Raw genomic sequence first — 56,451 nt, forward strand, 5'->3', positions numbered from 1 at the left:
CAGTGGCGACTACGTCAACGCCGACCTGCTCGGATCCACCGACACGCGCATGATCGGCAACGTCATCCAGACACAGTTCCTGCGCATCCTCGACTACCCGACGGCCGCCGCGCTCTCCTTCATCCTCATGGCCGCGATCCTCTTCGTCGTCACCTTCTACATCCGCAAGTCCGGTACGGAGGAACTGGTCTGATGAGCTGGCTGCGCCGCAACCTCGTCGTCATCGCGGGCCTCATCACGCTCGCCTTTCTGATCCTGCCCAACCTCGTCGTGCTCGTCTTCTCGTTCAACAAGCCCAAGGGACGGTTCAACTACGCGTGGCAGGAGTTCTCCCTCGACGCGTGGCGCGACCCGTGCGGCGTCGCCGACCTGTGCGGATCGCTCTCGCTCAGCCTGCAGATCGCCGGCTGGGCGACGCTGGGCGCCACGGTGCTGGGCGTCATGGTGGCGTTCGCACTGGTCCGCTACCGGTTCCGGGCGCGCGGCACGGTCAGCGCGCTGATCTTCCTGCCGATGGCGATGCCGGAGGTCGTCATGGCCGCCTCGCTGCTCACCCTCTTCCTCAACATGGGCGTGCAGCTCGGCTTCTGGACGATCCTCATCGCCCACATCATGTTCTGCCTCAGCTTCGTCGTCACCGCCGTCAAGGCCCGCGTCATGTCGATGGACCCGCGCCTGGAACAGGCCGCCCAGGACCTCTACGCCGGACCGGTGCAGACCTTCCTGCGCGTCACGCTGCCCATCGCCGCCCCCGGCATCGCGGCCGGCGCCCTGCTGGCCTTCGCCCTGTCGTTCGACGACTTCATCATCACCAACTTCAACGCCGGTTCCACGGTCACCTTCCCCATGTACGTGTGGGGCTCGGCGCAGCGTGGAACGCCTGTCCAGATCAACGTGATCGGCACCGCCATGTTCGCGGTCGCCATCGTCCTCGTCCTCGCTGGGATGCTCATCGGCAACCGGCGCAAGAAGCAGGCCCGGTGACCGGCGCGGAGCGCCCCGTACGGTGCGGCGCACGTCGCGCGGTAAGGGGCGCTCCGCGGCGTCACCTCGTACCGCGCATACATCGCAAGGGAGTTGACATCATGGCCGCACGCGCCATGACCAGCAGGTCCGCCGCTCTGTCGGACGCTTCGCCCGTCCCCTACTGGCTCGACGATCCGGGGCGCCCCGCCCCCGAGCCCGGCCTCACCGGTGACGCGGGCTGCGACCTCCTGGTCGTGGGCGGCGGCTACAGCGGGCTGTGGACGGCACTCCTCGCCAAGGAACGCGACCCCGGCCGCGACGTGCTCCTCCTGGAGGGCCGCGAGATCGGCTGGGCGGCGTCAGGCCGCAACGGCGGGTTCTGCGCCGCCTCCCTCACCCACGGCGTCGCCAACGGCCTCTCCCGCTGGCCCGGCGAGATGCGGCTCCTCGAAGAGCTCGGCGCCCGCAACCTCGACGCCATCGAGTCCGCCGTCCACCAGTACGGCATCGACTGCGATTTCGAACGCACCGGGGAGATCTCGGTCGCCACCCAGCCGCATCACGTGGCGGAGCTGCGCGAGCTGTACGAGGAGATGGACGACGCGGGCCTCGCCGCGGGCTCCGAACTGCTCGACGCGGACGCGCTGCGCGCCGAGGTCGACTCGCCGACCTTCCTCGGCGGGCTCTGGGACCGCGACGGCGTGGCCCTCGTCGACCCGGCGAAGCTCGCCTGGGGCCTCAAGGCCGCCTGCATGTCACTCGGCGTACGGATTCACGAGAACACGCCCGCCACGTCGCTCTCGCGCGGCGGCGCCGGGATGACGGTGCGCACGCTGCGGGGCGGCACCGTGCGGTGCGCCCAGGTCGCCCTCGGCACCAACGTCTTCCCCTCCCTCGTCCGCCGCACCCGCCCCCTCACCGTGCCGGTCTACGACTACGCGCTGATGACCGAGCCGCTCAGCGCCGAACAGCTCGCCGCCATCGGCTGGCACAACCGCCAGGGCCTCGGCGACAGCGCCAACCAGTTCCACTACTTCCGGCTCTCCTCGGACAACCGCATCCTCTGGGGCGGCTACGACGCGATCTACCCGTACGGCGGGAAGGTCAGCGCCGTCCTCGACCAGCGGCCGGAGACCTTCGACCGCCTGGCCGACCACTTCTTCCGGTGCTTCCCGCAGTTGGAAGGCGTCCGCTTCACCCACGCCTGGGGCGGCGCCATCGACACCTGCTCACGCTTCTCCGCCTTCTTCGGCACGGCGCACGGCGGGCGCGTCGCGTACGCGGCGGGGTACACGGGGCTCGGTGTCGGGGCGACCCGCTTCGGGGCCGACGTGATGCTGGACCTGCTGAGCGGCGAGGAGACCGAACGGACCACCCTGGATATGGTCCGCACCAAGCCGCTTCCGTTCCCGCCCGAGCCCTTCGCCTGGACCGGAGTGGCGCTGACCAAGTGGTCGCTGGCTCGCGCCGACGAGCGGGGCGGGCACCGCAATCTCTGGCTGCGGGCCATGGACCGGATGGGGATGGGGTTCGACAGCTGAAACGAAGGCGGCCGCGACGCCGACCGCGGGGCGTGACGATCGCGCGGTGTGCGTAGGCGGCGGCGTCGCGACGTAGGCCTTACTTACCTGCCTGGTCCGTAGGGGGCTGCGTTGCGGCGTAGCCCTTACCGCCCCTGCTCGGCGTCGCCCCGTGTCGCGGTGCCCGCCCCGTGTCGCGGTGCCCGCTCCGTGTCGCGGTGCCCGCTCCGTGCATCCACGTAGCGCTCCTCCCCCCAGTTCATGTGAGCCGCCTCACTGAGAATGGCGCCCCGAATACGCGTAATGCGCGGGGCGCGAACAGCTCTCCACTGATGACGGAACGTCCAACAGTGAGAGAGGGAGAGCCATGACGGCATTCCAGACCAAGGCGGCTGTCGACTGGCTGCTGTCGGCCGCGCCGGACGCGGCCGCTTGCCGCCGGCAGTGGGAACGGGGCCCGCACGGCATGGTCCTGCTGCCCGCGGGCGCGCTCTGGGACGTGCTGATCCTTCCCGGGGGACTGGGCCACCCCACCCTCGACGTCCTCAGCCGCTGCGCCGGAAGGTCAGGTCCCGTACTCGCCGGGTCCGGAGGGGAACGGCTCGGGTTCTTCGTGCCGCCGGGGACCGCGTCCCGGTGGCTGGGCACGGGCGTCCGGGCTGTGGGGCGTGGTACGTGGATCGTCGTACCGCATCCGGGGCGGGCCGCCGGGGTGGTGCGCTGGCTGGTACGGCCGGACGGTTCCGGCACGCTCAACGATCCAGGGCTCCTGGAGCTCGCCATGCACGAAGCCGTGGTGGGGGAGGGGCGGCGCGGCGGGGAGTGAGAGGTCATCAGTGCGTCGGAAGGGTCTGGGCGGTGCGATTTCGGGGCGTGGGCGTCCGGGACGCCTGGCCTCCCGTGGGGTCCGATGCTTCGCTCCGCGTCGCTCGCCCTGGGTGCTGTGCGGCTGTCAGAGGTCTTGGCAACCGTATTGGTCTGGACCAAATTGGCGCCAAGTTGTCGTACCGTCACGCGCCGCTCCCTCCTCACCCCACATCCGGAGAATGCCGTGAACCGTCGAACCGTCTCGTCCCGGTCACCCCGTCCCTCGCGGCGTGGCCGCGTCCGTGGCGCGGCAGCCGCTGTCGTCGCGGCCGCCGCGATCGGCGGCCAGAACGGGCAGGTGCGGCTCACCACGCAGCAGGCCCGGGACACCTTCGTCGAGTCCGTCAGCTCCATCATCGACACCTACGGCCTCGACGGCCTGGACATCGACTTCGAGGGCCACTCCCTCTCCCTGGACGACGGCGACACCGACTTCAGAAACCCGACCACCCCGGTGATCGTCCACCTCATCTCCGCTCTGCGGACTTTGAAGGACCGTTACGGCGACGACTTCACGCTCACCATGGCTCCGGAGGCCTTCTTCGTCCAACTGGGGCACCGGTACTACGGTTCCGGGCCCTGGGGCGGCCAAGACCCCCCGAGCCGGCGCCTACCTGCCCGTCATCCACGCTCTCCGCGACGACATCACCCTGCTGCACGTCCAGGACTAAGAACTCCTAACGGAATGATCTTCGAGGTGGTTGGATCGCTCCGGGAGTGTTGATCTGGAGGTGTGCGGTGGCGCGTCCGAAGCCGTGGGACGTCGACGATGAGCTGTGGGCGCTGATCGAGCCGCTGTTGCCCAGGGTCGAACGCCGGGTCCGGCATCCGGGGCGCAAGCGGCATCCGGACCGGTTGGTGTTCCAGGGCATCCTGTTCGTGCTGCACACCGGCATCGCCTGGGAGCACCTGCCGCAGGAACTCGGCTTCGGGTCGGGCATGACCTGCTGGCGCCGGCTGGCGGAGTGGACCGAGGCCGGAGTGTGGCCCCGGCTGCACGAGGTCCTCCTGGCCGAACTGCGGAGCGCGAACGCCCTGGACTTTTCCCGAGCGGCGGTCGACGGCTCCCACATCCGCGCGTTAAAAGGGGGTCCAAGACAGGACGAAGTCCCGTCGACCGGGGCAGGGCGGGCAGCAAACACCACCTGATCACCGACGCCACCGGCATACCGCTCGCCGCCACCTTGACCGGCGGTAACCGCAACGACGTCACCCAGCTCATCCCGCTGCTGCAGGCCGTGCCGCCGGTGCGGGGCAAGCGCGGCCGGCCCCGGCGCCGCCCGGAGGTGGTGCTGGGTGACCGCGGCTACGACCACGACAAGTACCGCCGCCTGGTCTGGGACCTCGGCGTGAAGCCGGTGATCGCTCGGCGCGGCACCGAGCACGGCTCCGGTCTGGGCACCCAGCGCTGGGTCGTAGAGCGCGCCTTCGCCCACCTGCACTGGTTCCGCCGCCTGCGCATCCGCTGGGAGATCCGCGACGACATCCACGAAGCCTTCCTCACGCTCGGATGCGCACTCATCTGCTGGCGACGCCTGAAGTCATTCCGTTAGGAGTTCTAAAACTCGGGCCCGATCATGGGACTGGACGGCCAGCACCACACGATGGGCTGGGCGGACTTCCACGTCGCCATGACGGACATGCTGCTCACCGGGTTCCCCGAGGCGGGCGACGCGGACAAGATGTTCCCCGCGCTCCGGCCGGAGCAGGTGGCGATCGGCATGCCCGCCTCGTCCCAGGCGGGCAACGGGCACGTGGCGCCCGCCGAGGTGGAGAAGGCCCTCGACTGCCTCACCGAGGGCTCGCGATGCGACACGTACACGCCGCACGGCACGTGGCCCGCGCTGCGTGGCCTGATGGCCTGGTCCATCAACTGGGACCGTTACAACGGGGACGAGTTCTCGGCCACCTTCGACCGGTACTTCCGCTGAGGCCGGACTGCTTCGCAGGGGCGCCGCGGGGTTCTGCGGGCTTGGCTCCAGTCGCCCCGTAGGGCGCCGCGCGGGGCGCCCTACGGGGCGGGCGACCTGCGGTTTCTCGTGCGCTGCGGGGCGTGACGGGGCGCGCCCCGCAGCGGGCGGCGAAGGGCCCGGCCCCGCCGGTCCACGCCGCCCCGCGCTCCGCAGAACAGCGTCACGCCACGTTCGCGCCCCGCCGCCGGAGCAGTATCCGAGCCGAGGCGGCAGCGCCCCACAGCAGGAACACCCCGAGCGCCCAGCTGGCCGCGACGTCCAGCGGCCAGTGGTACCCCTGGCGGACCAAGCCGTAGCCGACGGCGCCGTTGAACACCGCGCAAGCGGCGACGAGAGACCACCACAGGCGCACCGAGGCCACGGCACCCCGCAGCAGCAGGACGCACGCCCCGAACGCGACGCAGGCCGTGGCCGCGTGCCCCGAGGGGAAGAAGCCGGTTCCGCCCATGGCGGGCGGCCCCGGACGGTCCGTCAGCACCTTGGCCAGGCTCACCAGCGGCGGTACGAGGGCCATCGCGAGCCCGGTCGCCACGGGCAACGCCCACCGGTACGGAGCGGCGCCGCCTCGTCTCGCCCACAGCCGGAGCAGCACGATCAGCGCTCCCAGCAGTACCGGCCCCACGAGCATGCCCCCGGCGTCGGCGAAGAACTCGGCCAGGCCCTCGGGGAACGAGCCGCCCCGGATGCTCCGTCCCAGCCGTTCGTCGGCGGACAGCAGCGGGCCGCGAGTGACCACCTGCCACGTGCAGAGCGCGAAGAACACCACGCAGACGGCGGGAGTCGCCCAGGCCGTGAACCGGAAGCGCGGTGGGGGAGGGAGAGGAGGAGTCGGCCGGCCCGGAACAGGGGGGGAGGTTCCGGGCCGGCCGACCAGACCGGTGGGCCGCGCGCCCCGGGGGGTGTGGGGCGGGCGGCGGTCCGATCCATGAGGAGTTCCGGAGCGCGAGACCCCGGTGTGCGCGAAGGCACGGTCAGGACGGTGCTGAACGCGCCCCGTCCCGGAGCCGCCCACAGAGCCCTGCGGGCGGGGTGTTTCTCTCATCTGTGCTCAACCTACGGCAGCTGCCCGGCAGCCGACAGAGGCAATCCCCGGCCGACATCGCCCTCGCACACCTTCTTCACAGGCTCCGCGTGCGGGGCCGGCCGCGGGCCGTGACGCGGCGCCTCGTTCCGCCCCGTCGGCGCCCCGTCGCCATGCCGGGCGCGCGGCGCGCGGGGCGTACGGGGCGGGGACAGGGCGGGAGTGGTGGGGCGTTCGCCGCGGCCATCAACGTGCTGGTGCGGAGCAGGTGCCCCGCACTGCCCCCGCGTCGCGATCAGAGGGCGGCGAACGCCGCCTCCAGGACGTCCAGGCCGTCCGTGAGGAGGTCCTCGCCGATCACCAGCGGGGGGAGGAACCGCACGACGTTGCCATAGGTGCCGGTGGTCAGGACGAGGACGCCCTCCGCGTGGCAGGCCTTCGCGATCTTCGCGGTGACCTCCGGGTTCGGCTCCTTCGTGCCGGACTTGACCAGCTCGATGGCGATCATGGCGCCGCGGCCCCGGACGTCGCCGATGATGTCGAACTTCTCCTGCATGGCCGTCAGCCGCGGCTTCATGATCGCCTCGATGCGCTGCGCCTTGGCGTTGAGGTCCAGCTCGCGCATGGTCTCGATGGCGCCGAGCGCACCGGCGCAGGCCACCGGGTTGCCGCCGTAGGTGCCGCCCAGGCCGCCTGAGTGCGCGGCGTCCATGATCTCCGCGCGCCCCGTCACGGCGGAGAGCGGCAGGCCGCCGGCGATGCCCTTGGCGGTGGTGATGAGGTCGGGGACGATGCCCTCGTCCTCGCAGGCGAACCACTGGCCGGTGCGGCAGAAGCCGGACTGGATCTCGTCGGCGACGAAGACGATGCCGTTGTCGGACGCGTACTGCCGGATGGCCGGCAGGAAGCCCTTGGCCGGCTCGATGAACCCGCCCTCGCCGAGCACCGGCTCGATGATGATCGCCGCGACGTTCTCCGCGCCGACCTGCTTGTCGATCTGCTCGATGGCCTGCGCGGAGGCCTCGGCCCCAGCGTTCTCGGCGCCGGTCGGCCACCGGTAGCCGTAGGCGACCGGTACTCGGTACACATCCGGGGCGAACGGTCCGAAGCCCTGCTTGTACGGCATGTTCTTCGAGGTCAGCGCCATGGTGAGGTTGGTGCGGCCGTGGTAGCCGTGGTCGAAGACGACGACCGCGGTGCGCTTGGTGTAGGCGCGGGCGATCTTCACCGCGTTCTCCACCGCCTCGGCGCCGGAGTTGAACAGCGCCGACTTCTTGGCGTGGTCGCCGGGGATCAGCTCGGCGAGCTGCTCGGCCACCTCCACGTAACCCTCGTAGGGGGTCACCATGAAACACGTGTGGGTGAAGTCGGCGAGCTGCGCCGACGCGCGGCGGACCACGGCCTCGGCCGAGGCGCCCACCGTGGTCACGGCGATGCCGGAACCGAAGTCGATGAACCGGTTGCCGTCGACGTCCTCGACGATGCCGCCGTCGGCGCGGGCTGCGAAGACGGGCATCACCGACCCCACGCCCGCGGCGACGGAGGCGGTACGCCGCGCCTGAAGCTCCTGCGACTTCGGACCGGGGATGGCAGTGACGACGCGGCGCTCCTGCGGGAGGGTGCTCATAAGGGCTCCTGGAGGGTCGGACGCTTCCGAAGTCAGCGCGGGGTCTGGATTCCGAAGCTTTCGATGGCTTTGTTCGCAGGCTAGGGCTGCGCACCGGGCGGGGGCATGCTCCGATCAGGAGAAGTGCAGGCGTGTCGTTGTCCGCCCAGGACAGTGGCGCGGGGCGTCCGGTGGACGAGGACGCCCCGACACCTCTCGGGGCAGTCGGCGCGCGCCCCGCTCCCTACCGTCCTCGACGCGGGCCCCGCCCCCCGCCACGTCGCGCGCCCCGCACCGCCCGGTCCCGCCCCGTCCCGCCCCGCGAAGGCCCCGTACGCAGCCCCGCCCCGCCCACGTTTCCGCAGGTCGCCCGCGCAGTACGGGGCCACGGGGCGTCGGGGCAGTAGATTGGCGACCGGGACTGACGGACCGGCAGGCCAGGGGGCAGGACGGATGGACAACGACGGCAGGTACGAGACGCGCGACGCTCAGGGGCCGCCTCCGCCGCGCCCCCCGGGGCCCCCTCCCTCCGTACCGCCTCCGGCCACCTCGCCGACCCCGCCCGTCCCGCCCGCTCCGCGCGACGGAGGCGCGTCCGCGGACCCCCGCGACCGACCCGGCCCGCCGCCCCGTCCGGCCACCGCCCCCGACCTGGTACCGCCCCGTCCCGCGGGCGCCCCGCCCGGCGCCTCGCCGCCCGACGGAGCCTCCTTCGTCGCCTGGCTGCGGACCGAGCGGCCCGCCGCGGGCCCGGGGATCTGGCGGTACGGGCACACCCCCCGCCCCGACGAGGAGCCGGAGCCCACCCCGGGACGCCAACTGGTCAGCGGGGCGCTCATCGCCTTCCTCGTCGGCTGGCTGGTCTGGTCGCTGTTGTGGAACGGCTACCTCGGAACCTGGTGGCTCCTCCCGCTGGTGCTGATCACGCCCGATTCCTGGCGCTTCGACCAGGGCTTCCTCACCGTCGTCGTGTACTACGCCTACTACGGCCTCATCGTCTTCGGCATCCTCACCGTCGTCGCCCGCCTGGGCCGCTGGGGCGAGGTGTGGCGCCGGTACGGCCTCCCCGCCTGGCGCCGTGCCGTACCGGCCGCCCCGTCGACGCCGCCGGCCCCCGAGGAGGATCCCGCGCAGTGGCCCCAGCTCCGCGCAGGCGGGGCCCCCGACGCGGCGGACCGCCTCGCCGCGGAGACCGGGTCCGGCGGTATGCGCGACGTGGACCACGCCCGCATCACCCGCGCGTGGCAGGCGGTCCGGGCAGGCCGCCGCTCCCGTGAGGAGTTCACCCGCGCCGTCCTGGCCGAAGGGGCGGGGGCCTGCCCCCACCCGTCCGGAGCCCGGGACCTCCCCGGCCGCTCCGCCGAGCACGACCTCGTCACCGGCCAGGTCCGCGTCGGAGAGGTCGGCGACACGCCACGCAACCCGTACGCCTTCCGCGGCGCCGGACTGGCCCTCGGCCCCGAACTGCTCGGCACGTCCTTGCTGGCCGTGGGCCCCGTGGGGGCGGGCAAGTCGGTGCGCCTCGTGCGGCCCGTCGTGGAGAACCTCTGCCTGCTGGCGCTGGCCGGCCGCGCCGCTGTCGTTGTCGTCTCCGCGGCGGGCTCGCCCGGCGCGGGCTCGGCCGAGCAGTACGACGTCGTGGTCCGGCCCGGTCATCCGGACTCCGCCTACGACCTCGACCTCTACGGAGGCGCGTCCGACCCCGACGAAGCCGCCGCCGTCCTCGCCGAAGCCCTCGTGGGCGACCTCGCCGACCCGCACACGGGCGGCGACACCCGGCGCTCGACCACCGTGCTCGCCCAGCTGATCGGCCCCTTCGCCACCGTCCACGGCCGTTTCCCGTCCGTCCCGGAACTGCGGGAACTTCTCGACGGAGCCCCCGCCACCCTGACCGCCCTCCGCAAGGACCTGGAGGATCTCGGCGACACCACCATGGTCCGCGAGCTGGACGCCCGGGCGCGCCAGGCCGGCAGCCCACACGACCCCGGCCCGGTCCTCGCCGACCGCATCGCGCTGCTGGACCGCCCCGCCTTCGCGACGTTCTTCGACACCAGCGGCCGGACCCGGCCGTTCTCGCTGCGCGCCGTGGACCACCCGGTGCGGGTCCGCATCGACCTGCCCGAGCGGGGCCACGCCGACGCGTCGCGCATCCTGGCGCGCCTCGTCCTCGCCCAGTTCACGGAGAGCGTGGCGGCGCGCGAGGACCGTTCACTCTTCGCTTGCCTGGTCCTGGACGACGCCACCGGCGCCGTGACGCCGCAGACGGTACGCAGCCTGCAGCGCCTGCGCTCGGCCAACGCCGGCGCGGTACTGACGCTACGCACCCTGGAGGAGGTGCCCCGTACGCTGCGCGGCCCGTTGCTGGGCGCCGTCGGCTGCCGCGTCGCCCTCTCCGGGCTCACGCCCTGGGACGGGCAGGACTTCGCCGAGGTCTGGGGCAAGGAGTGGACGGAGGCCCGCGACGTCACCGACCGCCAGATCGTCGCCGACGAACCCCTGACCAAGGCCGCCCACTTCATTCGGCGCGCCATCACCGGCAAGGCACCCACCGCGCAGTCCGTGACGGTGCGCCAAGTCGAGCGCGAACGCTGGTCCGCCTCCGAACTGGCGCACGCCGTGCCCCCCGGCCACGCTGTCCTGTCCCTGACGAACGTACGAGGGGAGTACGCGCCGCCACTCCTCGTCGACCTGCGGAAGTGAGCCGGCGGGGCGCCGCGTCGCGCCCCGCACGCCCCGTACGCCGCGAGGCGGACCGCGCCTTGCGGGGCGCTTCTGCTGGGAGCCGAAGGGGGCGACGCGGCGGGGCCCGCTTCTACGGTGAGGCAGAATCGAAGGCGGCGCTTCATACGCCGCGTCCAAGATCTCCCCGGTCCCTCGTCGGCCCAGCCGTCACCAGAAGGACATATGCCTCCCACGCTCGCCTCCCTCGTCCATCACTCCGCCCTCAAGCTGACGGTGCGCGCGGGCGAGGCGCGCCTCGCCACCCCGGTGCGCTGGGCGCACGCGAGCGAGCTGGCCGACCCGGTGCCGTACATGGAGGGCGGGGAGCTGCTGCTCATCACGGCGCTCAAGCTGGACGCCGAGGACGCCGAGGCGATGCGCCGGTACGTGAAGCGGCTCGGCCAGGCCGGGGTCGCCGGGCTCGGCTTCGCCGTCGGCGTCCACTACGACACGATCCCCGACGCCCTGGTGAACGCCGCGGCCGACGAGGGCCTGCCGCTCCTGGAGGTGCCGCGGCGCACCCCCTTCCTCGCGATCAGCAAGGCTGTCTCCGCGGCGATCTCCGCCGAGCAGTACCAGGCCGTCACGGCGGGGTTCGCCGCCCAGCGCGACCTCACCAAGCAGGCCCTCAGTGACGGACCCGCCGGACTCCTCGCGGCCCTCGCGGGGCAGGTCGACGGCTGGGCCGCGCTCTACGACGCCACCGGCGCCGTCGCCGCCTCCGCCCCCGACTGGGCGGCCCGCCGAGCCGCGCGGCTCACCCCCGAGGTGGAGCGCCTGCACGCGCGGACGCCGCCCGCGAGTCTCGTCGTCGGGGGCGAAGCGGACCGGGTCGAGCTGCACACGCTGGGGACCTCCCGGCGCCCGCGCGCCGCGCTCGCCGTCGGCACCGGGGCGCCGCTGGGCACGGCGGAGCGGTACGCGGTGCACTCCGCCATCGCCCTGCTGACCCTCACCACCGAGCGCTCCCGCTCGCTCCACGACGCCGAGCAGCGCGTCGGCGCGGCCGTGCTCCGCATGCTCCTCGCGGGCGAGCCGGAACACGCCAGGACCGCGGCGGGCGGCCTCTACGGGGACCTCCTCGACGCCCCGTACCGGCTGATCATCGCCGAGGCGGTCTCCGCCAGCGCCGCCCGCGCCCACGCCGACGGCCGCACCACGCCGCACGGAGCGCTCCCGCCCCGCGGCGGCCCCGCCGCCCCGTCCGGCGCGGCGCGCACCGCCGACGTGCCCCGCCCCGTGGCGGGGGAGCGCGCCGTCTCGGCGCCGGTGCGTACGGGCGAGCCCCCGGTCGGCTCCCTCGCCGCCCTGGCCGAACACGTCGAGGCCGCGGCGGCGCGCGCGGGCGAGGCGCTCCTCGTCGTCCCGGACGGCGAGCGGCTCGTCCTGCTGACCGCGGACGGCGGCGCCGCGGCGCGGGCCAGCGTGGCATACGCCGAGGCCCTGGACCAGGCCCGCACCACCGGGCAGGCGCCGGCGGGAGGCGCCGACGAACCGGTCATGGGCCTCTCCGCTCCGGCCGGGCCGATCGCGGCCGCCACCGCCTACCGGCAGGCCGAGCAGGCGCTCTCCGTGGCCCGCCGCCGTGGCCGGGCCCTGGTGGAGCACGAGGACGTGGCCACCGGCTCGGTGGTCCAGCTGCTCGCCGACGACGCCGTCCGCGCCTTCGCCGACGGTCTCCTCCGCGCCCTGCACGAGCACGACGCGACGGGGCGCGGTGACCTCGTCGCCTCGCTGCGCGCGTGGCTCTCCCGCCACGGCCAGTGGGACGCGGCCGCGGCCGAGCTCGGCGTGCACCGGCACACGTTGCGGTACCGCATGCGCCGGGTGGAGGAGATCCTCGGCCGATCGCTGGACGACCCGGACGTCCGTATGGAGCTGTGGCTCGCCCTGAAGGCCACCAGCGGCACGGAGTAGCGGGGCGCTCCCCGCTCCGTTCCCACGGCACCCCCGGGGCGCGGCGACATCCCGCGCGGAGGGCCCCGTACCGCCCCGTGCCTGCGCGCCCCGCCTCGCCCCGCCACGCCCCGCCACGCCGCGCCCGCCACGCCGCGCCCGCCACGCCGCGCCCGCCACGGCGCGCCGTGGCCTCGCCCCGACGAGCCCCGCACTGCCATTCCGGAGTGGCACCGCCCGCGACTCATCCGCGCCGGACAAACGACGCTGCGCACCGGGGCCCCTACGGTGGGCTCAGACACCGTTTTGCCACCGTTCCGGGTGTGCGGCGCCACGCCGGGCCGCGCGCCGTACCGCACCGGTCGTCCACCGGAACGGGCCTGAACCACCCACCGACTGCGGAAGGGCCGGAAATCTGATGACTTCCCCTCACGCCTTCTGGCTCGCCGGCCGCCAGGCCGCCGGCGACACCACCTTCGACGTGACCAACCCCTGGGACGGCCGGCTCGTCGGCACGGTCGCCGTGCCGACCGAGGAGCAGGTGGAAGAGGCCGTCGCCGCCGCCCACGCGGTCCGCGAGGAGTTCGCCGCGACGCCGGCGCACGTACGCGCCGCCGCGCTGGACCACGTCGCCCGCCGCCTCGTCGAGCGCACCGAGGAGATCGCGCAGCTCATCTCCGCCGAGAACGGCAAGCCCATCAAGTGGGCGCGGGGCGAGGTCGGCCGTGCCATCTCCGTCTTCCGCTTCGCCACCGAGGAGGCCCGGCGGTTCAACGGCGGCGACGCGCAGCGCCTCGACACGGACGCGGGCGGCACGGGGCGGCTGGCGCTGACCCGGCGCTTCCCCCGCGGTGCCGTGCTGGGCATCGCGCCGTTCAACTTCCCGCTCAACCTGAGCGCGCACAAGGTGGCCCCCGCCATCGCGGTGGGCGCGCCGATCATCCTCAAGCCCGCCCCGGCCACGCCCCTCTCCTCGCTGGTCCTCGGCGAGCTGCTGGCCGAGACCGACCTGCCCGTCGGCTCCTGGTCGGTCCTGACCGTGCCCAACGACCGGATGCCCGCCCTCGTCCAGGACGAGCGGCTGCCGGTGATCTCGTTCACCGGTTCCGGGCCCGTCGGCTTCTCCATCCTGGAGTCGGTGCCCCGCAAGCACTGCACCCTCGAACTGGGCGGCAACGGCGCGGCGGTCGTCCTCGGCGACTACGCCTCCGACGAGGACCTCGACTGGGCGGCCTCCCGCATCGCCACCTTCGCCAACTACCAGGGTGGCCAGTCCTGCATCTCCGTGCAGCGCGTCATCGCCGACGCGTCGCTGTACGAGCGCCTCGTCCCGAAGATCGTCGCCGCGGTGGAGGCTCAGGTCACCGGCGACCCGTCCGACCCGTCCACCGACGTCGGCCCCCTGGTCAGCGAGGCCGCCGCGCAGCGCCTCGAGGCCTGGGTCGACGAGGCGGTCAAGGACGGCGCCACGCTGCTCACCGGCGGTACGCGCGACGGCGCCACGTACGCCCCGACGGTCCTGGCCGACCTGCCCGAGGACACCACCCTCTCCTGTGAGGAGGCGTTCGGCCCCGTGCTCTCGGTGCAGCGCGCCGACGGCGAGGAAGCTGCCTTCGCCGCCGTCAACGACTCCAAGTACGGCCTCCAGGCGGGCGTCTTCACCCACGACCTCCAGGCCGCCTTCCGGGCCCACCGGACGCTCGAGGTGGGCGGCGTCATCATCGGCGACGTGCCGTCCTACCGCGCGGACCAGATGCCGTACGGCGGGGTGAAGGAGTCCGGCGTCGGCCGGGAAGGCGTGGCCTACGCCATGGACGACTACACCTACGAGCGCGTCATGGTGCTCACCGGACTCGATCTCTGAGCAGCCCGACCGCCCCGTGCGGGGCCGGACGCCACGGTGCGCCCGGCCCCGCACGGCGTTCGGTGGAGCCGTCCCGTCGCTCGTCCCGGCCGCTACGTCGGTCGCCTACGCCGCCCTGCCCCGCCGCGGACCGCCCCCGTAGGCTGCCGCACACCATGACGCAGAAACCGCCCCCGGCCCACCGCGCCGCGCCCCGGCGCCCCGGCGCGAGCGCGCCCCGCGCCGCACGCGGCGAGGCCGCGGCGCAGACCGGCGCGCCCGCGGCGCGGCGCCCCGGCCGTACTGACGCGCCCGGTGTCCGCAGGCTCAACCTGAGCCGCGTCGCGCGCGCCGTGCACGACGAGGCGGAGATCACCCGCGCCGCGGTGGCCGAGCGGCTCGGGCTGACCCGGGCGGCTGTCTCCTCCCTCGTGGAGCAGTTGATGGCGGCGGGGTTCGTCGCCGAGTCGGGCAAGACGTTCAGCGGGCAGGCGGGGCGCCCGGGCACCGCCCTGACCATGGCCCGGACCGGCCACGCCGGACTGGGCGTCAGTATCGACGTCGACGCGCTCACCGTCTGCCTCGTCGACCTCGGCGGCGCGGAGCGCCTGCGCCTCACCGAACCGGGGCGGCACGCCGGGGCCGGCCCGCGCGCCGTACTGCGGGACGCCGCCCTGCTCACGGGGCGGGCCCTGCGCGTGGCCGCGCGGGAAGGACTGGCGCCCGCCGGGGTCGACCTCGCCCTCCCCGGCCTCGTCGCCGAAGGCGTCGTCCGACAGGCGCCGAACCTCGGCTGGAACGCCGTGCCCGCGGAGGACCTGTTCGCCGAGGCCCTGCGCGCCGACGGGGCGGCCCTCCCGGTCAGTTCCGACAACGAGGCCAACTCCGCCGCACTCGCCCAGCTCTGGTCGGGGGCCCCGGGCGGCGCCCGCACCTTCGTCTACCTCAGCGGTGACATCGGCGTCGGCGGCGCCGTCGTCCTCGACGGTGACCTGCTGCGGGGCGCACACGGCTTCGCCGGGGAGATCGGCCACCTGGTCGTCGACCCGAACGGCCCCGACTGCCGCTGCGGCTCACGCGGCTGCCTGGAGCAGTACGCCGGCCAGGACGCTTTGCTGCGCGCGGGCGGGCTGACCGCGCGGGAGGGCGTCGCCGAGCTGGCCCGCCGCGCGGGCGGCACCGAGCCTCCCGGGGCGCCGGAGACCCTGCGGGCCCGGCAGGCGATCGAGCAGGCCGGAACCATGCTCGGGATCGCCCTCTCCGGCGCGGTGAACCTCCTCGACCCGGAGACCGTGATCCTGGGTGGCCTCTACCGGGAGCTCGCACACCAGCTCGCCCCGGCGGCCGAACGGGAGCTGGAGCGCCGCGTCGTCTCCGGCCTCTGGGGCGCGGGCAGCGGCCGGCTCCGAGCCGCCTCATCCGCCGGGGACGCCGCGCGCGGCGCGGCGGGCCAGGTCCTTCGCCGCATCCTCGCGGACCCGCTGGCCTACGCCGGCGCGCCCTCCGCCCCGTAGCAGAAACCACAGGTGGCGCGCCCCGTACGGGGCGGACGCCGCGCGCCCCGTCGGGCCCTGCCACGGGGCGGACGAGGCCCGCCCCGCAGCGCCCCGTACGGCGCGGAAGCGCCCCGCCCCACGCCCGTACCCGAGCCCACGGAGCACCGCCCCGCGCGCCTCGCCACCCCGCCGCCCCCGGCGCAAGCCGCCCCGCCCGCGCCCCTCCGCGCCCGCCGCGCACCCCGCCCCGCGCCGCACCGGGGACGCCCTGCACACCCGCCGCGCACGGGGCGCAAGAATGGGGGGATGACCGACAGTCCAGCCACCGCGGCACGCCCCTCCCCGCTCGCCGATCCGCACCTCGTCTTCGACGACGCGGCCGGGCGGCGCGACATCGTGATCCTCGGCTCCACCGGTTCCATCGGCACGCAGGCGATCGACCTGGTGCTCCGTCACCCGGACCGGTTCCGCGTGACGGCGCTCTCCGCGGCCGGCGGCCGTGTCGACCTGCTCGCCGACCAGGCGTACCGGCTGCGGCCCGCCGCGGTGGCCGTGGCACGGGAGGAGGCGGCCGCGCCGCTGCGTGAGGCGCTCCGTGCCCGGTACGGCCCGTCCGAGCCGCTGCCCGAGATCCTCGCGGGCCCCGACGCCGCCACCCAGCTGGCGCAGTCGCCCTGCCACACGGTGCTCAACGGCATCACGGGCTCCATCGGCCTCGCGCCGACGCTCGCCGCGCTGGAGGCGGGCCGCACCCTCGCCCTCGCCAACAAGGAGTCGCTGATCGTCGGCGGCCCCCTGGTGAAAGCGGTGGCCAAGCCAGGGCAGATCATCCCCGTCGACTCGGAGCACGCCGCGCTCTTCCAGGCGCTCGCGGCGGGCGGCCGCGCGGACGTACGCCGCCTCGTCGTGACCGCCTCGGGCGGCCCCTTCCGCGGCCGTACCCGCGCTGAACTGGAGCGTGTCACCCGCGAGGAGGCCCTGGCGCACCCGACCTGGGCGATGGGCCCGGTCATCTCGGTCAACTCCGCGACCCTCGTCAACAAGGGACTGGAGGTCATCGAGGCCCACCTGCTGTACGACATCCCGTTCGAGCAGATCGAGGTCGTCGTCCACCCCCAGTCGTACGTTCACTCGATGGTGGAGTTCAGCGACGGCTCGACCCTCGCGCAGGCCACGCCGCCCGACATGCGGGGCCCGATCGCCATCGGGCTGGGCTGGCCCGAACGCGTGCCGGACGCCGCCCCGGCCTTCGACTGGACGAAGGCCTCCTCCTGGGAGTTCTTCCCGCTCGACGCCGAGGCGTTCCCGTCGGTCGGCCTCGCCCGCCACGTCGGGACGCTCGGCGGAACCGCCCCCGCCGTCTTCAACGCCGCCAACGAGGAGTGCGTCGAGGCGTTCCTCGCGGACCGGCTGCCCTTCAACGCCATCATGGACACGGTCACCCGCGTGGTGACCGAGCACGGTGTTCCCGGGACGGGAACCTCTCTGACGGTCCCGGACGTCCTGGAAGCGGAGACCTGGGCGCGCGCCCGGGCCCGGGAACTCGCAGCGGAGGCTCGCGCATGACGATCTTGTTGACGTTCCTCGGCATCGTGGTCTTCGCGTTCGGCCTGCTGTTCTCCATCGCGTGGCACGAGCTGGGGCACCTGTCGACGGCGAAGCTCTTCGGCATCCGGGTGCCGCAGTACATGGTCGGCTTCGGGCCGACCATCTTCTCCCGCCGCAAGGGCGAGACGGAGTACGGCATCAAGGCCATCCCGCTGGGCGGCTACATCCGGATGATCGGCATGTTCCCGCCGGGCGCCGACGGCCGGATCGAGGCCCGGTCGACCTCGCCGTGGCGCGGGATGATCGAGGACGCGCGGTCGGCGGCGTTCGAGGAGCTCCAGCCCGGCGACGAGTCGCGGCTGTTCTACACGCGCAAGCCGTGGAAGCGCGTGATCGTGATGTTCGCCGGGCCGTTCATGAACCTGATCCTGGCGGTGGCGATCTTCCTCGGCGTGGCGATGAGCTTCGGCTTCGCCACCCAGACGACCACGGTCGGCGGCGTCCAGCAGTGCGTCATCGCGCAGAGCGAGAAGCGCGACACCTGCCGCCAGGGCGACCCCGTCTCGCCCGCCAAGGCGGCCGGGCTCCAGGAGGGCGACAAGATCGTCGCCTTCGACGGCACCCCGGTGAGCGACTGGGCGACGCTCTCCGAGCACATCCGCCGGACCACCGGCCCCGCCTCCCTCACCGTCGAGCGCGACGGCGAGCGGATGCAGCTCGACGCCACCCTCATCGAGAACCGCGTCGCCAAGAAGGACGCCGACGGCGAGGTGATCAACGACCAGTGGGTCCGTGCGGGCTACCTCGGGTTCGCCGCGCAGACCGAGATCCAGCCGCTCGGCTTCGTGGACTCGGTCGGCCGCATGGGCGACATGCTGGAGAACGGCGTCGAGTCGATCATCGCCCTGCCCTCCAAGGTCCCGGCCCTCTGGGACGCCGCCTTCGACGGCGGGGAGCGCGCGGACGACTCACCCGTCGGCGTGGTCGGAGCAGCCCGCATCGGCGGCGAGGTGATGAACCTCGACGTACCGGCGCAGAACCAGGTTGCGATGATGCTGTTCCTGCTGGCCGGTTTCAACCTGTCGCTCTTCCTCTTCAACATGCTGCCGCTGCTTCCCCTGGACGGCGGCCACATCGCCGGCGCCCTCTGGGAATCGGTACGCCGCCGGGGCGCCCGGGTCATGCGCCGTCCGGATCCCGGGCCGTTCGACGTGGCCAGACTGATGCCGGTCGCCTACGTGGTGGCAGGCCTGTTCATCTGCTTCACCCTGCTCGTCCTCGTGGCCGACCTGGTGAATCCGGTACGCATCTCCTGACCGCGGCGGGTCGGTCCCCTGGCCGGGGCGTGCGCCAAGGCGCCCGCGTCGGTCGGGGGATGCCCCGTTCTCGCGGTACCGTCGCGGGCTGCCGGCGGCCCGGTCGCGGTGACCCGGTCGGCCGCGCTCCCCGAATCTGTGGCCGAACTGTGAACGGCCGTCCGAAGACCCGGGCCGGGCAGGGCTACCCCGTCCGTACCGTGCGGTGACAGGCGTCCCCCGGGCCTCTCAAGCCCCGGCGCGCTGGGGGCGGGCCCGGGACGGATGTGCCGGGGGCCGGGCCCGTGCCGTAATCTCGGTCGTCGGAGCCCGCCGATCTCGGGACCACGATCCACATCTTGGGGTTGCACTGCAGATGACTGCGATTTCACTGGGAATGCCGTCCGTTCCGACCCTGCTCGCCGAGCGCAGGAAGAGTCGGCAGATCCAGGTCGGGTCGGTGGCGGTCGGTGGGGACGCGCCGGTTTCGGTCCAGTCCATGACGACCACCCGTACCTCCGACATCGGGGCGACGCTCCAGCAGATCGCCGAGCTCACCGCCTCCGGCTGCCAGATCGTCCGGGTCGCCTGCCCGACCCAGGACGACGCCGACGCGCTCGCCGTGATCGCGAAGAAGTCGCAGATCCCGGTGATCGCCGACATCCACTTCCAGCCGAAGTACGTCTTCGCCGCGATCGACGCGGGCTGCGCCGCGGTCCGGGTCAACCCGGGCAACATCAAGCAGTTCGACGACAAGGTGCGCGAGATCGCCAAGGCGGCCTCCGAGACCCGTACGCCCATCCGGATCGGCGTGAACGCGGGCTCCCTCGACAAGCGCCTGCTCCAGAAGTACGGCAAGGCCACGCCGGAGGCGCTGGTCGAGTCGGCCCTGTGGGAGGCGTCGCTCTTCGAGGAGCACGGGTTCCACGACATCAAGATCTCGGTGAAGCACAACGACCCCGTCGTCATGGTCAACGCCTACCGGCAGCTCGCCGCCGCCAGCGACTACCCCCTGCACCTGGGTGTCACCGAGGCCGGTCCGGCGTTCCAGGGCACCATCAAGTCGGCGGTCGCCTTCGGCGCGCTGCTCAGCGAGGGCATCGGCGACACCATCCGGGTCTCCCTCTCGGCGCCCCCGGCCGAGGAGGTCAAGGTCGGCCTCCAGATCCTGGAGTCCCTCAACCTCAAGCCCCGCCGCCTGGAGATCGTCTCCTGCCCCTCGTGCGGGCGCGCCCAGGTCGACGTCTACAAGCTCGCCGAGGAGGTCACCGCAGGCCTCGAAGGCATGGAGGTGCCCCTCCGCGTCGCCGTCATGGGCTGCGTGGTCAACGGCCCCGGCGAGGCGCGCGAGGCCGACCTCGGCGTCGCCTCCGGCAACGGCAAGGGGCAGATCTTCGTCAAGGGCGAGGTCATCAAGACCGTGCCCGAGTCGAAGATCGTGGAGACCCTCATCGACGAGGCGATGAAGATCGCCGAGCAGATGGAGAAGGACGGCATCGCCTCGGGCGAGCCCTCGGTCTCCGTGAGCTGACCCGGCCGGCCCACCTCGGCGCGGCCGCGCGAGGCCGCCCCGTCGGTCCCGTCGCACGCCCCGCCCGGAGCTGTGCGCCGCGCCCCGCCGCCCGCCCCGTACGGGGCGGGCGACCTGCGGTTATGCCCCGTACGCCGCGGGCCCCGCACGGCGCCGTGGCGACGGCGCGGCGTGCCGCGACGTCCCGCGCCGCGCGCCCAGTACGGGGCCGGGCCGGGGCACGCGGCGGCCGCGCGCGGGGCCGGGTACAGTGCGAAGAATCAGTACCCCCGCATGATGAGGTCCCTTCCCGTGCTGACGCAGACCACCACCAGGGTCCTCGAACCGAGCGACCTCGACGCCGCGCTCGCGATACTCGACCGCGAGCCCGTCGCCAATGCCTTCGTCAGCGCCCGCGTACAGGTCGCCGGGCTCGACCCTTGGCGCCTGGGCGGCGAGATGTGGGGCTGGTACGAGGACGGCATGCTCCGCTCCCTCTGCTACGCCGGGGCCAACCTGGTGCCGATCTCCGCCACGCCCGCCGCCGTACGGGGGTTCGCCGACCGGGCCCGCCGCTCGGGGCGGCGCTGCTCCTCCATCGTGGGCCCCGCGGGCCCCACCGCGCAGCTCTGGCGCCTGCTCGAACCGAGCTGGGGGCCCGCCCGTGAGGTCCGCGCCCACCAGCCGCTCATGGTCGCCGACCGCATGCCCGACGGGGTCGAGCCCGACCCGTACGTCCGTCGCGTTCGCAAGAACGAGATGGAGACGATCATGCCCGCCTGCGTGGCCATGTTCACCGAGGAGGTCGGCGTATCGCCGCTCGCCGGTGACGGCGGACTGCTCTACCAGGCGCGGGTGGCCGAGCTGGTGGGGTCGGGCCGGGCGTTCGCCCGCATCGAGGACGGCCAGGTCGTCTTCAAGGCGGAGATCGGCGCGGCCACGCCGCAGGTCTGCCAGATCCAGGGTGTCTGGGTGGCCCCGGAGTACCGGGGGCGCGGCCTCTCCGTCGCGGGCATGGCCGCGGTGCTCCGCTACGCCCTCGCCGACGTGGCCCCCGTCGTCAGCCTCTACGTCAACGACTTCAACAAGCCGGCCCGCGCCTCGTACCAACGGGTCGGCTTCGAAGAGGTCGGGGAGTTCATGAGCGTCCTCTTCTGATCCGCCGTACGGGACGCGCGCAGCGCCCCGCACGGCGCGCGCCCCGATGCGAGAAACGCCTGGTCGCGCGCCCCGTAGCGGGCTCCGCCAGCGGATCGCCATCGCCCGCGCGACCGTCTGCTCCCCGCGCGTCCTGCTGGCCGACGAACCGGTCAGCGCCCTCGACGTCACCACCCGGGTCAAGGTCGTCGACCTGCTGGCCCGGCTCAAGGAGGAGCAGGGCCTGACCATCGCGATGGTCTCCCACGACCTCTCCGTCGTCGCCACCCTCTGCGAGCGCACCGCCGTCCTCGACAGCGGCCGCGTCGTGGAGCAGGGCGACACCGCGCAAGTACTGGGCGCGCCCCGTGACCCTTACACTCGCAAGCTCATCACCAGCGTGCCGAGGCTGCCCCGTGCGAGCGGCGTCTGACCCGCCGCCGGCGGCCCGCCCCGCGCCGCGCGGCCGACGGGTAGGGTCGCCGCCATGGCGCGCCTCACCGGGGACCGGACCCAGAACCCGGAACACCTCACGATCGGCCCCCTCGACCTCGCCGCCCGCGTGGACGAGGCACTCCAGGTGCAGGCCGTCGCCTTCGGCCTCGGCGCCGAGGAGGTCGCGGTGCGCCGCCACATTGTGCTGCGCCACCTCGACTGCCCCGGGGCCCGCGCCCTCGGCGCCACCACCCCTACGGGGCGGCTGGCCGGATTCGTCTACGGCATGCCCAACAACCGGGGCCACTGGTGGTCCACCGTCGTCGAGTCCCACCTGCGCGCCCAGGGCAACGACGACTGGCTCGACGGCTCGTTCGTCATCACCGAGCTGCACGTCCACCCCACGTACCAGGGCCGGGGCGCCGGACGGGGCCTCATCACGGCGCTCACCGACACCTGCGGGCTGCCCCGCTCGATCCTCTCCGCCATCGACACCGACAGCCCGGCCCGCCGCCTGTACCGCTCACTGGGCTACACCGACCTCGCCCGGCAGGTCCTTTTCCCCAGCGCACCGCGCCCCTACGCGGTCATGGGCGCCCCGCTGCCCCTGCCGCGGAGCTGACCGCCGCGGAGAACCGATTTCCGCCAGCCCCACGCCCGGGGCTAACCTCCTGGACGAGTCACTCTTTCCCTCCAGGAGTTCATCATGGCCCAGGTCCAGCGCATGTCCCGGTTGATGGTCAAGACACTGCGTGACGACCCGGCCGACGCCGAGACGATCAGCCACAAGCTGCTGGTCCGCGCCGGCTACGTGCGCCGCACCGCCGCGGGCATCTGGTCGTGGCTGCCGCTCGGCAAGAAGGTCCTCGACAACATCTCCCTCATCGTCCGCGAGGAGATGGACGCCATCGGCGCCCAGGAAGTCCTCCTGCCCGCCCTGCTGCCCAAGGAGCCCTACGAGGCGTCCGGCCGCTGGGAGGAGTACGGCGACCTGCTCTTCCGCCTCAAGGACCGCAAGGGCGCCGACTACCTGCTCGGCCCCACCCACGAGGAGATCTTCACCCAGGTCGTCAAGGACCAGTGCACGTCCTACAAGGACCTGCCGGTGATGCTCTACCAGATCCAGACCAAGTACCGCGACGAGGCCCGCCCGCGCTCCGGCGTCCTGCGGGGCCGCGAGTTCCAGATGAAGGACTCGTACTCGTTCGACACCACCGACGAGGGCCTGGAGGAGTCGTACCAGCTCCACCGTGCCGCGTACCAGAAGATCTTCGCGCGCCTCGGCCTGGACTACCGCATCGTCTCCGCCGTCTCCGGCGCCATGGGCGGCTCCGCCTCCGAGGAGTTCCTGGCCCCCGCGCCCGCCGGTGAGGACACCTTCGCCGACTGCCCGAACTGCTCCTACGCCGCCAACACCGAGGCCGTCACCTTCGCCCTCGCCCCGGTCGACGGCGCGGCGCACGGCCCGGTCGAGGTGCTGGACACGCCCGACACCCCGACCATCGAGACGCTCGCCGCCCACCTCGGTGTGCCCGCCTCCGCGACGCTGAAGAACCTCCTGGTCAAGGTCGACGGGGAGATCGTCGCCGTCGGCGTCCCCGGCCACCGCGACGTCGACCTGGGCAAGCTCGGCGAGCACCTCGCCCCGGCCGAGGTGGAACTCGTCACCGCCGAGGACTTCGAGGGCCGCCCCGACCTGGTACGCGGCTACGTGGGGCCGCAGGGCCTCGACAAGGTGCGGTACATCGCCGACCCGCGCGTCGCCCCCGGCACCGCCTGGGTCACCGGCGCCAACGAGGATGGCAAGCACGCCCGCAACGTCGTCGCCGGACGCGACTTCGAGGTCGACGACTACCTCGACGTGGTCGTCGTCGAGGAGGGCGACCCCTGCCCCAACTGCGGCACCGGGCTCAAGCTGGACCGCGCCATCGAGATCGGCCACATCTTCCAGCTGGGCCGCAAGTACGCGGACACCTTCCAGCTCGACGTCCTCGGCCAGCAGGGCAAGCCGGTCCGCGTGACGATGGGCTCCTACGGCATCGGCGTCTCCCGCGCCGTGGCCGCCCTCGCCGAGCAGACCGCCGACGGCCAAGGGCTGTGCTGGCCCGCCGAGGTGGCCCCCGCCGACGTGCACGTGGTCGCCGCGGGCAAGGCGCTCCAGACGGAGCTCGCCCTGGAGGTCGCCGAGAAGCTGAACGCGGCCGGCGCCCGCGTCCTCGTGGACGACCGCGCCGGGGTGTCGCCCGGCGTGAAGTTCACCGACGCCGAACTCATCGGCGTCCCGAAGATCCTCGTCGCCGGACGGCGCAGCGCCGACGGCATCGTGGAGCTGAAGGACCGCCGCACCGGCGAACGCGAGGAGCTCCCGGTCGACGAGGCCATCGCCCGCCTCACTGCCTGAGCCCCGCCCTCACACGGCTCCCCGGCCCCCGCACCCCGGCGCACCGTCGCCCGGCGGCGCGGGGGCCGCCGCGTACGCCGACGGGCCGCGGCTGCACGGGGTGACCACAGCGGGGCGTGGGGGACGGGGCCTCTTGTACGGGTCTACGGGGCGGGGGAGCCCCTTACCGCCCTGGACGGGTCCACCTACGCCACGCTCGCTACGCCACGCTTGCCAGTCCGTGCTGGGCGGAGCACCCGTGGCCGGCACGGCGCCGCCCCGTCGCGCGCCCCGTCAGTGCCGGGCGCTGCGCGTGCCACGGTTCCCGCACGGAACCGCTTGTAGGGGTCTACGGGGCGCTTGTAGGGGTCTACGGAGCGGAGCAGCCCCTTACCGTCGGGCAGTCCGCCCACACCGCGAACGCCGCCATCGCCCCTGGCGAAGCCTTGCCCCCCCGCAGCGGTGCGCACCCCCCGTCGGCGCGAGGGCCCCGTCGCGCGCCCCGTCGGCGCGGCACAGCCCCGACGCGCGACTTCCACGAGGCGGCCCTGTAAGGGCCTTCGGGCAAGGAACAACCCCTTACCGCCCGTGCCTGGCGCACCACCGCTCCCCGCCCTCCAACCGCTCCGTCCCCGCGCTCCGCCACCCCGCCCCGCTGTCTCGCCCACCCACGTCCGGCAGACGAGCCACCCCCAAGCCGCACCCCACCCCCCGAGCACAGCCCCTCAGCAGCCCCGAAAGCCTCCGCCCCTAAAGCCACCCCGCATACTCCAGCAAAGCCTCGCCCATCGGCCGACGCCCCCGCCGCAGCGCCGCCATCCCCCCGTAGACGGCGCGGAACACCGTCCACGACCGCAGCCGCTCCCGGTCCACGTCCAGGGAGTCGGCGAGCCGTGCCAGGCGCCGCCGCGACGTCGAGCCGCCCGTGTCGGCACCGACCAGGTCCTCCACCCGGTCCAGGCCGAGCCGCGCCAGGTCGTAGGCCCGCTCGCCGGTGACCGGGGACGGCCCGACCGCCAGCCATGGGGCGCGGTCGCCCGCCAGCACCTTGCCCTGCCCGTACGCCCCGTGCAGCAGCAGCTCCTCCGGCGCGTCCGCCAGCAGCTCCGAGCGCGCGGCGAGGGCGGCGTCGACCAGCGGGCGGTACACGTCGGGCGCCTCGTCCAGCGACGCCGCCTGCCCCGCGGTGCGCTCCGCCACCGTCGGGAGACCGCCCCCGGCAGGAGCCTCGACCCAGAGCTTGCGCAGGGTGTCGGCCGCCTCCAGGAGCGCCTTCGCCTGCGCCAGCGACCGCAGCGACACGTCGGGCCTCAGCCGCTCCAGCAGCAGCGCCCCCGGCGCCGGGCGACCGAGCAGGCGGCACGCGCCCCACCCGTCCCATCGCTCCAGCGCGAGCGCCTCCGCGTCCGGCGCGGCCGACGCCGGGGCCAGCTTCAACACCGCCGGGTCCCCCTCCGCGAGCCGCACCAGCACCACGACGCTGCTGCGCCCGCCCGGGGCGTGCACCCGCTCCGGTGCGGCCCCGCAGGCGCCCAGCGCCTCCTCGACGAGGCCCGGCAGCCGCTCCCGCCACGCGGCGTCGCCGTGGTCGGGGGAGTCGGTGAGAGCCCGGGCAAGGCGCTCCGGAGGTTCGAACGCCATCGCGGGTACGGCTCCTTCCAGCAATCAGGTCTGCGGTGCCACGGGGGCGCCCGGTTCGGCCGAGCGCTCCGTGAGCCCAGGGAAGGCTACGCTGCCGCCGCGCCAGCGCACGGCGCGGACCGCCGCCTCCCGCAGGGCCTCGGCGGCGGCCGCGCGCCGCCCGCCCTCGCCGGCCCGCACCAGATCGGCGTAGACGGCCGCCGACCGCTCCTCCAGCTCCGCCGCCAGCCGTACCGCGGCGTCGCTGTCGGCGACGGCGAAGGGCAGCGCGTACCCGGCCGCCGCGGCCTGCGGGGCACCGCCCAGATCGCGCGCCATGCGCTGCCACACGTCGCGGCGTGCCCGGTGCGCGTCGTGCGCCGTACGGGCCTCCGCGCGCCGTTCGTCGGCGATCCTGCCGCCCACCACGCCGTAGCCGTAGACCGCGGCGTGCTCGGCGCGCAGCGCCGCCTGCACCGCGCGCAGCTCGGCGCTCCCGTCGCCCTGGTCCGCCCGGTCGTCCTGCTCCCCGTTCGGCACACCCTGCGGCGTACGCGTCGTCATTTCTTCCCCTCCGTCAGCAGATAGGCGTGGGCCGCCCCGGCCGCCGCCGCGGAGGCCAGCAGCCGGGCCAGTTCGCCCGGTGCGTCGAGCAGGTCCTTGCTCCGCCGCGCCGCGAGCTCCCGCTCCGCCTCGGCGAGGCCGCGCAGCGCGGCGTCCGGGTCCGCCGCGGCGTGCGGCGTGGCGGGCGGCGCCGGGGCGGGCGGCGCGGCGTTCGGCGGGACCTCCTCCGCGGGCCCCGACGTGAACGCGTCCCGGTGCATCGCGACCTGCTCGCGCAACGGCGCCAGGCGCGCCGCGAGCTCCGGGTGGGCGGCGGTGACCGCGTCGTACCGGGCGAGCAGCCGCTCGCTGCCGGCCCGCGCCGCGGCCAGCAGACGGGGCGCCGCGGCCGTCCTCGCACGCTCCGCAGCCCCGCCGCCCGTAGCCGGGTCGGCGGTGCAGCCGGTGAGCATCGCGGCGCAGGCCGCGCCGGTCAGCAGACTCCTGCGGCGCGGCCCCCGGGCGGGCCGGGGGAGGGGTGGGGTGAGCGGCACGGCGGACGTCCTCGGGGGCAGCGGACCGACGGGGGAACGGGGGACAGCGGCACACGGCGGTCGGGCGGCACGGGGCGCGGAAGGCCCCGTGCGAGCGCCTGCGACGCCCGGCCATGATCAAGGTACCCGCGCCCCCGCCGGCCCGCTCGGGCGGAGCCACCCGCCCGGCCCCGCCCCGTCCGCCGGGCGGCGGCGCGCCCGCCCCGCCCCGCGCCCGGCCGCGACACCCTCGCGGACCGGATACCCTTTGACCGGACACGCGCCCAACCCACAACAGCACACGCGGCCGAGGAGTCACCCGGATGAGCACCACGTTGAGCGACAGGCTGCGCGAGCTGATCGAGCCGCTCGTCAGCTCCCAGGAACTCGATCTGGAAGAGGTGACGGTCACGCCCGCGGGCAAGCGGCGCGTGCTGCGCGTCGTGGTGGACTCCGACGACGGCGTCCAGCTCGACACCTGCGCCGACCTCAGCCGCTCGATCTCCGCGCGCCTCGACGAGACCGACGCGATGGGCGAGGGCGAGTACGTCCTGGAGGTCACCTCCCCCGGCGCCGACCGCCCCCTGACCGAGTACCGCCACTTCGTGCGCGCCACCGGCCGGCTGGTCAAGTTCCACCTGACGCCCGACGCGGGCGCGGAGGAGCTGGTGGCCCGAGTCGAGGCGGTCGACGAGGAAGGGCTGGACCTGGAGGTCCCCGGGGTCAAGGGCCGCAGGCCCAAGCAACGCCGCCTGCCGCTGAAGGATGTCGCGAGGGCGCGCGTCGAAATCGAGTTCAACCGCAAGAACGCGTCCGCTGACCGGACACAGAACGCAGAGGAGGCGTAGCCGTGGACATCGACATGAGTGCCCTGCGGGGCTTGGTGCGGGAGAAGGAGATCTCCTTCGACCTGCTGGTCGAGGCGATCGAGTCGGCGCTCCTCATCGCCTACCACCGGACCGAGGGCAGCCGCCGCCACGCGCGCGTGCGCCTGGACCGGGAGACCGGGCACGTGACGGTCTGGGCCAAGGAGGACCGCGAGGACCTGGAGGGGGCCGTGGAGAGCGCCGAGCCCCGCGAGTTCGACGACACCCCGTCGGACTTCGGCCGTATCGCCGCCACCACCGCCAAGCAGGTGATCCTCCAGCGGCTGCGTGACGCGCAGGACGACGCCACGCTCGGCGAGTACGCGGGGCGCGAGGGCGACATCGTCACCGGCGTCGTCCAGCAGGGCCGCGACCCGAAGAACGTGCTGGTCGACATCGGCAAGCTGGAGGCCATCCTGCCGGTGCAGGAGCAGGTCCCCGGCGAGCAGTACTCGCACGGCGCGCGGCTGCGCAGCTACGTGGTGCGGGTGGCGAAGGGCGTACGCGGCCCCTCGGTCACGCTCTCGCGCACGCACCCGGGTCTGGTGAAGAAGCTCTTCTCGCTGGAGGTCCCGGAGATCGCCGACGGCTCGGTGGAGATCGCGGCCATCGCCCGCGAGGCGGGCCACCGCACGAAGATCGCGGTCCGCTCGACCCGTTCCGGGCTGAACGCCAAGGGCGCCTGCATCGGCCCGATGGGCGGCCGCGTCCGCAACGTCATGGCCGAGCTCAACGGCGAGAAGATCGACATCGTCGACTGGTCCGACGACCCCGCCGACATGGTGGCCAACGCCCTCTCGCCCGCCCGGGTGAGCAAGGTCGAGGTCGTGGACTTCGCGGCGCGCTCCGCCCGCGTCACCGTCCCCGACTACCAGCTCTCGCTCGCCATCGGCAAGGAGGGCCAGAACGCCCGCCTCGCCGCCCGCCTCACCGGCTGGCGCATCGACATCCGCCCCGACACCGAGCAGCCCGGCGACGACGACGCCGACGGCCGGGACCGCGCGGACGACCGCAGCGAGGACCGCGACCGCCGCCAGGAGTGGAGCCGGGACCGCCGCTGACCGCGTCCCGGAACCACCGCGCGAGGCGCCGCGCGGTGTGACATCGCTCACGCTGCCCGCCCCCGGAGCGCACAGGGGGCGTACGGGGTCGCCCCGGGGCACGCTGGAGATCAGGAAGAGTGCCGACCGGGCCCTGCCCCGGACGGGTGGGCCGGCGCGGGGAGGTAGACTTGAACGTGTCTGGCCGGACGCTTGCTCGCTCACGCCCTGAACGCACGTGCGTGGGATGCCGGGAGCGGGCGGCCAAGAACGAACTGCTGCGCATCGTCGTGGACGGGGACGCCTGCGTCCCCGATCGGCGCGGTACGCTGCCGGGCCGGGGTGCGTACATCCACCCCGTGCCGGTCTGCATCGACCAGGCGGTCCGCCGCCGCGCGTTCCCTCGGGCCTTCCGCGTCCAGGGACCGCTCGACACGGCGGACGTACGCCGGGCCGTCGAGACCGTTGCCGGCCAGGCAACACCGTAAGAGCGCCGCGTGGACTTCCCGCGCGGCCCAGGTACCTCGCGAGTCGGAAGTAGGTCGAGATTGCGATGAGCACTCGATGAGTACGCGATGAGTACGCCCATGAAGTAGCGACGGTCCGGCGCACCCCGGACCTAAAAGGAGCGAAGTGGCTAAGGTCCGGGTATACGAACTCGCCAAGGAGTTCGGCGTCGAGAGCAAGGCCGTCATGGCCAAGCTCCAAGAACTCGGTGAATTCGTCCGATCGGCGTCCTCGACCATCGAGGCGCCCGTTGTACGCAAACTGACCGACGCATTCCAGCAGGGCAACGGAGCCGGCAAGTCCGGCCCGAAGCCCGGCGCGCCGCGCAAGCAGGCCGCGCCCAAGCCGGCCCCCGCGTCGGCACCCTCCCCGGCTCAGGCGGCCCGTCCGGCCGCCCCGAAGCCGGCCACCCCCAAGCCCGCCGCCGAGAAGCCCGCGCCCGCTCCGGGCCCGCGCCCGGCGCCGGGTCCGAAGCCCGGTCCGGCGGCGCCCGCGAAGCCCGCGCCCGCGGCGCCGGAGTTCACGGCACCCCCGGCGGCCCCCCCGGCGGCACCCGCCGCCAACGCCCCGAAGCCCGGCGCGCGCCCGGCCCCGAAGCCGGGCAACCGCCCCGCTCCCGGTGGCCAGGGCCAGGGCGGCCGTGGCGAGCAGGGCGGCCGCGGTGGCGAGCGCCAGGGCGCTCCGCGTCCCGGCGGCCAGGCCCCGCGTCCCGGCGGTCGTCCCGCCGGCCCGCGTCCCGGCAACAACCCCTTCACCTCCGGTGGCTCCACCGGTATGGGCCGCCCGCAGGCCCCCCGTCCCGGTGGCGCCCCGCGTCCCGGCGGTGGCCAGGGCGGTCCCGGTGCTCCCCGTCCGCAGGGCGGTCCGGCCGGCGCTCCGCGTCCGCAGGGCGGCCAGGGCGCGGGTCGCCCGAGCCCGGGCAACATGCCCCGGCCGCAGGCCCCGCGTCCCGGTGGCGCCGGTGGCAACCGCCCGAACCCGGGCATGATGCCGCAGCGTCCCGCCGCGGGTCCCCGTCCGGGTCCCGGCGGCCGCGGTCCCGGCGGCGGAGGCCGTCCGGGCGGCGGTGCCGGTGCCGGTCGTCCCGGTGGTGGCGGCGGCTTCGCCGGCCGTCCCGGCGGCGGCGGTGGCGGCGGCGGTCGTCCCGGCGGCGGCGGCGGCTTCGCCGGTCGTCCCGGTGGCGGCGGCGGCTTCGGCGGCCGTCCCGGCTTCGGTGGCCGTCCCGGCGGTCCCGGTGGCCGCGGTGGCACGCAGGGCGCCTTCGGCCGTCCCGGCGGTCCCGCGCGTCGCGGCCGCAAGTCGAAGCGGCAGAGGCGCCAGGAGTACGAGGCCATGCAGGCCCCGTCGGTCGGCGGCGTGATGCTGCCGCGCGGCAACGGCGAGCCCGTCCGTCTGTCGCGTGGTGCCTCCCTCACCGACTTCGCCGAGAAGATCAACGCCAACCCGGCGTCGCTCGTCGCGGTGATGATGAACCTCGGTGAGATGGTCACGGCCACCCAGTCCGTCTCCGACGAGACGCTGCAGCTCCTCGGCGACGAGATGAACTACACGGTTCAGATCGTCAGTCCCGAGGAGGAGGACCGCGAGCTGCTCGAGTCCTTCGACATCGAGTTCGGCGAGGACGAGGGCGGCGACGAGGCTCTCGTGGCCCGTCCGCCGGTGGTCACCGTCATGGGTCACGTCGACCACGGCAAGACCCGCCTGCTCGACGCCATCCGCAAGACCAACGTGGTGGCCGGCGAGGCCGGCGGCATCACTCAGCACATCGGTGCCTACCAGGTGGCGACCGAGGTGAACGGCGACGAGCGCCGCATCACCTTCATCGACACCCCCGGTCACGAGGCGTTCACCGCCATGCGTGCCCGTGGTGCCAAGTCGACCGACATCGCGATCCTCGTGGTGGCGGCCAACGACGGTGTGATGCCGCAGACCATCGAGGCGCTCAACCACGCCAAGGCGGCCGAGGTCCCGATCGTCGTCGCGGTCAACAAGATCGACGTCGAGGGCGCCGACCCGACCAAGGTGCGCGGTCAGCTCACCGAGTTCGGTCTGGTGGCCGAGGAGTACGGCGGCGACACGATGTTCGTCGACATCTCCGCCAAGCAGGGGGAGAACATCGAGTCCCTGCTGGAGGCCGTCGTCCTCACCGCCGACGCCTCGCTCGACCTGCGGGCCAACCCGGAGCAGGACGCGCAGGGCATCGCGATCGAGGCTCACCTCGACAAGGGCCGCGGCGCCGTCGCCACCGTGCTCGTCCAGCGCGGTACCCTCCGCGTCGGCGACACGATGGTCGCCGGTGACGCGTACGGCCGAGTCCGCGCGATGCTCGACGACAAGGGTGAGAACGTCGAGGAGGCCACTCCTTCGACCCCGGTCCTCGTACTGGGTCTCACCAACGTCCCGGGCGCCGGCGACAACTTCCTGGTGGTCGACGAGGACCGTACGGCCCGTCAGATCGCCGAGAAGCGTGCCGCCCGCGAGCGGAACGCGGCGTTCGCCAAGCGCACCCGCCGGATCTCCTTCGAGAATCTCGACGAGGTCCTCAAGAACAGCGAGATCAAGCAGCTCAACCTCATCATCAAGGGTGACGCCTCCGGTTCGGTCGAAGCCCTGGAGTCCTCGCTGCTCCAGCTCGACGTCGGCGAAGAGGTCGACATCCGCGTCCTGCACCGCGGTGTGGGTGCGGTCACCGAGTCGGACATCGACCTGGCGATGGGCTCCGACGCCATCGTCATCGGCTTCAACGTCCGCGCGGCCGGCCGTGCCGCGCAGATGGCGGAGCGCGAGGGCGTCGACGTCCGGTACTACTCGGTGATCTACCAGGCCATCGAGGAGATCGAGGCAGCCCTCAAGGGCATGCTCAAGCCCGAGTACGAAGAGGTCGAGCTCGGTACGGCGGAGATCCGCGAGGTCTTCCGCTCGTCCAAGCTGGGCAACATCGCGGGTGTCCTCGTCCGCTCCGGAGAGGTCAGGCGCAACACCAAGGCGCGCCTGGTCCGCGACGGCAAGGTCGTGGCTGAGAACCTCAACATCGAGGGTCTGCGCCGCTTCAAGGACGACGTCACCGAGATCCGCGAAGGCTACGAGGGCGGTATCAACCTCGGAAACTTCAACGACATCAAGATCGACGACGTCATCGCGACGTACGAGATGCGCGAGAAGCCGCGCGCCTGACGCGAGGCTGCGTGATCGGGGCCGGTCGGCGGGGAAACCCGTCGATCGGCCCCGGCCGTTGCGTGTACGGTTCAGCCTGGCCCCGCCCACCGCGGCGGGGCCCTGACCGTGCCGTCCGCCGGGCCACGCCCGGCGGCCGGGCACCCGCGAACCCGTACCGGCGGGACATCCGGACACACATGTATGTGGGGACGCTCTTCTTCGATCTGCTCCTGGGCGACGTACGGTCGCTGAAGGAGAAACGCTCGATCGTCCGCCCGATCGTCGCCGAACTCCAGCGGAAGTTCTCGGTGAGCGCGGCGGAGGTCGGCGACCAGGATCTGTACCGCAGGTGCCAGATCGGGGTCGCCTTGGTGTCCGGGGACTCCGGGCACCTCTCGGACGTGCTGGACCGGTGCGAGCGGCTGGTGGCCGCCCGGCCCGAGGTGGAACTGCTGTCCGTACGGCAGCGGCTCCACGGCGAGGATGACTGAACAACCGGGACACCGCACGGTGCCCCATCGCACACCAAGAAGGGAACGGACCGGTGGCCGACAACGCGCGGGCCCGCAAACTGGCCGATCGCATCCAGGTCGTCGTGGCGGAGACCCTGGACCGACGCATCAAGGACCCACGGCTGGGCTTCGTCACGATCACGGACGCCCGCGTCACCGGCGACCTGCGGGAGGCCACGGTCTTCTACACGGTCTACGGTGACGACGAGGAGCGGGCCGCCTCCGCGGCGGCCCTGGAGAGCGCCAAGGGCGTGCTCCGCTCCGAGGTGGGGAGGCAGACCGGGGTGCGGTTCACGCCGACCCTCGCCTTCGTCCCCGACGCCCTGCCCGACAACGCCCGCACCATCGACGACCTGCTCGACAAGGCGCGGAACAAGGACGCCGAGGTCCGCCAGGCGTCGACGGGCGCGAAGTTCGCGGGCGAGGCGGACCCGTACCGCAAGCCCGGCGAGAACGAGGCCGACGAGCGGGACGAGGACGACACCGCAGAATGAAGCAGTCCAGCTCTGTGCCGGACGGCCTGGTCATCGTCGACAAGCCGTCCGGCTTCACCTCTCACGACGTCGTCGCCAAGATGCGCGGCATCGCCCGGACCCGCCGCGTGGGACACGCCGGCACCCTGGACCCCATGGCGACCGGGGTCCTCGTCCTGGGCGTGGAACGCGCGACCAAACTCCTCGGCCACCTCGCGTTGACCGAGAAGGAGTACCTGGGCACCATCCGCCTCGGCCAGACGACCGTCACCGACGACGCCGAGGGCGAGATCACCGCTTCGGCGGACGCCTCCGGCATCGACCGGGCGGCCGTCGACGCCCGGATCGCCGCGCTGACCGGCGACATCATGCAGGTGCCGTCCAAGGTCAGCGCCATCAAGATCGATGGCAAACGGTCGTACACCCGGGTCCGGGAGGGCGAGGAGTTCGAGATTCCGGCGCGCCCGGTCACCGTCTCGTCGTTCACCGTCTACGACGTCCGCGAGGACAAGGCCGCCGACGGCACTCCCGTCCTCGACCTGGTCGTCTCCGTCGTCTGCTCCTCGGGTACGTACATCCGCGCGCTCGCCCGCGACCTCGGCGCCGGTCTCGGCGTCGGCGGCCACCTCACGGCGCTGCGGCGCACCCGGGTGGGACCGTACGGGCTGGATGCGGCGAAGACCCTGGAGCAGCTCCAGGAGGAGCTGGCGGTGATGCCCGTCGCCGAGGCGGCCGCCGCGGCCTTCCCACGCTGGGACCTCGACGAGCGGCGCGCCCAGCTCGTCCTCAACGGCGTGCGCATCGACATGCCCGAGGAGTACGCGGGCAAGGGGCCCGTCGGCGTCTTCGACCCGGCCGGGCGCTGCCTGGCCCTGGTCGAGGAGCAGAAGGGACGCGCCAAGAGCGTGGCCGTCTTCGCCTGACCCGGCCGGCCCGGTCTCCGCTGTGGAGCGGTGCGTCCTGACCCATCACCGACGACCGCTCCACAGCGCCCCTCCCTGAGGGTTGTTTTCCCGTATGTGCCCGACAATTCACCCTCCCGGGTAGGCGCTCGGAGTGAATGGCCGGAGCGCAGGGGGGCGCGTTCGGCACAGCCCGCGCTCCGTCGCTCACTCCCGGCCTACGGTCGGGAGTGAGCGGCTGCGGAAAGGGACGACGATGCCGGTAGGGGGCCCGGATGCTGGGCACCGGGAGGAGCGGGCCGGACGGGGCGGCGCCGCATCCGACGGCGCCCCGGGGACGATGCCGGAGTGCGAGGCCCCACTCCGGGCCGACGCGGAGGACGGCGGCCCGGCGGCCGCCCCGCCGCCCGGCCGCGTCGCGGGGCCCGTCGGCGCGCTGGTCCGCGTTGCGGACGGCGCGGGACGGCGCCGGGGCAGCGGTTTCCTCGCGGACGACCAGGGCACGGTCGTCACCGCGTACGAGGCGGTACGCGATCTGCCGGAACTCGTACTGAGCGTCGCCGACGCCGCCCAGGCGGGGCCCGGCGACGGCGGGGTTCGGCCGGCGCGCGTCGGGGCGGACGCCGTCACCCTTCTTCCCGCGAGCGGACTCGCGCTGCTGCGGGCACCCGGTCTCTCGGCGGCGCCGCTGCCGGTCGCGGCCCGCGCGGAGGCGGCCCGCGGCGCGTACGTCCTCGTGGCGGCGGGCGGCTGGCGGCAGGCCCGGGTGCTGGGCCCCGCGCCGTTCGCCGGGGGCGGGTCGGACGGGGCGCTCGCGAGGGGCCTGGAACTGGCCATCGGCACCGACGGCCGCAACGCCGCGCGGGCCGGTGGCGGCGCGGCGGGCGGGCCGGTGCTCGACGCCGCGACCGGGCAGGTCGTCGCCGTCCTCACCCCCTCGCTCGACGTGGGGCGCCAAGGCTGTTTCGCGGTGCCACTGCGGGCCGCTGCCGAGGACGCGCCGGACGGGGCCCTCGCCGCGCTGCTGGCGCGCAACGAGGCGACCGTGCCCGCGCTCGGCGCCGGGCTCAATCTCGCGGGGGCCCTCCAGCTGACCGCGACCACGGTCGGTTCGGAGGGGCCGCGGAACGGTGCGACGCCACCGGTGGAACGGCCCGACGTGGCCGCGGAGCTGGCCGCCTTCGAGGACGGGCCGTGCCTCGTTCTCGGCCTGGTCGGAGCGCCCGGTACGGGGCGCACCACGGAACTGGCGGCGCTCGCCGCACGCCGCGCCGCCGGGGCGTGCCCGGAGCCGACGGTCTGGCTGCGCGGCGCGGACCTGCTCCCCGACGACCTCTCCGTGGCCGACGCCGCGCGGCGGGCGCTGGCCCGCGCGGGGCGCATCGTGGAGGCGGCGGCCGGGACGGCGTGCGCCGACGCCGCCCCGTACGGCGACGCGCTGCCCGAGGAGGTCGCGCGCCTCGCCCGGCGGGCGGGGCGGTCCCTGGTGCTGCTGCTCGACGGGCCGGAGGAGATGCCGCCCGCCCTCGCCCACCGCCTCTCCGCCTGGACGACGGGCACCGCGGCGTGGCTGGCCCGGACCGGGGCCAAGCTGGTCGTGGGGTGCCGCCCCGAGTACTGGGAGCAGGTCTGCGGGCTGTTCCCGGGCGCGCTCCGGCACCGGCCCGTGGAGCCCCGGACGGGGCGCCCCGTCACCGACTGCGTACCGCTCCAGGACCTTGACGAGGACGCCGCGGCCAAGGCCCGCGCGCGGTACGGCCTTCCCGACGGCCTCCTCGCGGCGCGGCACGCCCGGCACCCCCTCACGCTGCGCCTCCTGGCCGACGTCCGGCGCGCCCTGCCGCCCGGTGTGCCCGACCCCGCGGGGAGCCGGGGCCCCGGCGAGGACGGCTCGGCGTTGCCGCTCGACCGCGACGCGGTGTTCTCGGCCTACCTCGACCTGATGTGCCTGCGTACGGCCGTCCGGCTGGCGGCCCCGCACGGGCTGCGCGGCACGGCGCTGCGCAGAGTCGCGGCGCGCGTCGCCGGGCAGCTCCACGAGGCGGCACGCCGCTGCCTGGGGCCGGGACAGGGCGAGCTGGACCGGGAGAGCTTCGAGTCGCTGTTCCCGTGGGGGACCGGCGGCGGCCGGCTGGGAGAGCTCCCCGGGTGGGCGTCGGCGGTCCTCACCGAGGGGCTGATCATCCCGGCCGGGGCCGGGTACCGGTTCGCCCACGAGGAGCTGGGGGACTGGATCCAGGGGACGCATCTCGATGTGGACGCGGCGCTGTGGGCGTTGGTGCACCGGTGGCGGGCGGGTGCTGACGACGGGGGGAGCTCCGAGGAGTCCGGTGCGGGGGAGGCGCGGCAAGCAGCGGTCGGCGAGTACGGCGCTGGGGTTGGGACGGCGGTGAGTCCGCGGGATCTCGGTGACGAGGCGGGTGAGCAGAGGCTGACGCGGGCGACGGTGCGTCGTCGGCGGCGTATGGCTGAGCGTGCCGCGGCGGAGGCGGGGCGATACGGCGGGGGTGCTGCGGGGCGGGGCCGGGCCGGGGACGGGGCGGCTGCGGGGCGCGCGGAGTCGGGGGTGACGCGGGGCGCTGAGTGCGTACGTGACGGGGCGGCGGAAAGGGTTGGTGGGGCACGGGGCGCCGGTGAGGCTGTGGAGCACGCGGCTGAGGCTGGGCCGCGGTGGGACGAGGCCGTTCTCCAGAGCCAGGCCGGGTCCGACTGTCGCCTCGCCCACGAGGCGGAAGCGGCCGGCGGGACGGGGCGGCTGACCGGCGGAGATCCCTACGATGCGGCGGCCGGGCCGAAGCCGAGCGCGACAGCCGCTACGCGCCTGGCCGGGCGGGCGGCCCGCCCCGCGCCCGCCACCGCCCCGCGGACACTCCCCGTCCCCCGGCACCGCATCGGCCCCGTGGTCGAGGCCCTGCTGCACCTCGCCCGGCACCGGGGCGCGGACGAACTGTCGCGGAGGCTGGCGGGGCTGATCGAGGCGGCGGACGCATTCCTGACCACGGGGGAGGCGCCGGGGCGGTGCGGGGCGCGAGTCCGGCGGGGCGAGGTGTCCCCCGATCGGGAGAGCGTGCGGCGGGAGGTTGACGACGTGTCGGGGAGGCGCGACCCGGGCCCGGCGCCTGGCGGCGCGCCCGGCGCTCTTGGAGCGCCTGCCTCCGCAGGCGCGGAGCAGAGCTCCGGCGCGACGGCTCCGGTCGGAGGGCCGCACCGTGGCGCCGGCGACCCCGCCCCTCACGGAGCACTGGCGGCGATGGACGGAACCGATGCGCCCGGCATCTTCTGGGCACGGGGCGGACCGCCTGCGACGGAGCCGTCCGTTCCGTGCCTGACGGAGCCCTCCGCCCCGTACGCCACGGCGCCCCCGGCCCCGTACTTCGCGCCGCCCCGTACGGGGCGCGCGACCTGGGCAAACGCGTCCGCGCCCCGTGCCCGCGCCGCCGCCCCGCCGCGCCCCGACGGCGCGGGCGGCGTGACCGACCCGCGCCCCGCGCTCGCCCCGTGGTGGGCGGTGCGGCTGCTGGGGGAGACGCTGCTGCGGCTGCCGGACTGCACGCCGTACCTCGGGGTGCTCCGCGTCCTCGCCGGGTGGGTCGTCGAGCGGGCCCGCGAGCACGGCGTACCGCAGGATTTCGGGCCGTGGTTCTGGACGGCGCTCGAACTGCCCGCCGAGGAGCGGGCCGATCTCCTGCGCCGACTCGTGGTGGCGGACGGGACCGGGGGCGAGGACCGGTTCCTCGCCGCCGTCGGGGAGCTCCTCGCGGAGGACCCGCGCACCGTGCAGCCACTGCTCTGCGCCTGGTTCACCGATGACCGGCCCCTCCCCGCCCTGCCCGCCGCCACCGTCGCCACGGCCGCCCAGGCCCTGCTGTACACGCACCGCGAGGACGGCGCCGACGCGCTCGCCGACGCCCTGGTCGCCAGCGGGCACCGCCGCGCCGACGAACTGCTCTCCACCCTCGCCGAGGAGGCCCCCGGCGCCGTCTGCCGCGGCGTGGCCCGCTGGTCCGTCGACCCCCGCCCCGCGCGACGCGTCGCCGCCGTCGCCTACGGCCTGCGCGCCGCCCCGCACGCCGCGACCGAGGCGGACCGCGAACTGCTCCGCGTCGCCGCCGCGACGCTGCTGTCCCGTACCGCCGACGCCGCCCTGCACGGCGGCGCGCTGGCGCTGCTGGTCCGCGACCCGGTGAGCCGCGGGCGGTACGTGGAACAGGCGGCCGCGCGGTTCGCCGCCGCTCACGACCCGCAGTTGACCGCCGAGACACTGGGCGCCGCGCTGGCCACCCACCCCGGCCCCGTCCTGGACGCGTTCCGGCGCCGCCTCGCCGTCGCGGGCAGCCAGGCGGGCGACGTGCTCCAGGTGCTGGCGGAGGAGGCGCCGGCGGCGCTGGCCGGCACCGCGGCGGAGTTCGTCCGGGACCTGCTGCGGCAGCGCCCCGACGCGGCCGGCCACGTCGCCGCGTACGCCGACCGCCGTCTGGAACGGGGCGGGGCCGAAGGGGAGGCGCTCGGGCCGTTGCTGCGCGCGGCGCTCCGCACGGGGCCACCCGCCGTCCGCGCCGCTCTGGCCCCCGTCGCCGCGACCCCGGGCAGTGGCCCCGCCGCCGCCCTGCGCGGCGAGCTGCTCGAAGAACTGCTCCGGAACGAGACGCACCCCGACGTACTGGAGGCCCTTCTCGTCGCGCTCGTCGTCCGCCACGACGCCCGCCCCGACGACGCCGCCGGGGACCGCGACGGACACGCCGCGCGGCTCCGCGGCGCCGTCCTGCGCGTCGGTACGGCGCTCGCCCGGAGCCCCGAGGGCGCCCGCCGCCTCGACCGGCGGCTCGCGGAGCTGGCCAGGACGGTGCCGGGTTTCGCCGCACACGCCCTGGCCTGGTACGACGACGACCCCGCGGTGTGGCGTGCCCTGGTCGGCGCCGGTGGGCTCCGGACCCTCGAGAACGTGGCGGGTTCCGGCGTCCGTACTCCGCGGGCCGGGACGCCCGATGCGAAGCGCGTACCGTCGGCATGGCACTCTTAGACCTGCGGAGACGCCCACTACCACACACAGGTTCGACGAGGAGCGGTCACAGTGCAGCGCTGGCGTGGCTTGGAGGACATCCCCCAGGACTGGGGGCGCAGCGTCGTCACCATCGGCTCCTACGACGGAGTGCACCGCGGCCATCAGCTCATCATCGGCCGCGCGGTGGAGCGGGCCCGCGAGGCGGGACTGCCGACGGTCGTCGTCACCTTCGACCCGCACCCCAGCGAGGTAGTTCGCCCCGGCACCCACCCGCCGCTGCTCGCCCCGCACCACCGCCGCGCGGAACTCTGCGCCGAACTGGGCGTCGACGCCCTGCTCGTCCTGCCCTTCACCAGCGAGTTCTCTCAGCTCTCCCCGTCGGAGTTCGTCGCCAAGGTCCTGGTCGACCGGCTGCACGCCCGCCTCGTCGTCGAGGGCCCGAACTTCCGCTTCGGCCACCGCGCCGCGGGCGACGTGGCCGTCCTCACCGAGCTGGGCGCCACCTACGACTACGAGGTGGAGGTGGTCGACCTGGTGGTACGCGGCGCCGCGGGCGGCGGGGTGCCGTTCTCCTCCACACTCACCCGGCGCCTCGTCGCCGAGGGAGACGTGGCGGGCGCCGCCGAGATCCTCGGCCGCCCCCACCGCGTCGAGGGCATCGTGGTGCGCGGCGCGCAGCGCGGCCGCGAACTGGGCTACCCCACCGCCAACGTCGAGACGCTCCCGTACACCGCGGTCCCCGCCGACGGCGTCTACGCCGGCTGGCTGAACGTCGACGGCGAGGCTATGCCCGCCGCGATCTCCGTCGGCACCAACCCGCAGTTCGACGGCACCGAGCGCACCGTCGAGGCGTACGCCATCGACCGGGTCGGTCTGGACCTCTACGGCCAGCACGTCGCCGTCGACTTCCTGGCCTTCGTACGCGGCCAGGCCAAGTTCGACTCGCTCGATGAGCTGCTCGAAGCCATGTCCCGGGACGTGGCGCGCTGCCGCGAGCTCATCACGGCGGCCGAGAGCCAGGACCGCGACGCCTGACGCCGCGCCCTACGAGGCGGTACGTCCCGCCTCCGCCGGGGCGGCGTCCTCCGCCGCCCAGTGCGCCGGACGGGCCACCGCCTCCGGCAGCCGGGTCGCGGTGTCGCCCCGGGCGGCGGCGAGCTGGGTGCCCGTCGCGTAGACGCTGCCCCGCAGGTCGGCCCCGGAGAGGTCCGCGCCGCGCAGGTCCGCGCCGATCAGGTCGGCCCAGCGGAGGTCGGCGCCGCGCAGGTCCGCCCCGATCAGCAGCGCCCCGCGCGGGCTGGCGCCGCGCAGGTCCGCGCCGCGCAGCCGGGCGCCCGCCAGGTCCGCGCCGCGGTGGATCGGCCCGCGCCGCGGCGAGAGCGCGCGTACCAGGTCGCCCGCGCGCAGCAGCGCCGGGTTGACCGCCGCGCGGAGCGCCCCGACGTCGGCGGCGAGCACCGTGTCGGCGTCCGCGGCGGCCAACTCGCTCAGCCTGGCGTGGGCGCGGCGCAGTCCGGCGTGGACGGGGCGGGTCTCCCGGCGGTCCAGGGCGTCGGCCACGTAGGCCAGCAGTTCGTGCACGGGGCGCATCACCGCGAAGACAGCGAACATCCGCCGAGCCGTGTCGGGGGAGCCGCGCCAGTCCTCCCCGGCGAAGGTCATCTGGGAGACCTGCTGTCCCGCGCCGTGGCAGTCGAAGACGGTGCAGCCCGTCCAGCCCCGGGGCCGCAGTTCCGCGTGGATGCCGCAGCCGAAGTCGTCCTGGAGGTTGCCGCAGGGGCTGCCCCCCGGCTTGTCCACCGGGAAGTCGGCCGACCGGGAGAACGGCAGCGCCACACAGCAGAGCCCGAAGCACCGCGTGCAGTCGCCGCGCGGTTCCGTACGCCCCGTACGGGGCGCCGCCGCCCCGTCGGCCGACGCGCTCCGCACGCCTCGTACCGCCGCGGCGTCCTGCCCCGCCCCGCCCCGCCGCCCGGGCTCCGGCCGCCGGTCTCCGCCACGTCCTCCGCGCCCCGGCGCGCCCGCCCCGCCACGTCGCCCCACAGCCGCACCCTCCTCAGGAACTCCGCCGGACGGCATCGGCGCCCGGGTCCATCCCCGCCAGAATGTCACTCGACGGGCCGCGCGCCGCACGGAGGAGCCCCCGGGGGCCCGCGCACGCCCCCGCGCCGCGCGTGGCCCGCCCCGTCAGCGCCCCGCTCCCCCCACCGCCTCCGCCCAGTGGCAGGCCACCGCCGCCGCCCCGCCCCCCGCCAGCACGGGCAGGTCCCGGGTCCGGCAGGCGTCGGCCACGCCGGCCCGTTCCGCCTCGCCGGAGGCCAGCACCGGGCAGCGGGCGTGGAAGCGGCACCCCGCCGGCACCCGGGAGGGGTCCGGGGGCTCGCCGGTGAGAATCACCGGTTCCGTCTCCGACTCCGGGAGGACCGACAGCAGCGCCCGCGTGTACGGGTGCCGGGGCGCGGTCAGGACCTGCTCGACGTCGCCCGTCTCCACGATGCGGCCGAGGTACATCACCGCGACCCGGTCGGCGATGTTCCAGGCGAGGCCCAGGTCGTGCGTGACGATCAGCGCGGAGAGGCCCAGCTCGTCGCGGAGCCGCAGCAGCAGGGCGAGGATCTCGCCGCGTACCGAGGCGTCCAGGGAGGCGACCGGCTCGTCGGCGACGATCAGCTCCGGCTCCAGGACCAGCGCGCCCGCGATGACGACGCGCTGGCGCTGACCGCCCGACAACTCGTGCGGGTGGCGCAGGAAGAACCGCTCCGGCGGCCGCAGCCCCGCCCGCGACAGGGCGCTCGCCACCGCGGCCTGCTCGTCCCCGGTGTACCCGTGGATGCGCAGACCCTCGGCGACCGCCTCGTAGACGGTGTGCCGGGGATTGAGGGAGCCGCTCGGGTCCTGGAGGACCAACTGGACACGTTTGCGGTACGCCTTCAGGGCGCGGGACGCGTATTCCAGCGGCTTCCCGTCGAAGGTGACCCGGCCGGAGGTGGGCGTCACCAGGCCCAGCAGGGAACGCGCCAGCGTCGTCTTGCCGCACCCCGACTCGCCGACCAGGGCCACGATCTCGCCCGGGCGGACGTCCAGATCCACCCCGTCCACCGCGCGCGCCTCGGCGTCGCCGCGCCGCCCCGGGAAGACGACCTTCACCTGCTCGGCGGAGAGCAGCGGGAGAGCGGCGCCGCCCGCCCCGTCGCGCCCCGTGACGGCCCCGTCCCCGACGGAAACCCCCAGGTCGCGCGCCCCGTGAGCCGCCCCGTCGCCCGCCCCGTCCCGCGCCCCGTCGCTCCGCACCGCACCCGTCTCCGCGCCGCTCATGACCCGCTCCCCGTCGTCTCCGAAACGCCCTTCGGCGCGGTCCCGTCGGCGGCCTCCTCAGCCGCCTCTCCCGCACCGTCCACCGCCCCGTCGTCCCCCACCCGCACGCACGCCGCCCGTCGCCCGGGCCCCGCCACGCGCAGCACCTGGTCCTGTGTCGCGCAGACGTCCAACGCCACCGGGCAGCGCGGATGGAACGCACAGCCGCCCGGCACCGCCGCCGGGTCCGGCGGATCGCCCGGCAGCCCGCGCGGCGCGTGCCGTGAGGCCAGGTCGCCGATGCGAGGGAAGGCGGAGGAGAGCGCCCGGCCGTACGGGTGCGCCGCGGCGGCGTGCACCGCCTTGGCGGGCCCCTCCTCGACGACGCGCCCCGCGTACATCACCGCGAGCCGGTCGCAGGTGTCGGAGAGCACCGCCAGGTCATGGCTGATCATGATGAGCCCGAGGTCCTGATCGGCGACGAGACCCTCGATCAGCCGCAGGATCTGCGCCTGGATCATCACGTCGAGCGCGGTCGTCGGCTCGTCGGCGATGACCAGCCGCGGGTCGCAGGCGAGCGCCATCGCGATCATGACGCGCTGGCGCTGCCCGCCGGACAGCTCGTGCGGGTACGCCTGGGCGCGGACGGCCGGCAGCCCCACCTGTTCCAGCAGTTCGCCCGCGCGACGCCGCGCGGCGGCCGGGGTGGCCTTGCGGTGCAGCAGGATGGGCTCGGCGATCTGGTCGCCGATGCGGTGCACCGCGTTGAGCGAGTGCATGGCGCCCTGGAAGACCACCGAGGCCCCCGCCCAGCGCACCGCGCGCAGCCGCCCCCACGACATGGTGCGGATGTCCTCGCCGTCCAGCAGGATCTCCCCGGAGAGCCGCGCCGTGGACGGCAGCAGCCGCAGCAGCGCCAGCGCCAGCGTCGACTTGCCGCACCCCGACTCCCCGGCGATCCCCAGCTTCTGCCCCGCCTCCAGCCGCAGGTCCACGCCCCGCACCGCCGGTACGGCGGGGGAGCCCGGGGTGCGCGCGTACGTCACCTCCAGGTTCCGTACCTCCAGCAGCGGCTTCCCGCTCCCCGTCGCTGCCTCGGGGGCGGCGGGTTCCTCATGTGTGTCATGTGCCGTCAACGCGAGACCCCCAGCTTGGGGTTGAGTACGGACTCGATGGCGCGCCCGCACAGGGTGAAGGCGAGGGCGACCAGCGCGATGGCCAGTCCGGGCGGTGTCAGGTACCACCAGTTGCCGGAGCTGACGGCGCCCGCCTCCCGGGCGTCCTGGAGCAGCCCGCCCCAGGAGACGACCGTCGGGTCGCCGAGGCCGAGGAAGGCCAGCGTCGCCTCGGTGAGGATCGCCAGCGAGATGACCAGGGTGGTCTGGGCGAGGACCAGCGGCATCACGTTGGGCAGCACGTGCCTGCTCATGATGTGCCCGTGCCCGCCGCCGAGCGCCCGCGCCCGCTCGATGTACGGCCGCGACTCCACGGCCAGGGTCTGCGCGCGGACCAGCCGCGCCGTGGTGGGCCAGGTGGTGACGCCGATCGCGAGGATCGTCGTCCACAGGGAGCGGGCCATCACCGTGGAGAGGGCGATGGCCAGCACCAGTGTCGGCATGACGAGGAACCAGTCGGTGACCCGCATGACGATCGTCGCGTACCAGCCCTTGAAGTGGCCGGCGGTGATGCCGACGAGCGCCCCGATCGCCACCGACAGGAACGCGGCGAGCAGCCCCACCATGAGCGAGACCCGGGTGCCCCACAGCAGCAGCGCCAGCAGGTCCCGTCCGAACTGGTCGGTGCCGAGCACGAACTCGCCGCTCGGCTCCTCCAGCGCCCCGCCCGTCGCGTCGGTGACGCTCCGCGACTCCTCACCGACCAGCAGCGGCGCAGACAGTGCCAGCAGCGCGATCGCCACCAGCACGGCGAGCCCGAAGACCCCGCCCCGGTGCGACCGGTACTGCCGCCAGAACCGCGCCACCGCGTGCCGCCGCCGCGCCCGGGCCAGCGCCCGCGCGCTGCGCGGCGCCGCCCCGTCCGCCGCCCCGTCCGCCGCGCCGTCCGTCGTCTCGTGCACAGTCATCGGCCCACCCGGGGATCGAGGAGCGGATAGATCACGTCGGCGAGGGTGTTCATCAGGATCACCGCGGCGGCGAAGAGGAAGAACAGGCCCTGCACCAGCGGCAGGTCGGGCACGCTGAGCGCCTGGTAGAACAGCCCGCCCAGGCCCGGCCAGGAGAAGACCGTCTCGACCAGGATGGCGCCGGCGACGGTGTTGCCGAGGTTGACGAAGAGCAGTGTCACCGTCGGCAGCAGCGCGTTGGGCACCGCGTGGCGGCGGCGTACCGCGTCGTCGCGGAGCCCCTTGGCGCGCGCCGTCGTCAGATAGTCGCTGCCCATCTCGTCCAGCAGCGAGGAACGCATCACCAGCAGCGTCCGTGCGTACTCCACCGCGACCAGGGTGACCACGGGCAGCACCATGTGGTGGGCGACGTCCAGGACGTAGCCGAAGCCGGACTCGCCGCCCGACTCCATGCCGCCGGTCGGGAACATGCCGGGGACCGGCCCGATCCCCACCGACAGCGTGATGATCAGCAGCAGCCCCAGCCAGAACGACGGCACCGAGTACAGCGTCAGCGCGAACGCCGTGCTGAACCGGTCCCCGAGCTTCCCGCTGCGCCACGCCGACCGCGCCCCGAGCCAGATGCCCAGCACCGTGTAGATGACGAAGGCGGTACCGGTCAGCAGCAGCGTCGCGGGGAGCGCCTCGGTGATCTTGTCGATGACGGGGGCGCGGAACTGGTACGACATGCCGAAGTCGCCGGTGAGGGCGTTCGCGCAGTAGTCGGTGAACTGCTGCCACAGGGGCAGGTCGAGCCCGAACTCCCGGCGCATCGCCGCGAGCTGCTCGGTGGAGACGGGGCGGCCCTGCGTCATGTGCTTGACCGGGTCGCCGGGGATCATGCGGAAGAGGAAGAAGCTGGTGACCAGGACGGCGAAGAGGGAGACCGCCGCGCCGGCCAGCTTGCCCGCGACGTAGCGGAGGTAGGCGGCGGTGGAACGCGAGCGGGGCCCGCGCCCCGACGGCCCGGCCTCGGCCGGACCGTCGGGGGCGGCACCCGGGCTCTTGACGAGAGCCGCGGTGCTGTCGGTGCTCATGGCCTATTCACGGTCCTCCGAGGTGGCCCGGCGCCGCAGCCCGAACAGGACTCCCGCCCCGATCACCAGGACCGCCGCCACGCCGATGCCGACCACCACGCCGGTGGAGACGCCGCCGGAGCCCTCGGACCCCGCGTCGTCGTCGGCGGGCACCGCGGACCACCAGCTCCAGTAGCCGTCCTGGCCGTAGATGTTGCCCGCGGCCTCGGGCATCGTGGTGATCGACTTGATCTGGTCGGTGCGGTACGCCTCGACGGCGTTCGGGTACGCCAGGACGTTCATGTACCCGGAGTCGTACAGCCGCGACTGCATCTGCTTGACCAGGCCGGCGCGCTTGGCCGGGTCGTACTCGGCGAGCTGCTGCCCGTAGAGCTTGTCGAACTCCTTGTCGCAGATGAAGTTGTCGGTGGCCGACGACTGCTTCGGCTTGGTGGGCAGGGCCGCGCAGGTGTGGATGCCGAGGACGAAGTCCGGGTCGGGGTTGACCGACCAGCCGTCGAAGGCCAGGTCGTACTCACCGGCCGACCACGGGTCGGAGACGTTGTCGAGGCAGTCGACCTTCAGGCCGATGCCCAGCTCGCCCCACCACTCCTGGAGGTACTTGCCGACCGCCTTGTCGTTGGGGTCGGTGGCGTGGCACAGGATGCGGAAGTCGAGCGGCTTGCCGTCCTTGCCGACCCGCTTGCCGTCCGCGTTCTTCTCGTACCCGGCGTCGTCCAGCAGCTTCGCCGCCCTCTTCGGGTCGTACGCCCGCTTCTGCTCCGCCGAGGGCTTCCAGAAGTAGTCGCCGAAACGGGGCGGTATGTACCCCTCGCCCTCGACGGCCTTGCCCTGGAAGACCCGGTCGACGACGGTCTCGCGGTCGACGGCGGTGAAGAGCGCCTCGCGGACCTTCGCGTCCTTGAGCGCCGGGTGCCCGTCGCCGAACTCCTCGCCGTCCTTGGTGCGCGCGCCCGGGTTGACCGCGAGGGCGAAGAAGCGCCGCCCCGGGCCCTCGTTGACCTTGATGTCGTCGGCCTTCGCCAGCGAGTTGGCCTGCGCCGGGGTCAGGCTCGGGCTGCCCGCGACGAAGGAGACCTCGCCCTTGCGGAGCGCGGCGACGGCGGCGTCCTGGTCCTTGTAGTAGCGGAAGACCAGCTCGTCGAATTTGGGGGCGCCGCGCCAGTAGTCCTTGTTGGCGGTGAGCTTGACGTAGCTGTCGCGCTTGTAGTCGCTCAGGACGAACGGCCCGTTGCCGACGATGGGGAAGTCCTGGTCGTTGTTGAACTTCGAGAAGTCGTCGACCTTCTCCCACACGTGCTTCGGGACGATCGGCACGTCCAGCGCCGTCATCGTCGCCTGCGGCTTCTTCAGCTCCACCACCAGCTTGTCGGCGCTGGGGGCGGTCACCTTCTCGAAGTTGTTGGTGAACGAGCCGTTGGCGGTCGCCGCGGCCTCGTCCTCCATCATCGTGTTGAAGGTCCAGGCGGCGTCCTCGGCGGTGACCTTCTCGCCGTCGGACCACTTGGCGTCGTCGCGGATGGTGTAGGTCCACGTCAGCTTGTCGTCGGACGACTCCCACCCGGTGGCCATCGCGGGCACCGTGGAGTTGTCCTTGGCGCTGTAGTTGGTGAGGAAGTCGTACATCAGCCGGCTGATGGAGGTCGACACCAGCGACTGCGCGAGGAACGGGCTCAGCGAGTCGACGCTCTGCGCGACGGCGACCGTGAGCGTCTTCTTCTCCCCGTCGTCGGCGGCCTGGGCCTCGTGCGGGGCCGGGTTGAGCGGCGTGGCGAGCCCCGCCGTCAGGGAGAGCGCGGCGACGCCCGAGGCCGCCAGCAGCCGGAGCCTGCCGCGCCGCCGGGGGGCCTCCTCGCGACCGCGCCGGGCGCGGGGAATCGATGAGCTGCCGTGCTGTTCTGGTCTGTCCATAGCTCGGGGACCTCGCGTCGTCGCTCGCACAGGGAAGGCCGCTTGATCATGAAGCGCCGTTGGGTGATGTGAGTGTCTACCAGCGCTGGTCTAAACATGTCAACGGTTCATGAACACAGTGTGGCCTGCGGTAACGCGCGGGAAACGGGGCGGTGTTGAGGACTTTTCCGCTCATTGGTCCAGTCCTCTGAAACGCCCTGCGCGGGGAGGATGCACGCGCTTCTCGCGCCTCCACCGGCACCCCGCGAACGCCAACCGGCCGCCACCCCGGGGAAGTTGGTCCCCTCGGAGTGACGACCGGCCGAACCTGACATCAACTGCTACTGCTGCGGCGGCTGTTCCCCTTCACCGGTCGGCGGCTGCCCCTGCGCGGGCCCCTGCCCCGGAGGCTGCCCGGGCGCCTGGTACGGCGCACCCGGCGCGGCGTACTGCCCGGGCTGCGCGTACGGCACCGCGCCCGGCGCCCCCGGCTGCTGCCCCCACGGGCCCGGCGGCTGCGCCGGGTAGCCGTAGCCGTCCTGCGGCTGCCCTGCGGGCGGCTGGGCCTGGGGCGGCTGCCCCTGCGGCGGGTACGGGGCGCCCTGCGGCGGCGCCCCCGCACCGTACACCGGGGGCTGCGGCCCCGCCGGAGGCTGCGGTGCCGGGTAGCTGTACCCCGGACCGCCCGGCTGCTGCGGCACCCCGCCCTGCGGGTACGGGGCCTGCGGCGGCTGCGACCCCGCCCCGGCCACCCCCGGCTGCTGCGCCTGCCCTGGCAGCGGCGGCGCCGCCACCGGCGGGGGGTTGCCGTCGGAGGTCCACAGGCCCTGCTGCTGCTGGGCCCGGGCGAAGTCCTCCGCGACCAGCGCCGACAAGTTGAAGTACGCCTCCCGGGTCTTGGGCCGCATCATGTCGAGGTCCACCTCGGCGCCGGCCGACAAGTGCTCGTCGAACGGGATGACGACCACCCCGCGGCAGCGCGTCTCGAAGTGCTGGACGATGTCGTCCACCTTGATCATCTTGCCGGTCTCGCGCACCCCGGAGATAACCGTCAGCGACCGCGACACCAGCTCCGCGTACCCGTGCGCAGACAGCCAGTCCAGCGTCGTCGAGGCGCTGGACGCCCCGTCGACCGACGGCGTCGAGATGATGATGAGCTGGTCGGCGAGGTCCAGCACCCCGCGCATCGCGCTGTACAGCAGCCCCGTACCCGAGTCGGTGAGGATGATCGGGTACTGCTTGCCCAGGACGTCGATCGCCCGCCGGTAGTCCTCGTCGTTGAAGGTGGTGGAGACCGCCGGGTCCACGTCGTTGGCGATGATCTCCAGCCCGGAGGGCGCCTGCGAGGTGAACCGCCGGATGTCCATGTACGAGTTGAGGTGCGGAATCGCCTGCACCAGGTCGCGGATGGTCGCCCCGGTCTCCCGCCGCACCCGGCGGCCGAGCGTGCCCGCGTCCGGGTTGGCGTCGATGGCGAGGATCTTGTCCTGCCGCTCGGTGGCCAGCGTCGCCCCGAGCGCCGTCGTCGTGGTCGTCTTGCCCACGCCGCCCTTGAGGCTGATGACCGCGATGCGGTAGCAGGAGAGGACCGGGGTGCGGATCAGCTCCAGCTTCCGCAGCCGCTCCGTCTCCTCCTTCTTCCCGCCGAGCTTGAACCGCCCGCCCGCGCCCGGCCTGCCGCTGCGGGCCTTCTGCTTGTTGTTGCGCAGCAGCCGGTCCGACGACAGCTCGACCGCCGCCGTGTACCCGAGCGGCGCGCCCGGGTTGGTCCGCTCCCGCTGGTCGTGCTGGACGGCCTGCGGCCACGCGGCACCGGCCCGCGGATCCACCGGCGCCTGCGGCGGCAGCGCCCCCGGGCCCGGGTAGGGCTGCTGCCCCGGGACGGGCTGCGGCTGCTGCGGCGGCGCCGGGTAGCCGTACGCCGGCCCGGGCGCCCCCTGCCGCGGCGCACCAGGCACCGGCTGCCCGCCCGGGGCCTGCTGCGCCGGGGGGAAGCCATAGCCGTCCGGCGCCTGCGGGGGAGCGGCGGGAGGCTGCGCCGCCCCGCCGGGGTGCGGCGCGGACGCCGGCGGGGCGTCCTGCGGGGGCACGGGGCCCGGGGCCCCTGCGGGCGCGCCGAACGGGGCGCCCGGCGCGACGTGCGGGGCCTGCGGCGATGCGACGTGCGGGGCCTGCGGCGCGGCGGAGGGCTGCGGGAAGCCGTACGCACCGGGGGCCTCGGCGGCCCCCTGCGCCGGGGCGGGCTGCCCTTCTGGCTGGGCGCCCGTGTGCTGCGGGGCCTGCGGCGGCTGCGCGGCCTGCGGGGCGGGCGGAGTCTGCGGTGCGGCGGGCCACGCGGGCGCGGCGGGCGGCTGGGCCGCCGGAGGGAAGCCGTAGCCCCCGGGGCCCACCTGCTGCGGCCCCTGGGGCGGGAAGCCGTACGCACCCTGGGCAGGGGTCTGCGGCGGCTGCGGGGCCTGCGGGGCGGGCTCAGTCCGCGGGGCGTCCGGCGCCGCGGGGACGGCGGGCGCCTGGCCCGCCTGCGGGAAGCCGTAGCCACCGGGACCACCCTGCGGTGCCCCCGGCCCGCCCTGCTGCGGGAAGCCGTAACCGCCCGCCGCGCCGGGCGCCTGCTGCGACGCCGGGGCGGGGCCGCCCTGGGGAGGCTGCTGGGGCGCCGGCTGCGCGGGCCACCCCGGCGGCGTCGCGGGCGGGGCGGGCGGTGCCGGCGGGACCGGGGGAGCCGCCGCTCCGGGCCACTGCGGCGCGCCGGGCGGCGTCGACGGGGCGCCCTCCGCGGGCGCGTAGGCGGCGGGCAGCGGCGGCAGCCCGCCCGGCTGCGGGGCAGGCGCGCCCGGCTGCGGGGCAGGCGCGCCACTCTGCTGCGCCCACGGCGGCGGTGCGTCCTGCGGGGCGGGCGGCGAGGCCGGGGCGGCGTCGCGCGGACCGTCCGACGGGGCGGCTGACGGGGCGGCCGACCAGGGCGTTTCCTCGGCCGGTCCGTCCTGCGCGCCGGTCTCCGGCGCCGACGGCGGGGCCGGGGTGCCGGGCGTCGCGGCCGCCCCGTGCTCGGCGTTGGCCGCGGCGTCGCGCCGGGCGATCTCCTGCTTGAGCGCCGCGGCGGAGAAGCGCATGGTGTCGCCGCTCTCCAGGTCGGCGGCGCCGGCCCCGCCCTGCGGCGCGGCCGTCTCCGCCTCGCTCTTCGGCGCGGGGGAGGCCTGCTCCGGACGGGGCGGAAGCCCCGGCAGGGCGCCTCCCTGCCCGGAGGGCTCGATCCGCGCGTGGGACGGCGGGACGAGCCCCGGCGCGGGCGTGTCCGCCCAGTTCGGGGCGAAGCCGCCGTTGAACGCCGGTCGTTGCGGCTCCCCCGCCCCGTCGCCGTCCTTCTCCCCGGACGGGGCGGCACCGTCGGCCGCCGAGGGGCGCGCCGCATCCGCACCGGCACCGGCACCGGAGCCCTTGTCCCCGTGGGTACCGTCGACCGGCCCCGGCGTACCGAAGCCTTCGGCGCTGGCCGCACCGGCTGCTTCCGCCGGACCACGGCCCAGCTCCCCATCACCCCTAGCGGAGTCCTCCCCGGCAGCCGGCCCGACGCCCTCGCCGGCACCGAAAGCGGAATCCGTCCCGGAACCACCACCGGGCGAACCGGCAGGGCCGGCGGAGGGCCTTGCGGACGGCGAGGGGAACGGCCGCGCGAACGACACGGGCCGCCCCGTACCCGCCGCACCGGAAGGCGGCACGGATGCCGACGACGCCGGAAGCGAGGCATCGGAAGCCGCTCCCGGCGGCGCCGTGACGGCATCGGAGTCCGCCACCGAAGAGGCTGCGTCAGAAGCAGGGGCCGAGGCAGAAACGGAACCGGAAGCAGAACTGGAAGCAGAACCGGAAGCGGAATCCACGGCGGAGAACGACGCCACGTCGGACGCACCGTCCACGTCCCCGGCCGCCTCCGCCCCCTTTTCTTCCTCCTGATCCTCCGCCATCAACTCGTCGAGAACCCCCCGCGCCTTGCTCCGCCCCTCAGCCGCCTCGTCGCTCAGGCTGCCCCCGGCCGGGGCCGAATCGGCCTCGTCCGCCGCGGAACCGGCGGCCACCACCGCGGCGCCACGCGCGCCCAGCCCGCCCGCCGCGAACGAGAAGTCGAAGTCGGTCGGCGACACGGGCGCACCGGCCGCCGGGCTCCCGCTCCCCGCCGCCTCGCTCTCCCGCGCCTCGTCGTCGGCCTCGTCCTCGTCGGCCACGTCCTCCTCGCCGTCCTCGTCCGTGCGGACCGAGTCCGCACCGAACGAGTCGACATCCAGCGAGTCCGCCCCGAAAGAATCCGGCCCGAGGGAGTCCGAGCCGCTCTCGCCCGCCGCACCCGCTCCGGAATCCGCCACGGCGCCGTCCCCCGCGGAGAGCGAGGTGCCCGCCGCCCCGTCACCGGCCCCGTCCGAGAAGGAAACGCCCAGCTCGCGCGCCCCGTAGGCCGCCCCGTCGCGCTCCGCGTCGGCCGCCCCGTCGCCGCCGTCCCCGGCCGCGTCGGCCGCCCCGTCGACCTCCGCCTCGTCCCCCGCGCCCTCCGGCCCGCGGTCCCCCGCGCCCCCGTCGGCGAACGGAGCGACCCCGCCGCTCGAAGAGGCTTCGGCCGTGTACCAGGCATCGGCGCTGAAGGTGAACTCGCCGGTCGTCTCGGCGGCGGACTCCACGTCGGCCTGATCATCGACGGGTGTGTTGCCGCCCCCGCGGAACCCGTCCCGATCGCTGCTCACAATGCCTCCTGGTGTGGTCGTGCACCCTCATGTCGTGCGGCGGGGTGTCGTGTTCGCGGGCTCCGGTGCGTTCCGCGACCGCTGCCCGGCCGCTCTGCGGCACGCCTCCACGGACACAGCGCCCCCGCCCAGCCTAATCACCGGCCCGACCACCCCGGCAGCTCCCGCCGGTCACAACTCGCCTCGGAGCGGGGCGATTTCCGCCCCGGCATGGCATATGTGCGCAAGAAGGCGAACCGTGCCACGGGCAACTCGGGTCAAATCCGGGCCCGTCCACACACCATCACCACAACTCCCCGCGCCCGACACCCCGCGGCGGACACCGCCCCGCCGCCCGCCACCGGACGCACCGGAACCCGGGAACGCGAAAGGCACGCCCCGCCTTGGGCGGCACGTGCCCTCGCCGCACTCCCCGGGTCTCCCGGACCGGCCCCAGGTGCCGTACTCGCGCCCCTACTTGAGGTCGAACTCCCCGTCCCGTGCCCCCAGTACGAAGGCGCGCCACTCGGCCTCCGTGTAGCGCAGCACCGTGTCCGGGTCGAGCGAGGAGCGCATGGCCACGCCGCCGCCCGGCAGGTAGGCGATCTCGACCCGCTCCTCGTGCTCCTCGGCCCCGGGCGCGCTGATCCACTCGACACCCGAGATGTCCAGCGCGTACAGCTCGTCCTTCTCCTGCTGAGTCCCCATTGCCTGTTCCCTCTCCCGACCCGACGGCGAAACCGGCCGCCCAGTCTGCCGTGCCCCGCCCCGGCCCACCACCTCCTTCCGGCGGACGCCCCCCGAAGGAGCGGACGGCCGCGACTTCGCGACGGGAGCGCCCGCGACCTCGTAAGAGCCCGCCCGCGTACCCCCGCCTCCACCCGCGCGCCCAGGTCAACCCCGTGCCCGCCCCGTCACCCGGCCCGCCCCGGCCGGCGGCGTCACCCCCTCCCCGCCCCTGCTACTCTGTCCGAGGCCGTCTGTGCCCACGTCCCGAGCCCCGCGTTCGACACGCGGTCCCGGACGACCGGACGGATCCATCCGCCTCCCGAGTCACCGAAGCCTCCCCTGAGACGAAGACCAGGGGCGCTCGGAGGCAAGCGAAGACATCACAGAGGAGTACGCGTGTCGCTCGACGCCGCTACGAAGAAGCAGATCATGACCGAGTTCGCCACCAAGGAGGGTGACACCGGCTCCCCCGAGGTCCAGGTCGCCCTGCTGTCGCGCCGGATCTCGGACCTGACCGAGCACCTCAAGACCCACAAGCACGACCACCACTCCCGTCGTGGTCTGCTGATCCTGGTCGGTCAGCGCCGCCGCCTTCTCCAGTACCTGGCCAAGAAGGACATCCAGCGCTTCCGCGCCCTGGTCGAGCGCCTCGGCATCCGCCGTGGTGCCGCGGGCGCCAAGTAAGACATCGTGGAGGGAGCGGTTCCCCGCCTGAGGGGACCGCTCCCTTTGCCGTACGTGCGCCCCGGCCCGCCTTCTTTGTAGGCTGGTGGCACGCGTAAGAGCAGGACGAGCTGACCACAGCTGCGCGTACCGTACGTATGCGTACGGTGGTCGCCGGGCACGTAAGACACGTGCCCGGTAAGGCCCGGGCACACCCCGGGCGAGACGAGGGGACGCGTTCCGCGCCGCCGCCGGTCCTCGGTAGTGGCTCCCGGAAGCACCGCGCGAGCGGGGCACCGAGGGCTTCGATCGAAGACCGGCCCGCAACTGGAACGCTCCCCGCCCGTCCCCGCGCCACACGGGCCAGGGACGAAGACGAGGAGAGCACGCGAGTGGAGAACGAGACCCACTACGCCGAGGCCGTCATCGACAACGGCACCTTCGGCACCCGCACCATCCGCTTCGAGACGGGCCGCCTGGCCAAGCAAGCCGCCGGCTCCGCCGTGGCGTACCTGGACGACGACACCATGGTGCTGTCGGCCACCACCGCTTCCAAGAAGCCCAAGGACCAGCTGGACTTCTTCCCGCTGACCGTGGACGTCGAGGAGCGGATGTACGCGGCCGGGAAGATCCCCGGCTCCTTCTTCCGCCGTGAGGGCCGGCCCTCCGAGGACGCGATCCTCACCTGCCGCCTGATCGACCGGCCCCTGCGCCCCTCCTTCCGCAAGGGCCTGCGCAACGAGATCCAGATCGTCGAGACGATCATGGCGCTCAACCCCGACCACCTCTACGACGTGGTCGCCATCAACGCCGCCTCCTGCTCCACGCAGCTGGCGGGCCTGCCCTTCTCCGGCCCGATCGGCGGCACCCGTGTCGCGCTGATCAACGGCCAGTGGGTCGGCTTCCCGACCCACACCGAGCTGGAGGACGCCGTCTTCGACATGGTCGTCGCCGGCCGTGTGCTCGACGACGGCGACGTCGCGATCATGATGGTCGAGGCCGAGGCCACCGAGAAGACCATCCAGCTGGTCAAGGACGGCGCCGCCGCCCCGACCGAAGAGGTCGTCGCCGCCGGTCTGGAAGCCGCCAAGCCCTTCATCAAGGCGCTCTGCAAGGCCCAGTCCGACCTCGCCGCCAAGGCCGCCAAGCCCACCGGCGAGTTCCCGATCTTCCTCGACTACCAGGACGACGTCCTGGCCGCCCTCACGGACGCCGTCGAGACCGAGCTCGCGCAGGCGCTGACCATCGGCGGCAAGCAGGAGCGCGAGGCCGAGCTGGACCGCGTCAAGGCCGTCGCCGCCGAGAAGCTGCTCCCGCAGTTCGAAGGCCGCGAGAAGGAGATCTCCGCCGCGTACCGCGCGCTGACCAAGACCCTGGTCCGCCGCCGCGTCATCAAGGACAAGGTCCGCATCGACGGCCGCGGCGTCACGGACATCCGTACGCTCGCCGCCGAGGTCGAGGCCATCCCGCGCGTGCACGGCTCGGCGCTGTTCGAGCGTGGCGAGACCCAGATCCTGGGCGTCACCACCCTCAACATGCTCCGCATGGAGCAGCAGCTCGACACCCTCTCCCCGGTGACGCGCAAGCGCTACATGCACAACTACAACTTCCCGCCGTACTCCACCGGCGAGACCGGCCGCGTCGGCTCCCCCAAGCGCCGCGAGATCGGCCACGGCGCCCTCGCCGAGCGCGCCCTGGTCCCGGTCCTGCCGACCCGCGAGGAGTTCCCCTACGCGATCCGCCAGGTCTCCGAGGCCCTCAGCTCCAACGGCTCCACGTCGATGGGCTCGGTCTGCGCCTCGACCATGTCGATGCTGAACGCCGGTGTGCCGCTCAAGGCCCCCGTCGCCGGTATCGCCATGGGCCTGATCTCCCAGGAGATCGACGGCGAGACGCACTACGTCACCCTCACCGACATCCTCGGTGCGGAGGACGCCTTCGGTGACATGGACTTCAAGGTCGCCGGCACCAAGACCTTCGTCACCGCGCTCCAGCTCGACACCAAGCTCGACGGCATCCCCGCCTCGGTCCTGGCCGCCGCGCTGAAGCAGGCCCGCGACGCCCGCCTCCACATCCTCGACGTGATGAACGAGGCCATCGACGTCCCGGACGAGATGTCCCCCAACGCCCCGCGGATCATCACCGTCAAGATCCCCGTGGACAAGATCGGCGAGGTCATCGGCCCCAAGGGCAAGATGATCAACCAGATCCAGGAGGACACCGGCGCCGACATCACGATCGAGGACGACGGCACCATCTACATCGGTGCCTCCGACGGCCCGGCCGCCGAGGCCGCCCGCGCCACGATCAACGGCATCGCCAACCCGACCATGCCGGAGGTCGGCGAGCGCTACCTGGGTACGGTCGTCAAGACCACCACCTTCGGCGCCTTCGTCTCCCTGCTCCCCGGCAAGGACGGACTGCTGCACATCTCGCAGATCCGCAAGCTCGCCGGCGGCAAGCGCGTGGAGAACGTCGAGGACGTCCTCGGCGTCGGCCAGAAGGTCCAGGTCGAGATCGCCGAGATCGACTCCCGCGGCAAGCTCTCGCTGATTCCGGTCATCGAGGGCGAGGACGAGAAGGACGACGCCTCCTCGTGACGTCCCGCACCTCCCGGACGACGGCCCGCGCCACCACCC

Annotated in this window: 40 protein-coding genes and 2 pseudogenes (1 of these 42 only partly in view); 29 read left to right on the forward strand and 13 right to left on the reverse strand. The window is 74.2% G+C overall.

All coding sequences use genetic code 11. The annotated features are described in order from the left end of the window. The 7 genes and pseudogenes from ACFWMZ_RS13160 to ACFWMZ_RS13190 all read left to right on the forward strand — a co-directional run. Positions 1–193 carry the 3' end of an ABC transporter permease gene (locus tag ACFWMZ_RS13160; RefSeq protein ID WP_383201426.1) on the forward strand. It extends 740 nt beyond the left edge of the window, so only the last 193 of its 933 coding nucleotides appear in the window; its start codon lies off the left edge, out of view; its stop codon occupies positions 191–193. Beyond that, complete coding sequence (locus tag ACFWMZ_RS13165) at positions 193–984, forward strand: ABC transporter permease (RefSeq protein WP_383201429.1); 792 nt, start codon at positions 193–195, stop codon at positions 982–984. The genes ACFWMZ_RS13160 and ACFWMZ_RS13165 overlap by 1 nt, the downstream gene beginning before the upstream one ends. A gap of 101 nt (positions 985–1,085) precedes the next feature. Next, positions 1,086–2,507 (forward strand): NAD(P)/FAD-dependent oxidoreductase, encoded by a 1,422-nt coding sequence (locus ACFWMZ_RS13170; RefSeq protein WP_383201432.1) that lies wholly within the window; start codon positions 1,086–1,088, stop codon positions 2,505–2,507. 346 nt (positions 2,508–2,853) lie between these two features. Next, positions 2,854–3,312: a hypothetical protein gene (locus ACFWMZ_RS13175; RefSeq protein ID WP_383201435.1), complete on the forward strand. Its 459-nt coding sequence runs from the start codon at positions 2,854–2,856 to the stop codon at positions 3,310–3,312. A 315-nt stretch (positions 3,313–3,627) separates the two neighbouring features. Next, positions 3,628–4,021: pseudogene (locus tag ACFWMZ_RS13180) on the forward strand (glycosyl hydrolase family 18 protein); the annotation flags it as partial. Between the two features lie 70 nt (positions 4,022–4,091). Beyond that, positions 4,092–4,906, forward strand: a protein-coding gene (locus tag ACFWMZ_RS13185) for an IS5 family transposase (protein WP_383201437.1) whose coding sequence is annotated in 2 segments (ribosomal slippage) — positions 4,092–4,446 and positions 4,446–4,906 — 816 coding nt in all. Because the reading frame shifts where the segments join, the coding sequence is not laid out codon by codon here. Between the two features lie 9 nt (positions 4,907–4,915). Continuing rightward, positions 4,916–5,284 (forward strand): annotated as a pseudogene (locus ACFWMZ_RS13190) (chitinase); the annotation flags it as partial. Positions 5,285–5,486: 202 nt separating this feature from the next. On the opposite strand, the gene ACFWMZ_RS13195 reads toward ACFWMZ_RS13190, so the two are convergent. Next, a complete protein-coding gene (locus tag ACFWMZ_RS13195; protein WP_383180749.1) occupies positions 5,487–6,092 on the reverse strand; it encodes a phosphatase PAP2 family protein in 606 nt (201 codons plus the stop codon). 550 nt (positions 6,093–6,642) lie between these two features. Further along, complete coding sequence (gabT, locus tag ACFWMZ_RS13200; RefSeq protein ID WP_383201440.1) at positions 6,643–7,974, reverse strand: 4-aminobutyrate--2-oxoglutarate transaminase; 1,332 nt, start codon at positions 7,972–7,974, stop codon at positions 6,643–6,645. Positions 7,975–8,406: 432 nt separating this feature from the next. On the opposite strand from gabT, the gene ACFWMZ_RS13205 reads away from it, so the two are divergent. From ACFWMZ_RS13205 to ACFWMZ_RS13255, 11 genes are all read left to right on the forward strand, one after another. Continuing rightward, positions 8,407–10,653: an ATP-binding protein gene (locus tag ACFWMZ_RS13205; protein WP_383182281.1), complete on the forward strand. Its 2,247-nt coding sequence runs from the start codon at positions 8,407–8,409 to the stop codon at positions 10,651–10,653. 204 nt (positions 10,654–10,857) lie between these two features. Further along, the gene (locus tag ACFWMZ_RS13210; RefSeq protein ID WP_383182279.1) at positions 10,858–12,591 is read left to right on the forward strand and encodes a PucR family transcriptional regulator; all 1,734 of its coding nucleotides are present in this window, start codon (positions 10,858–10,860) and stop codon (positions 12,589–12,591) included. 397 nt (positions 12,592–12,988) lie between these two features. Beyond that, on the forward strand, positions 12,989–14,434 hold the full coding sequence (locus tag ACFWMZ_RS13215; RefSeq protein ID WP_383182277.1) for an aldehyde dehydrogenase family protein: 1,446 nt from the start codon (positions 12,989–12,991) through the stop codon (positions 14,432–14,434). A gap of 155 nt (positions 14,435–14,589) precedes the next feature. Beyond that, positions 14,590–15,927 carry an ROK family protein gene (locus tag ACFWMZ_RS13220; protein ID WP_383201444.1) on the forward strand — a complete coding sequence of 446 codons (1,338 nt, stop codon included), beginning with the start codon at positions 14,590–14,592 and terminating at the stop codon, positions 15,925–15,927. Between the two features lie 288 nt (positions 15,928–16,215). Continuing rightward, positions 16,216–17,475, forward strand: a complete 1,260-nt coding sequence (dxr, locus tag ACFWMZ_RS13225) for a 1-deoxy-D-xylulose-5-phosphate reductoisomerase (protein ID WP_383182273.1) — start codon at positions 16,216–16,218, stop codon at positions 17,473–17,475. Next, positions 17,472–18,773 carry a M50 family metallopeptidase gene (locus ACFWMZ_RS13230; protein WP_383201447.1) on the forward strand — a complete coding sequence of 434 codons (1,302 nt, stop codon included), beginning with the start codon at positions 17,472–17,474 and terminating at the stop codon, positions 18,771–18,773. The genes dxr and ACFWMZ_RS13230 overlap by 4 nt, the downstream gene beginning before the upstream one ends. Before the next feature lie 355 nt (positions 18,774–19,128). Next, on the forward strand, positions 19,129–20,283 hold the full coding sequence (ispG, locus tag ACFWMZ_RS13235; protein WP_383182269.1) for a flavodoxin-dependent (E)-4-hydroxy-3-methylbut-2-enyl-diphosphate synthase: 1,155 nt from the start codon (positions 19,129–19,131) through the stop codon (positions 20,281–20,283). 291 nt (positions 20,284–20,574) lie between these two features. Further along, entirely contained in the window at positions 20,575–21,420 is an 846-nt protein-coding gene (locus ACFWMZ_RS13240; RefSeq protein ID WP_383182267.1) for a GNAT family N-acetyltransferase, read from the forward strand. Between the two features lie 46 nt (positions 21,421–21,466). Beyond that, on the forward strand, positions 21,467–21,832 hold the full coding sequence (locus tag ACFWMZ_RS13245; protein ID WP_383201450.1) for a hypothetical protein: 366 nt from the start codon (positions 21,467–21,469) through the stop codon (positions 21,830–21,832). Positions 21,833–21,886: 54 nt separating this feature from the next. Further along, positions 21,887–22,456, forward strand: a complete 570-nt coding sequence (locus tag ACFWMZ_RS13250) for a GNAT family N-acetyltransferase (RefSeq protein ID WP_383182264.1) — start codon at positions 21,887–21,889, stop codon at positions 22,454–22,456. An 84-nt stretch (positions 22,457–22,540) separates the two neighbouring features. Next, entirely contained in the window at positions 22,541–24,235 is a 1,695-nt protein-coding gene (locus ACFWMZ_RS13255) for a proline--tRNA ligase (protein ID WP_383182262.1), read from the forward strand. 729 nt (positions 24,236–24,964) lie between these two features. On the opposite strand, the gene ACFWMZ_RS13260 is transcribed toward ACFWMZ_RS13255, so the two are convergent. From ACFWMZ_RS13260 to ACFWMZ_RS13270, 3 genes are read right to left on the reverse strand one after another with little or no spacing between them, the layout of a single operon-like run. After that, complete coding sequence (locus ACFWMZ_RS13260) at positions 24,965–25,855, reverse strand: aminoglycoside phosphotransferase family protein (protein ID WP_383201453.1); 891 nt, start codon at positions 25,853–25,855, stop codon at positions 24,965–24,967. A gap of 24 nt (positions 25,856–25,879) precedes the next feature. Then, positions 25,880–26,398: a ferritin-like domain-containing protein gene (locus tag ACFWMZ_RS13265; RefSeq protein ID WP_383201456.1), complete on the reverse strand. Its 519-nt coding sequence runs from the start codon at positions 26,396–26,398 to the stop codon at positions 25,880–25,882. Further along, complete coding sequence (locus ACFWMZ_RS13270; protein WP_383182256.1) at positions 26,395–26,931, reverse strand: hypothetical protein; 537 nt, start codon at positions 26,929–26,931, stop codon at positions 26,395–26,397. The genes ACFWMZ_RS13265 and ACFWMZ_RS13270 overlap by 4 nt, the downstream gene beginning before the upstream one ends. 302 nt (positions 26,932–27,233) lie before the next feature. On the opposite strand from ACFWMZ_RS13270, the gene rimP reads away from it, so the two are divergent. The 9 genes from rimP to ACFWMZ_RS13315 all read left to right on the forward strand — a co-directional run bounded on the left by rimP (position 27,234) and on the right by ACFWMZ_RS13315 (position 40,403). After that, positions 27,234–27,758 carry a ribosome maturation factor RimP gene (gene rimP / locus ACFWMZ_RS13275; protein WP_383182254.1) on the forward strand — a complete coding sequence of 175 codons (525 nt, stop codon included), beginning with the start codon at positions 27,234–27,236 and terminating at the stop codon, positions 27,756–27,758. A gap of 2 nt (positions 27,759–27,760) precedes the next feature. Further along, on the forward strand, positions 27,761–28,837 hold the full coding sequence (gene nusA, locus ACFWMZ_RS13280) for a transcription termination factor NusA (protein WP_383201458.1): 1,077 nt from the start codon (positions 27,761–27,763) through the stop codon (positions 28,835–28,837). A gap of 176 nt (positions 28,838–29,013) precedes the next feature. Beyond that, the gene (locus tag ACFWMZ_RS13285) at positions 29,014–29,304 is read left to right on the forward strand and encodes a YlxR family protein (RefSeq protein WP_383182284.1); all 291 of its coding nucleotides are present in this window, start codon (positions 29,014–29,016) and stop codon (positions 29,302–29,304) included. A 145-nt stretch (positions 29,305–29,449) separates the two neighbouring features. Beyond that, entirely contained in the window at positions 29,450–32,497 is a 3,048-nt protein-coding gene (gene infB / locus ACFWMZ_RS13290) for a translation initiation factor IF-2 (RefSeq protein ID WP_383201461.1), read from the forward strand. 179 nt (positions 32,498–32,676) lie between these two features. Then, the gene (locus tag ACFWMZ_RS13295; protein ID WP_383182248.1) at positions 32,677–32,970 is read left to right on the forward strand and encodes a DUF503 domain-containing protein; all 294 of its coding nucleotides are present in this window, start codon (positions 32,677–32,679) and stop codon (positions 32,968–32,970) included. A gap of 53 nt (positions 32,971–33,023) precedes the next feature. Next, positions 33,024–33,485: a 30S ribosome-binding factor RbfA gene (rbfA, locus tag ACFWMZ_RS13300; RefSeq protein ID WP_383182246.1), complete on the forward strand. Its 462-nt coding sequence runs from the start codon at positions 33,024–33,026 to the stop codon at positions 33,483–33,485. Further along, positions 33,482–34,387 carry a tRNA pseudouridine(55) synthase TruB gene (gene truB, locus ACFWMZ_RS13305; RefSeq protein ID WP_383182244.1) on the forward strand — a complete coding sequence of 302 codons (906 nt, stop codon included), beginning with the start codon at positions 33,482–33,484 and terminating at the stop codon, positions 34,385–34,387. Before rbfA ends, truB begins: the two co-directional genes overlap by 4 nt. A gap of 235 nt (positions 34,388–34,622) precedes the next feature. Further along, positions 34,623–39,386, forward strand: a complete 4,764-nt coding sequence (locus ACFWMZ_RS13310) for a trypsin-like peptidase domain-containing protein (protein ID WP_383201464.1) — start codon at positions 34,623–34,625, stop codon at positions 39,384–39,386. 51 nt (positions 39,387–39,437) lie between these two features. Further along, the gene (locus tag ACFWMZ_RS13315; protein WP_383182240.1) at positions 39,438–40,403 is read left to right on the forward strand and encodes a bifunctional riboflavin kinase/FAD synthetase; all 966 of its coding nucleotides are present in this window, start codon (positions 39,438–39,440) and stop codon (positions 40,401–40,403) included. A 9-nt stretch (positions 40,404–40,412) separates the two neighbouring features. Here the strand turns inward: ACFWMZ_RS13315 and ACFWMZ_RS13320 are convergent, their stop codons facing one another. The 8 genes from ACFWMZ_RS13320 to ACFWMZ_RS13355 all read right to left on the reverse strand — a co-directional run bounded on the left by ACFWMZ_RS13320 (position 40,413) and on the right by ACFWMZ_RS13355 (position 53,128). Continuing rightward, on the reverse strand, positions 40,413–41,204 hold the full coding sequence (locus ACFWMZ_RS13320; protein ID WP_383201482.1) for a pentapeptide repeat-containing protein: 792 nt from the start codon (positions 41,202–41,204) through the stop codon (positions 40,413–40,415). A 351-nt stretch (positions 41,205–41,555) separates the two neighbouring features. Then, positions 41,556–42,683 carry an ABC transporter ATP-binding protein gene (locus ACFWMZ_RS13325; protein WP_383182238.1) on the reverse strand — a complete coding sequence of 376 codons (1,128 nt, stop codon included), beginning with the start codon at positions 42,681–42,683 and terminating at the stop codon, positions 41,556–41,558. Continuing rightward, positions 42,680–43,798, reverse strand: a complete 1,119-nt coding sequence (locus ACFWMZ_RS13330) for an ABC transporter ATP-binding protein (RefSeq protein ID WP_383201467.1) — start codon at positions 43,796–43,798, stop codon at positions 42,680–42,682. Before ACFWMZ_RS13330 ends, ACFWMZ_RS13325 begins: the two co-directional genes overlap by 4 nt. Beyond that, on the reverse strand, positions 43,795–44,745 hold the full coding sequence (locus tag ACFWMZ_RS13335; RefSeq protein WP_383201470.1) for an ABC transporter permease: 951 nt from the start codon (positions 44,743–44,745) through the stop codon (positions 43,795–43,797). Before ACFWMZ_RS13335 ends, ACFWMZ_RS13330 begins: the two co-directional genes overlap by 4 nt. After that, on the reverse strand, positions 44,742–45,821 hold the full coding sequence (locus ACFWMZ_RS13340; protein WP_383201473.1) for an ABC transporter permease: 1,080 nt from the start codon (positions 45,819–45,821) through the stop codon (positions 44,742–44,744). The genes ACFWMZ_RS13335 and ACFWMZ_RS13340 overlap by 4 nt, the downstream gene beginning before the upstream one ends. A gap of 3 nt (positions 45,822–45,824) precedes the next feature. Further along, on the reverse strand, positions 45,825–47,732 hold the full coding sequence (locus ACFWMZ_RS13345) for an ABC transporter substrate-binding protein (protein ID WP_383201476.1): 1,908 nt from the start codon (positions 47,730–47,732) through the stop codon (positions 45,825–45,827). A gap of 320 nt (positions 47,733–48,052) precedes the next feature. Then, the gene (locus ACFWMZ_RS13350) at positions 48,053–52,441 is read right to left on the reverse strand and encodes an SCO5717 family growth-regulating ATPase (protein WP_383201479.1); all 4,389 of its coding nucleotides are present in this window, start codon (positions 52,439–52,441) and stop codon (positions 48,053–48,055) included. A 453-nt stretch (positions 52,442–52,894) separates the two neighbouring features. After that, on the reverse strand, positions 52,895–53,128 hold the full coding sequence (locus ACFWMZ_RS13355; protein WP_008410190.1) for a DUF397 domain-containing protein: 234 nt from the start codon (positions 53,126–53,128) through the stop codon (positions 52,895–52,897). 417 nt (positions 53,129–53,545) lie between these two features. Here ACFWMZ_RS13355 and rpsO point away from each other — a divergent pair, with 417 nt between their 5' ends. After that, a complete protein-coding gene (gene rpsO, locus ACFWMZ_RS13360) occupies positions 53,546–53,833 on the forward strand; it encodes a 30S ribosomal protein S15 (protein ID WP_003951205.1) in 288 nt (95 codons plus the stop codon). A gap of 371 nt (positions 53,834–54,204) precedes the next feature. Beyond that, a complete protein-coding gene (locus ACFWMZ_RS13365) occupies positions 54,205–56,412 on the forward strand; it encodes a polyribonucleotide nucleotidyltransferase (RefSeq protein ID WP_383182226.1) in 2,208 nt (735 codons plus the stop codon). The last annotated feature ends 39 nt before the right edge of the window (positions 56,413–56,451 follow it).

The organism is Streptomyces sp. NPDC058373, from assembly GCF_042723275.1.
Classification (GTDB): domain Bacteria; phylum Actinomycetota; class Actinomycetes; order Streptomycetales; family Streptomycetaceae; genus Streptomyces.

Bases quoted from the DNA above. Each gene is read 5' to 3' on its own strand.
- ACFWMZ_RS13310 (WP_383201464.1), top strand. From the start codon at position 34,623: ATGCCGGTAGGGGGCCCGGATGCTGGGCACCGGGAGGAGCGGGCCGGA.
- rimP (WP_383182254.1), top strand. From the start codon at position 27,234: ATGAGCACCACGTTGAGCGACAGGCTGCGCGAGCTGATCGAGCCGCTC.
- ACFWMZ_RS13325 (WP_383182238.1), bottom strand. From the start codon at position 42,683: ATGAGCGGCGCGGAGACGGGTGCGGTGCGGAGCGACGGGGCGCGGGAC.
- ACFWMZ_RS13245 (WP_383201450.1), top strand. From the start codon at position 21,467: ATGCGAGAAACGCCTGGTCGCGCGCCCCGTAGCGGGCTCCGCCAGCGG.
- ACFWMZ_RS13215 (WP_383182277.1), top strand. From the start codon at position 12,989: ATGACTTCCCCTCACGCCTTCTGGCTCGCCGGCCGCCAGGCCGCCGGC.
- ACFWMZ_RS13175 (WP_383201435.1), top strand. From the start codon at position 2,854: ATGACGGCATTCCAGACCAAGGCGGCTGTCGACTGGCTGCTGTCGGCC.
- ACFWMZ_RS13260 (WP_383201453.1), bottom strand. From the start codon at position 25,855: ATGGCGTTCGAACCTCCGGAGCGCCTTGCCCGGGCTCTCACCGACTCC.
- ACFWMZ_RS13165 (WP_383201429.1), top strand. From the start codon at position 193: ATGAGCTGGCTGCGCCGCAACCTCGTCGTCATCGCGGGCCTCATCACG.
- ACFWMZ_RS13355 (WP_008410190.1), bottom strand. From the start codon at position 53,128: ATGGGGACTCAGCAGGAGAAGGACGAGCTGTACGCGCTGGACATCTCG.
- ACFWMZ_RS13205 (WP_383182281.1), top strand. From the start codon at position 8,407: ATGGACAACGACGGCAGGTACGAGACGCGCGACGCTCAGGGGCCGCCT.
- ACFWMZ_RS13230 (WP_383201447.1), top strand. From the start codon at position 17,472: ATGACGATCTTGTTGACGTTCCTCGGCATCGTGGTCTTCGCGTTCGGC.
- ispG (WP_383182269.1), top strand. From the start codon at position 19,129: ATGACTGCGATTTCACTGGGAATGCCGTCCGTTCCGACCCTGCTCGCC.
- ACFWMZ_RS13255 (WP_383182262.1), top strand. From the start codon at position 22,541: ATGGCCCAGGTCCAGCGCATGTCCCGGTTGATGGTCAAGACACTGCGT.
- dxr (WP_383182273.1), top strand. From the start codon at position 16,216: ATGACCGACAGTCCAGCCACCGCGGCACGCCCCTCCCCGCTCGCCGAT.
- ACFWMZ_RS13265 (WP_383201456.1), bottom strand. From the start codon at position 26,398: ATGACGACGCGTACGCCGCAGGGTGTGCCGAACGGGGAGCAGGACGAC.
- ACFWMZ_RS13295 (WP_383182248.1), top strand. From the start codon at position 32,677: ATGTATGTGGGGACGCTCTTCTTCGATCTGCTCCTGGGCGACGTACGG.
- ACFWMZ_RS13250 (WP_383182264.1), top strand. From the start codon at position 21,887: ATGGCGCGCCTCACCGGGGACCGGACCCAGAACCCGGAACACCTCACG.
- ACFWMZ_RS13220 (WP_383201444.1), top strand. From the start codon at position 14,590: ATGACGCAGAAACCGCCCCCGGCCCACCGCGCCGCGCCCCGGCGCCCC.
- ACFWMZ_RS13210 (WP_383182279.1), top strand. From the start codon at position 10,858: ATGCCTCCCACGCTCGCCTCCCTCGTCCATCACTCCGCCCTCAAGCTG.
- ACFWMZ_RS13170 (WP_383201432.1), top strand. From the start codon at position 1,086: ATGGCCGCACGCGCCATGACCAGCAGGTCCGCCGCTCTGTCGGACGCT.
- ACFWMZ_RS13345 (WP_383201476.1), bottom strand. From the start codon at position 47,732: ATGGACAGACCAGAACAGCACGGCAGCTCATCGATTCCCCGCGCCCGG.
- truB (WP_383182244.1), top strand. From the start codon at position 33,482: ATGAAGCAGTCCAGCTCTGTGCCGGACGGCCTGGTCATCGTCGACAAG.
- ACFWMZ_RS13335 (WP_383201470.1), bottom strand. From the start codon at position 44,745: ATGACTGTGCACGAGACGACGGACGGCGCGGCGGACGGGGCGGCGGAC.
- ACFWMZ_RS13340 (WP_383201473.1), bottom strand. From the start codon at position 45,821: ATGAGCACCGACAGCACCGCGGCTCTCGTCAAGAGCCCGGGTGCCGCC.
- gabT (WP_383201440.1), bottom strand. From the start codon at position 7,974: ATGAGCACCCTCCCGCAGGAGCGCCGCGTCGTCACTGCCATCCCCGGT.